A 55,812-nucleotide genomic window follows, 5' to 3' on the forward strand; every position below is an offset into this window, starting at 1 on the left:
CCGCAAGTACCGCAACGCGGCGGCCTGAACCGGTTCGGTTCAACGTCCGCGTTGCCCGGGGGCGGTGCGCTGTTCCGTGCGGTGCGAGGTGCTTACTCGCGCAGTTCCCCGCGCCCCTGAGGTGCGTCCACCTGATGGTGCGCTGTTCCGTGCGGTGCGCGGTGTGTTTCGCGCAGTTCCCCGCGCCCCTTACGGGGCCGCTCTGGCTCGGGTGCGCTGCCCTGTGCGGGCGCTCCGAGGGGCGGGCGGGCGGCGACGAGGAGCGCCCCATCAAGGGGCGCGGGGAACTGCGCGAATCGCACCGCGCACCCGAGGGGGACGGCGCACCCGGAGCCGAACGCACCGGACAGCGCACCGCGCACCCGAGCGGAGCAGCGCACCCGGAGCGGAACGCACCCGAAAGGGCCCCGCCCCCGGGACTACGCGGACACAGCAACGGGGCCCCGGGAAACGTCCCGGAGCCCCGTTCGTACGGTCAGCTGGAGTACGGCTTCGCAGCGAGGACCTTGACGGACGCGAGCTTGCCGTTGGGCAGCTCGTACGTCGCCTCGTCACCCACCTTCTTGCCGTTCACACCGACGCCCAGGGGCGACTGCGGGGAGTAGGTCTCGATGTCCGAGGACGGGTACTCACGGGACGCCATGAGGAACGTGAGCGTGTCGTCCTCGTCGCCGTCGAAGGCGATCGTCACGACCATGCCGGGCTCCACGACGCCGTCGTCCGGCGGGATCTCGCCGATCTTCGCGTTCTCCAGCAGCTGGGTGAGCTGGCGGACCCGGAGCTCCTGCTTCCCCTGCTCCTCCTTGGCCGCGTGGTACCCGCCGTTCTCGCGCAGGTCTCCCTCCTCGCGCGCCGCCTCGATCTTCTTGGAGATCTCGGTGCGGGCGGGACCAGACAGGTACTCCAGCTCGGCCTTGAGCTGGTTGTACGCCTCCTGCGTAAGCCAGGTGACGCTCTCACTGGTCTGGGTCACTGGTGCTCCTCGTCGGTACTGGGAATACAAAGCATCGCCCTACCGGAACAGGGTGTGCCTACCGGTGGGCGAAACCACGAGCCTAACAATTTCGGCGCTGCAGGGGGAGGACATATCGCATCAGACTTACATCAACGCAGGCCAGCGCCGTGCGGATCTCGTACGGCCCTCCCAGAGAGCATGCGCACCCGCACCCGCCGACAAACACGGCGTCGGCGGGCGGTCACCCGCGGTTCACCGACCGGGCGGGAGGGCCCCGCGGGAGCCGGTGCTACCCGTCGGACTCGCAGCCCACCAGCTCGGCGGAGGTGCCCCGGGCCGTCGTCCGCAGGGTGATCACCTCGTCGATGCGATCGGCCCGCTGGTCGAAGCGGAAGTCCGCGCGCCCCACCTCGGCCCCGTCCTCGGACTGCGAGCGGACCGTGCAGTAGCCCCGGACCGAGGCGTCCTTGCGGACCTCCAGGTGCACCTCGACGGCGCTGTCCGAGACCACCTTGAACCGGATCAGCTCGGCGCTCACCGCCTTGCCGGTGATGTAGCCGTACCCGATCCAGGTGACCAGGGCCAGCAGACCCACGCCCAGGACCGAACCGATGATCTTCAGCTTGCGGTCGACGTGCTCTTCCGCGGAGCGGCCGTACCGGCCCTCCGGGAGCTGCTCACGGACCGCGCTCATGATCGTCCTCCTGGTGGGGGTGACGGGACGGGGTCCCGGAATTATTCGCCCCCCGATTCGGTCACTATAGAAGCCGCCCATCGCGCCCCCTCATCGGGGCGCCGTATTCGACGAGGATCGAGTCTTGACTGAGCAGCTGCGACTCATGGCCGTGCACGCCCACCCGGACGACGAGTCGTCCAAGGGCGCGGCCACCATGGCGAAGTACGTGTCCGAGGGGGTGGACGTGCTCGTGGTGACCTGCACGGGCGGCGAGCGCGGGTCCGTACTCAACCCGAAACTCCAGGGTGACCAGTACATCGAGGACAACATCCACGAAGTGCGCAAGAAGGAGATGGACGAGGCGCGCGAGATCCTCGGCGTCCAGCAGGAATGGCTGGGGTTCGTCGACTCGGGGCTGCCGGAGGGCGACCCGTTGCCGCCGCTGCCCGAGGGCTGCTTCGCGTTGGAGGACGAGAACGCGGCGGCGGGGCGGCTGGTGCGGAAGATCCGCGACTTCCGGCCCCAGGTGATCACCACCTATGACGAGAACGGCGGCTACCCGCACCCCGACCACATCATGACCCACAAGATCACGATGATCGCGTTCGACGGCGCGGGCGACGCGGAGGCGTTCTCCGAGGACGCGTTCGGGCCGGTGTTCCAGCCGGACAAGCTGTACTACAACCAGGGCTTCAACCGGCCCCGCACCGAGGCGCTGCACCAGGCGATGCTCGACCGCGGCCTGGAATCCCCCTACGGGGACTGGCTGAAGCGCTGGGACGAGTTCGAGCGGGTCGAGCGGACCCTCACCACGCACGTGCCGTGCGCGGACTTCTTCGAGATCCGGGACAAGGCGTTGATCGCGCACGCCACGCAGATCGACCCGGAGGGCGGCTGGTTCCGCATTCCGATGGAGCTCCAGAAGGAGGTCTGGCCCACCGAGGAGTACGAGCTGGCGAAGTCGCTCGTCGATACATCCCTCCCCGAGGACGACCTCTTCGCGGGCATCCGCGAGAATGCCTGACATGAGTGTGAGCGCAAGCGCGAGCCAGGTGGTCGCCAACCTCGTCCCCCTCGCCGCCGAGGTCGACAAGAACAAGGTCACCCCCGGAGTGCTGGGGTTCATCGTCTTCGCGGCGATGGCGGTCGCCGTCTGGGGCCTGATGAAGTCGATGACCAAGCACATGGGCAAGGTCGACTTCAAGGAGGTCCCGGCCACGGGAACCACGGACGACAAGGTCCGGGCACCCCGCGAGCCCTGATCCACCCCGCCCGCGGCTCGTCGTGAGCGCGTGACGGTTCGCGGCCCGGAACGTCCGGGTCGCGGGCCTTCGGCTGCCCGCGCGACCCGCCGGCCCGGTGCCGGACGGGGTCAGAAGCGTCCGATCCGACGGACCTCGTCCTGCGGGTAGGGGGTCTTCCGGCTCCGGTGCTGGAGCTCGCGGAAGAAGTCCGCCATCAACGCGGTGAGCGGCGCGTCCCGCGCGATGATCGCCGCGGCGGCCTCGGGCAGCCCCACCGGGCGCTCGCCCCCGGCGTACGCGCGCACCCGTGCCTCGCGTGCCTCGCGGTCCCGCGGGTCGTCGCCGTGCAGGGCGGTGACCAGCCAGTTCACCAGGTAGGCGGTGGTGAAGCTGCGGTCGTAGGTCCGGTGCCGTTCGGAGAAGTCGGCGTGCTCCCGCGACAGCGCGAAGCGGGACGAGGTCGCCAGGCCGTAGTCGGCGAAGTAGAGGCGTCGGCCGTCGGTCAGCACGTTCTCGAAGTGCGCGTCGAAGTGCAGCAGCCCGCGGTCGTTCATGAACGAGATGCCGGCCGCCAACTGGGACTCCACCATCGCGCAGGCCCGGTTCGTGCTCTCCTCGCCCGCCGCCACCTGCGTGCCGAGCCAGTGGTGGAGGTGGTGCGGAACGTACTCCAGGAACAGCGCGACGCTCGCCGAGGAGTCGCGCAGGGCGTGGATGCGCCGGCGCACCTGCGGGCTGTCGCCCCAGTACGCGACGACCGCCTCGACGTCGGCCAGCTCCTCGTGCAGCGGCGTCGCGTCCGGCAGCACCCGCCAGTGGTGCAGCAGCGGGAAGCCCTCGTGTGCGCCCGCCAGCACCCAGTTCGTCGTCATGGTGTGCACGGCCAGCTCCCGCCAGACGCCGAAGCCCGGGCCGCCGAGGCCGTACTGGCAGAAGTCCGGCAGCTCGAACAGGTTCGCCGTGGACCGGACGTTCTCCGCTCGCCGCTCCAGGTCGGTCAGGGGCACCCGCTTCACGAAGACCCGGCGTCCGGCGACCTCCAGCAGGGACGACTTCCCGCCGATGCCCCTTCCGAGCGGTACGGCCGCGTCCACGAGTGCGCCCAGGGCCTCGTCACTGTGCAGCGCCAGGGCGGTGGAGACCTCGCCGTGGGCCGTCAGCCGCGCCCCGCGGGCCAGGTCGTCAGGTGCCGTCACCGCTACCTCCCCGGCGCTCGGCGGAGGCGGCGGCCTTGCGCGGGCTCGGCGCGAGGGTCCGCTCCGCCATCGGCAGCGGGGCCGGGGCGAGCGCCTGACCCAGCAGCGTGCGCCGCACCACCCGCTCCGCGGCGTTCCCGTCGTCCCAGGAGCAGAACCGCTCCCGGAAGGCGGCCCGCAGCGCGGCGGTGCGCTCGTCGTCCCAGCGGCCCTCGCGGAACGTCTCGATCAGCTCGTCCTCCGTGGTGGCGACGGCCCCGGGGGTCTTGCCGGGCTCGCCGGACATCAGGTCGAAGGTGACGCCCCGGGAACGGACGTACACGTCCCAGTCGTCGGCGTAGGTGACGATCGGCCGGTCCAGCACCGCGTAGTCGAACATGATCGACGAGTAGTCCGTGATCAACGCGTCGGACGCCAGGCACAGTTCCTCGACGCTCGGGTGGCGCGAGACGTCGATCAGGGCGCCCTGCTCGGTCAGCTCCGTCAGGCGCTGGTCCTGGCCGTAGAAGTAGTGGGTGCGGACCATCAGCACGAACCCGGGGCCCAGCGCACGGCTGACCCGTTCCAGGTCCAGCCGGGGAACGTAGCCGACCTGGTAGTCGCGGGCGGTCGGGGCGTACAGCACGGCGATCCGGCCCGGCTCGATGCCCAGGCGCTCCCGGATCGCCAGCACCTCGCGGCCGTCCGTCCGGGCGTACACGTCGTTGCGCGGGTAGCCGGCGTCCACCGACTCGAAGGAGCACGGGTACACCCGGTCCCACTGCTCGCTGGAGTGCCGGTTGGACGAGACGCTGAAGTCCCAGCGGTCGGCGCGCGCGAGCAGCTTCTCCATGTTCATGCCCTTGGCGGCGGCGGGGTAGCGCTGCTGGTCGATGCCCATGCGCTTCAGGGGCGTGCCGTGGTGGGTCTGTATGTGCACCTGGCCGGGTCGCTTGACGAGGTGGTCCGCGAAGTTGACGTTGTTGACGAAGTACTTGGCCCGGGCCATCACCTCCCAGTAGCGGGGCGTGTGGGCGACGACGTGGTCCACGCCCGGCGGGAGGCTCTTGACGGCGTCCGCGCGCACCACCCACACCCCGCGCACGTGCGGCGCCAGCTCCTTGGCCTTCTCGTACACCGCCAGGGGATTGCAGGCGGGCGTCCGGTTCCAGTACGCGGAGTAGACCGCGAGGTTCTCGTCGATCGGCCGCTGCAACTGGAGCCGGTAGTAGCTGGCGTAGGCGCGCTTGCCGACCGTTCGCCGGGCCTTGCGCAGCCCGTCGGCGCCGCGCAGCCGAGTGCCGTTGACCAGCTTGAGGGCCTGGAAGCCGGAGTACGAACCCCGGGCCACCGCCTGGAACTTGGCGCCCTGCACACCGGCCGGCGGGGTGAAGCCGGGCGGTACGTGGCGCTTGTACATCTCGGTGGCCCGACGGAAGAACTCGGGCCGGTCGGCGCGCACCACCCGGCTCTCGCGGGCGAAGGTGTGCAGGACGTGGCTGATCATCCGCTCGAAGAGCATCGGCCGTAGCCGGTCCAGGTCGGGGCGGGTGTCCAGGAATTCGAAGAGCCGCTGGTACTGCTCGAAGATCGTGAAGTGCCGGCGGCCCGGCGTCTGCATGGAGTTCCCGTTGCGGCGCTGGCGGTACTCGACGCAGACGTGGTCGAGGCAGACCGCGCGTTCGGCGGTGAGCATCGTCGTGTAGACGACGAGGGCGTCCTCGTACAGGCCGTCGGTGAAGGCGAAGCCGTTCTCGACGAAGAAGTCCCGCCGGTAGACCCGGTTCCACACCACGGCGAACATCGACAGGAACTCGGTCCGGTCGGCCGGCCGGAACACCTCGGTGCCGGTCCGCGCCAGCAGGTCGGAGGTGGCGCTCGTGCGGACCTCGTTCCACCAGTAGGTGCGGACGTGGTCGACGATCAGGATGTCCGGGTCGTCGGTGAGCGAGAGCCGGTCGTGCATCGCCCGCAGGGTGCCCGGGGTGACCGTGTCGTCGCTGTCCAGGAAGAAGAGGTAGTCGCCGCGGGCCCGCTCCACTCCGGTGTTGCGGGCCCGGCCTATCCCGCCGTTGGACTCGTGCCGGACGGTCACCACCCGGGGGTCGCGGGCGGCGAACTCGGCGAGGACCTGTCCGCTCTGGTCCGGTGAGCAGTCGTCGACCGCGATGATCTCGAAGTCCGTGAAGTCCTGGGCGAGGAGGGATTCCAGGCACTCCCGCAGATAACCCTGGACCTTGAAGACCGGGACGACGACGCTGAAACGGGGGGAGGGCGTGGGGTCGCTGGAGGGCATTGCCGTACTGACTCCTCGTGATCAACCGTGTCGGGAGAACGCGTCGGCCCTCACCGCGGGACGTAACAAGACTTCGACGCACGTTCCCCGCAAAAGGTTGCCGCGTCAACGTGAGACCCCGCCGGGGCGGGGCGGGCCGCCGTCACAGGAGCCCCGGGAGTACCCGTGCGCCTCACCGGAACCCCTGGTGGGGCCCGGGGGAGACGCGTCGCGGACCGGTCCCGCGGCCCGCCGGACCGGTGTGAGCAACCCCTCACACGGTGCTGCGCGCGGTGGCTCGGGTGGTGGCTCGGGCGGTGCCGCGGGCCGGGGGGTCAGGCCCGGCGGGGCTGGTTGAAGCGGAGCATGTTGCCGGAGGGGTCGCGGAAGGCGCAGTCACGGACCCCGTACGGCTGGTCGACGGGCTCCTGGACGACCTCGCCACCGGCGGCGCGGATGCGTGCGAACGTGGCGTCGCAGTCGTCGGTGCGGAAGATGACACCGCGCAGGTGGCCCTTGGCCAGCAGCCGGGCCATGGCCTCCCGGTCGGCGGGGGAGGCGCCCGGGTCCGCGAGAGGCGGTTCGAGGACGATGTCCACGTCGGGCTGGTCCGGGGAGCCGACGGTCACCCAGCGCATGCCCTCGAAGCCGACGTCGTTGCGTACTTCGAGCCCCAGGACGTCGCGGTAGAAGGCCAGAGCCTTGTCGTGGTCGTCGACGGCGATGAAGCACTGCGAGAGGTTGATGCCCATGTGCTTCATGCTAGGCGCGGGGGAGTGATCCGGCCGTTCCGGACCGGCCGGGTGTGGATCTTGGCGATGCAGGCGGGGACGGCGGCTCCTGCGTCGTGCCGCCGGGCCCGGTAGGCGCTCGGGGTCTCGCCGACCAGTTCGGTGAAGCGCGAGCTGAACGAGCCCAGCGAGGTGCAGCCGACCGCGAAGCAGACCTCGGTCACCGACAGGTCGCCCCGCCGCAGCAGCGCCTTGGCCCGCTCGATCCGTCGTGTCATGAGGTAGCCGTACGGTGTTTCCCCGTAGGCGGCGCGGAAGCTGCGGGAGAAGTGGCCCGGGGACATCAGGGCGACGCGCGCCATCGCGGGCACGTCCAGCGGCTCCGCGTACGCGCGGTCCATCAGGTCGCGTGCCCGGCGGAGCCGGACGAGGTCGTCCAGATTCACCCCTCCACCCTGCCACACCCTCCGCGGTCGCCCCCTGACGTGCCGCCCCCTGACGTGCCGGCCCCCTGACGTGCCGACCTCTGACGTGCAGGCCCGGTGCCGCGGGAGCCCCGGCGGGGCGGCCCCGCGGCCGGTGCGGTTCAGAACAGCGAGGTCACGTACAGGCAGTGGGTGTAGCTGTAGCCCGGTTCGATCTTCTGCTTGCTCGACTTGGTGTCCCCGAACGTCGAGGTGCCCGTGGCGGCCCGCTTCTGGAGGAAGTGGTAGTTGCCCGCGGGCAGCAGCAGCGTCGCCTTCGGGTACTTCGAGGACGGGCCCTTGCACGCCTTGACCTTCTGGCCGCGCGGGAGGAACAGCTCCGAGTACTTGGTGCAGTTCGCGCACGACTTCAGGGTGGCCCGCCCGGTGACCGGCCCGGTGTACAGCACCTCGACCGAGCCGGGGCCGTCGTTGCTGATGACCAGCACCATGCGGGAGCCGCCGGCCGGCTTGGCCGGGGGCAGCTTCTTCCCGGCTCCGGGTGACTCGTCGGCGATCTCGGCCGCGATGGCGATCGACCGGGCGTGGTCGGCCCGCGCGCTGGTCGGGTAGTCCTTGGCGTACTGGGTCATCGTCGTGACGGCGTCGCTGAAGTCCTTGCCCTTGAACTGCCAGGTGCCGCAGGCGAACACGCCCTTCTGGACGGCCGACGACGCCTCCTTCGCGACCTTCCCGACGGCGGGGTCCGTCAGCAGGGCGAGGGAGGAGCGCAGGGTGCGCAGCTGGCTCGTGGCGCTGCACGGGGCGTCACCGGAGAGCGCGGTCGTGCGGGCGTCGATCGCCGTGCGCACGGCCGGCCCGACCTTGGCCGCGTGCTCGGACTCCGGGAAGGTGTCGTACAGCGCGTTCAGGCTGTCACTGGCGGACGGCGTCACCGTCTCCACACCGAGCGCGGCGATCCCGCACTCGTAGAGGGAGTGCGCCAACGGGTCGTCGGTCTTGGCGGGCCGGGTGCCGAGGAGGTCCTCGTCGACGGTCCGGGGCAGCCCCCTCAGGTACGTGAGCGGTGCGACGGCGTCGCAGTACGCCTTCTTCCCGTACGGGACCGAGATCTGCGCGTAGTACGTGTCCAGCCGCTCGGGGACGAGCTTGCCCGCCCGTGAGCCCCGGTGCTCCGTGCCGAGGTCCTGGTACTCGCCGAGGGCCCTGCGGTAGATCGGCTCCGCCTTGTCGAAGGCCAGGCCGTCGGCGGACTTCACGAGCGTGTCGGCGGCGGCGAGGCGGTCGAGCAGCGCCTGTTCCCGCGCCTCGTCGCGGGCCGAGCCGTACGCCAGCGAACCGCCGGCGGGCACCGCGAGCAACACCAGTGCGAGCGGGAGCGCGAGGCGCCGGAACGGTTCGCCGACGGGGAGGGTCGCGCGCAGGCCGCGGCGGGCGCCGTCGGCGGCTGCGGCGAGCAGGAAGACGCCGTACCCGACGAGGAGTCCGACGGGCACGCCGTCGACGTCGGCGGGGAGCGCGGCCACCAGGAGGGCTGCGGTGGCGATCCAGCAGAGCGCGGCGCCGACCCAGTTGCGCAGGAGGACGTAACCGAGGCCCAGGCCGGAGAGGTTCAGGAGGCCGGTCGCCGCGGCCTGTGCGGGGTTCGCCGCGCCGTGGGGGGCGGCGGAGGGCGGTGCGGCGGGGGGCGGGGGCCCGTACCCGGGCGGCGGGCCGCCGTAGCCGAGTGGCGGGCCGCCGTGGCCGGCTGGCGGGCCGTCATGGCCGGGCACGGCGGTGCCGTGGGCGGGTGGTGCGGTGGGGGGTGGCGGTGCGGTCCAGGGGGCTGCGCCGCTCGTGGTGGGGGGCGCGGTGGGTGCGGGGCCGGCGGGCGGCTCGGCGGCGGCGGGTGGTCCGGCGGCGGGTGGCGGGCCCGGCGGCGGCTGGTTGGGCGGCGGACCGGGTGGTGCGTCGGGCGGCGGGGCCGGTTGACCGGGTGGTGGGCCGGGCGGCGGGCCGAAGCCGGGCGCGGGTGCGGGCGCGGTGGCGGCGGGCGGCTGTTCCGGTGCTCCCGAGGTCTGCTCCTCTGCGGGTCCGCTCGACCCGGTCGGGCCCGTGGGGCCTTCGTCTAATGCGCCGCCGCCGGTCGACCGGTCGACCGGCTCGGGACGTGCGTCGTTCGGCTCTGCCCCCACTGGTTCCCCCTCGTGGGTCCATGCGCGGTGGCATCCCACCGACGCCTTCTGGCACCTACCCTTCAGGGTTCCCGCACGCGCGTCTACCGATCCGACAATCGGTGACCAAGCTGCGACCGACGGCTACGGAACCTCGCCGTCCGAACGCGCCTCCGCCCCGTCCCTCCGACACGAGCAGGATCCCGTGCCGAGCAATCCCGTAGGAAGGTTCGTACCTCGTCGACGAGGTGCCCGAGGCGCTCGGCGGGGATGTTCCCCGGAACCGCTCCATCTGCTCCGGGAGACCTCATGCCAGTCGACACCGGACCCCTCCGAGCACCGCCCGGGCGGCACGCCTCCCGAACTCGCGACGGGGCAACAAGCGGAGCTGACGCCGGCTGCGTCTGACGAGTCACCCGAGCCCGGCACCCGTCGTCGTCCTGGTCATCGGCCTGGGGATCGTCGGCGCCTTCTCCTGGATCGGCAAGCAGTTCGAGGAGGAGAATCCGCCCCTTTACGTGTCCGGGAGCCACTCGCCGAGGAGCGTGGTCACCACCCCACCCGGTGCGTCGTCGCCGTCCCCGTCCCGGGTGGCCTCCCCCGCGCCGGGTGCACGGTCTTCATCGGCGGAAGGCGAACGGGCGGGCCAGTCCGAGGCGGAGAGCGAGGGCATGCAGTACTTCCGCGACGTCTACCTGTGCCCGTGGGAGGCATGGGTGGTGAATCGGGCCCCCGGGGACCTCGGTACGGTCCCCGCGCGGGAGGACGGCTCCCCCGACCCCGAGGTGATCAACGACGAAACGGCGGGCGACCCCGGCCGCACGCGCTTCACCATCGACATCCAACCCGTCGACGACAGGCCCTTGCAGATCAAGGAACTGCGCATCAAGGTCCTCGAACGGAAGGCGGCTCCGGCCGCCGACGTGGCGACGTTGGTGGGACTGCAGGTCGGCGGCTGCGGAGAGAACCCCACGACGCTGAAGGCCCGTGCCGACCTCGACGGCGGAGCCGACTTCGCGACCGTGAGGTTCGAGGGCAAGGGGCTGCCGCAGGAACTCGTCGAAGGGAAGGGCCTCAGCATCGGCGTCACCGTGGAGACCCGCGCCTGCGACTGCCGATGGGTCCCGGAGATCGTGTGGGCCAAGGACGGCGAGGTGAAGGAGACGGAGTTCCGGATCGGCGGGAAGGACTTCCGCACCCTCGCGACCGACGGGCTCCAGCGCCGCGCCTGGAAGCAGGACCTCAACACGAGGGCATGGACGAAGATCGCGTTCGACGAGTCGATCCTCGGCCGGCGGGAGCCGTGAGGCACGCTCACGGCCCTCGGACGCGACCGACGGTGAGGTGGCGCGAGGCGGCGCCGTTGGTCCACGGAGAACGGGAACGCCCGACCCGGCCGGTCTCCGGTCAGACCAGGTCGAGGAAACTCCACCGGGCGTCCGGCCGTCCGCCGCTCAGCCACTCGCCGCAGCCCTGGAGCACGACCGGGTTGGACGTGATGTGCTGCGCGCCCGTGCCCAGGTCGCGCAGGAATCGGTCGAGCGGGCCGCGGCGAATCGCCGCCGAGCCGGCCCAGCGGTGCACGGTGTGGCCCACCTCGGACACGGTCGAGGTCGTGTGATTGAGCGCGAGACGGATCAGGGTGTCCTGCTCCGAACTCGGCAACTCGCCTCTGTCCAGGGTGTGTTCGACGTCCTGCCACACGTCGTTCGCCCAGGCCCGAGCGGCCCGCAGCTTCGCTTCGGCCGTCGCGTACTCCGCGTGGAACTGGGAGGTGTCGACCGCGGCGCCCCGCGAACCGCGCCGCGCTGCGGCCACCCGTTTCATCTCGTCCAGGAGCCGCCGGCCGACGCCGAGGGTCCACCCCGTGTGCCCGATCGCCGCCAGGTTGACCAGGCCGAGGCGGTAGAGGGCGCCGCCGTTGACCGGGGTGTTCGTGGTCGCGACGTACGTGTGCTCCCGCGGTACGTACACGTCGGTGCAGTGGTAGTCGACGCTGTGCGTCGCACGCAGCCCGAGCACGTCCCAGTTGCCGTCCAGGGTGACCTGCGACTTCGGCATCGCGAGAACCAACTGCTCACCGGTGCCCTCGACCTGGATCCCGCTGTGGATGTGGGTGGCGTGCGCCATCCCGGAGGCGAACTGCCACTGACCGGTGACCCGGTAGCCGCCCTCCACGGGCACGGCCCGGCCGGGGCGCGTGCCGTGCCCGGCCACCAGCGCGTACGTCCCGTTCGGCACGTCAGGGAACAGTTCGGCCGCCGCATCCGCGGTGAGGTACGCCGCGGTGGTCCCGGTCACCATCTGTAGCGCCATCATGGTCCAGCCGGCCGCGGCGTCGTGGTAGCTGACCCGCTCCGCCGTCTCGATCAGCTGTCGCGGCGCGAACTCGTACCCGCCGAGGCTCAGCGGGAGCTCGGCCCGTACGATCCCCGCGTCGAGCAGCGCCCGCGCCGTGTCCTCCGGCAGCCTTCCCAACTCCTCGGCGGCTGCGGCCCGTTCGTCGAGCGCGCCGCCGATTGCGTCGATCCGCTCCAGCACCCCCGCCAGTTCCGCACTGACATGCAACCGACCCTCGTCCCCCACGAAATCCCCCTCCTCGCGGTCCGTACCAGATTCTCGCACTCATGTTCCGTACCCCTCGTGACCTACTTCCACCGCGGCCCGGGCTCACGATCGGCCCCCGCCGGTCCCACGACAGCGGGCCGTCGCCGCGCCGAACTGCTCGCCCGCGTCGGTCCCGACCCGCACCCGGCGGTGCCGGCGCCCGCACCGCTGATCGGCATCGGACACCGGCCGCCGGGCATCGCCGCCGCGATCGGCGTGGTGCTCTTCGTCGGCGCCGTCGTCTCTCACCTGCGGGTCGAGGACGTGAAGGGCGCTCCGGCGCCGTCGTCCTCGCGCTCCTCGCGACCGTGCCGGTGGCCCTCGGCCGTTTTGGCCTCCCCCACCTCGACGAGCCCGCCCCCGCGGCCTTCGGCGTCTACCGCCACGAGCACACCAGGACCTGGTCGGACACGATCGCCGGGTTCGACGGCTTCGTCTTCGTCACCCCCGAGTACAACGCCTCCGTTCCCGGCCCGCTGAAGAACGCCATCGACTACCTGCACGCCGAGTGGGCCCACAAGGCGGCCGGGTTCGTCGGCCACGGCGCCCACGGCGCCACCCGCGCGGTCGAGCACCTGCGCGGCATCCTGGCCGAGCTGCGGGTGGCGACGGTCAGCAGCCAGGTCGCCCTGAACGTCTTCACCGACTCGCCATCGTCGACCCCACCCGGCCCGGCGAGATCACCCCCGGCGAGCACCAGGAGCCCACCCTCCACGAGCTCCTGGACGACCTGATCCTGTGGTCCGAGTCCTTCAAGGGCGTCCGCGAGACGCTCGCGCGCATGGCCGCGACCACCGAGGCCTGACACCGGGACCGCCGGGCCGGGCGGCCCCGTCGACGCCGAGGGCGAGCATCCTCATGACGGGACCCGCTCCCGCGGATCTGATCCACCTCGCCGGCGCGGACGGCAACCGCTGCGTCGTGCGCGTCACGGGGTGCGATCGGCCGGGCGGGCTCACCGGTCACGACATCCTGCACGTGAACGTGCTCGTTGCCATGGACTCCGTCGACGCGCTGCTCGGACTCCGGCCCCTCCCGTACGACCTGGGCAACGGGGAGCGGCGGCTGACCGCCCTGGGGCCGGGCGGTCCGGCCGCCCTCGGCGGAGACGGGGCACTGAGCCTCGATGATCTCCACGCGCCGCTTCGCCGGCCTCTGCGGACGTCGGTCGACACGTGCCGCTCCGGTCCGCCGCTCCCGGCGCTGTGAGCGGCTGGCTCGTACGAACCGGCTGGCTGGTGTGACCTCGCCGTATCTGCTTCAGCATACTGACAATCCGGTCGACTGGTGGCCGGCGCGACGTACCCGTTCTGCTGTCGATTGGTTACTCTGCATGTCGCTGGTGGCAGTGGAACGCGCGAACCCAGTAGTCAACCAGTGCTCACACCTCTCTGATGACTACGTGGCTCCCGCAGAGTTTTGACCAATCGTCGCGGTCGGAAGTCAGCACGATCACGGGGGCCGGGACGCGGAGCGCGAGTGCGGCGACGAGGGCGTCGATCGCGTACTTGTGTCCGTGCAGTCCGCCTGCATCCTGAAGCAGCTCCACTGCGGTTAGGGAGTCCTCGCGACTGACTGGTTCCACCCGCAGCCTGGAGAGCACCCACTTCAAGCGTGGCAGATCGGTCTTCCCGTGCACGGCTTCGACGATGGTCAGCACGGACACGAGCACGGTAACTCCGACCTGCCGGGATGCCTCGATGCGAGCCGCCATCTTGCGGTCGTTACGCAGCAGCAGGGAGAGAGCCTCGGAGTCGAGCACCAGCGACCGGGCCGGCTGCTCCTTCACGCAGCGCCCCGCTCTGCATCACTGGCGAGCTCTTCTCCGAACAACTCGCGGCGAGCGGCTTCGATTTCCTGCTCTGTGAGCGCGCCGTGCTCGTCTTCGTGAGCCGCGACGATCTCGGCGAGCCCGTCCATGGCCAGCTGATGCCTGACAGCCTCAGTGATGTAGCTGGACAGCCCCCGGCGGCCGGCTCGAGAGCGGAGCTCGATGACCAGCTCGGCGGGCATGGACACGGAGATGTTCTCGGTGGTCCCTGCTCTGCTCTGCTTCATGTTCAGAGTGTACGACAACCTCTATTACATGCGAGAGCTTCACCGCTTCGCAGTGAGTTGGTCGACGGCCAGATCGCCTTCAACCCGGTGAGCTTCCCCGGCCTGGGGCGAGGTGCCTACTGGGGAGACGACATCCTTTCGTCTAGCCGGCGCCGCCCGGCAGGATTGAATCAAATTTTCGACTCTCAAACTATTGCGAAATGTAATTATCAAGATAAAAGATGACAGATTTGGCTCAGTGGGTATATGTCGACTCTGGAGTTCCTCTGTTGTGGCGAACTCGATCGTGATGTTACCTATTTGAATATAAACGTTCGAAATTGATCAGTTCAACTCCCTGATGGCGTTGCTTTATCGATGTCGGTATATTTTTGAGATGGTCATCGACAGCGGGCTTCCTCAGGATGCGCCCACGCCGCGTCTCGTCCAAGTCACTCCGAAAATGGCGGAGACTCTACTGTCCCGAACAGTGGTCAATCGCCGCTTGGATTGGGGGCAAGTAGATTTTTTGGCTGATTCAATTATCCGCAAGGAATGGCAGTTAACGCATCAGGGAATTGCGCTCGATGGACCTCTTGATACGGGGTATCTTCTTGACGGCCAGCACCGCTTGAATGCCATTATCAAGGCTGGTGATCCAGTGTGGATGTATGTTTTCGAAGGACTTCCGAGAACTGCGTTCCCTGTCCTTGATACAGGGAAGCGCCGAAGTGGTGTGGACACGCTCTATTCCACTGGTGAGAAGTATCTTCCCGTGCTTTACTCCACCATTCGTCACGTTCTTCTGTTCAAGAACATTCCGGACTCCTCGTGGAGCGGCAGTGGAGCTCGAATCGCGAATGGCCGGATTCTTGCGGCACAAAGCGGAGACAGCGCCATGTATCGAGAGGCTGTGGCGATGGGCCGCGAAATTTCCAAGCATGTATTTGCGAGTCAAACTGGGGTGGCGGTAGGATATTTTGTCACGACGGAGGCAGCCCCCGCAGTGAAGGCAGATAGCTGGGTCGAGGGACTGACCTCAGGTGCAAACCTTGAGATTGGAGATCCACGGCTCGCTCTGACCAAGGTCCCTCATGTGAAGAGGAGGGGCGCCAAGCGGCGGTATAACATGCGTGAGCAAGTAGCTATTTACATTAAAGCATGGAATGCCTGGGTCAAGGAAGAGAAGGTTGAGAACCTGCGTTTCAAGAAAACAGAAAAAATGCCGACTCCTGTGGAGGAGAAGTTTGACCGGTGAATTGAAGTTTCGCATGCTAGGGGAAGTCGACTCCACTGCGGATTAACGCGTTTCCTGACGCATTCATCACGACCACGGACCTGCCCAGAGACTTGGCTATGCGTTCAATGAAATCGCGCGACAAGAATACGCTACCGTCTTCCGGGTGCCATGCCGTAACGATTACCTCGGCATTTCCCCACGAGGACTCGATCACCTGCCATCCAACCTTCGCGAACGATGATGAGATGAACTCGTCTTCGCTGATGCGCCGGCTGCGTGACAGTTTTTCCTCGGCTTGATTGACCTTTCCTTCTAGGCTAGTCCCACGATATTCTTGTTTTCGAACCAGCATGAGAATCTCTTCAAGCATCTCTGCCTCAGACCGTTCGATTGAATGTCGTGCACCTTCTGGTGGTGATGTTGTCCGAGCTTCTTGGAGGGCCCTTTTCAGTTCGGGCCAACTCCGCGTGAATGCCCGTTCTAGGCGATCTTCCGCCACCATGCGTCCTGCGGATGTCTTGTTCATATCGCCAATCAGCTTTCGGACGTCGTCCCGACTTTCTCCTGCGGTTGCCTGAAACTTGGACAGGGGGCCGGCTAGGTCTGCAATTTTCATATCAATAAGAAAAGGGGCGACGTGTGCAATTTCGAATTTCTTGGCGAGTGAGCCTGCCTCGAAATTAATCCACTTCGATGCTTCATTCTCCGGGGTGACGCAGATAATTCCGAAATCTGTTGCGGCAAGTTCATGGGTAATCTCATCGATTCCTTTCCCTCCTTTGGCGATGTCTTGACTTGAGACCCAAGGATCAATCTCTTGGATGACATCAGGAAGCCAGCGTTTGAGAGCCTCGGCAACTTGCCTGGAGCGCTCTCCGGACCAACTTAGAAAGACCTTCACAAGGATTTCTCCTCTGTGCTCATTCGCCGTTGAGCATCTGTGTGTTCATTGCGGTCGGATCATCTCAAAAGTTCCTCTTGCTCGATTTTAAGGGTGATGTACGACTCGCGCACGTACGAAAGGAAACTGCTTCCTGGGTGACGGATCGGCGTGGAATCGTTAACGGCAGCGGTGTCCCAGTCCGCCAATAGAGCATCGTAGGTTGCTGCATGGGCGCAGAATTCAAGAACCACTGCCGGCATCTCCCTTTCGATAATAAGATCTCCCCGCGCGGTGACGATTTCCCTTATCTGCTGGGCCCTTGGAGCAAAGACCGTCTCAACCCACACACGCCATCGCGTCGACACCGTCTCTGGCAGTGGACCCTCTGGAAAATCTTCCGGATTGAGCGGGAAGTATATTCTTCGGTATTCTTTCCATGCCAGTTCGTTGGTCTCTGCCAAAATGAGAAGCGGACCGTAGAGGTATTCCAGCTGATTGCTGACCCAGTTGATTCTTTCATTTCTGAGGGATTTGCGAACTTCACCTCGATGATTCAACCAGTGCGCCATGATTGCAATTGCGATACCAGTTCCAGATGTCACGATTGCTGCAATCATTTACGTCCTCTCTGGCGATGGTCCGCAGCTTATCCAAATGGGGGCGACGTTAAACCTTGCGGTCAATGGTGTTACTGTAACTTTATCTCTGGGGCTGAAGCGGAGGGGGTGGTCGTGGGTTAGTGATTCGCTTCCAGTTGATCGACAGCTTTGAAGCGCGACCTCAAATGACGTTGCTGGGGGCTCGCGCGGACGCATGCTGACGAATTCACGCCACGGACTTGCCTTGAGGGGCTGAAGGCAGTGCGTCATATGCTTGTGACGTAAGACAGTAAGATGGGGCGTTCTCGTGGGCGAGTGGGCGATCGGGCATGACGCACGGGGTGTCCACTGACCGAATTGCTGACCGCGGCCCTGCTCGCGTTATCGTTGAAGATCGAAGTGGCCAAACGTCAGGGCGTACCTGCGCGAATGGTGTCTACCTCTGTGCGATTGCGCCCGGCGGTAGGGGAGGCGCCGTCGTACAAGCTGCCGCCCGGATGAACGAACCTGCGAAGACGACGAACAAGGCGTGGCTCGCCTGCGCGTGGTCCTCGGGTCGAATCCAGCCGTAGCCTCCGCGCAAGGCAGTACAGTCGGGGCGCTCTGGCCTGGAGTGTGCTGTGGCCAGTGTGCATCGGGAGGTGCGGGAGTGCTGGGAGAGCTGGGCACCCCGGTGGGCCTGGCTGGAACAGCGGAGGAAGAGCCCGGATCGAGAAGGGCTCTTTGCCCCTTCGTCGACGCTCCTGCTGTTGCGGTTGGCATGCTCTGGGCCGGCCGCCCCAGAGCATGCGACGATGCTGGTATGAACCGACTGGCAGACTCCCAGTCGCCCTATCTCCTCCAGCACGCCTCCAATCCGGTGGATTGGTGGCCATGGGGAGAGGAGGCGATGCAAGAGGCCAAGCGGCGCGACGTTCCCATCCTTCTCTCGGTGGGCTATTCGTCGTGCCACTTAGCCTGCTGACCACTGGTGCCAATGACTTAACACAACCAGGTAGTCCTGACCTGGGGTGTTGTCAGGGGGTAGTCGCGTGGACACGTACGATGAGGAACTGGGCAAGAACATAGAGGCTTGGGTGGACGCCGAACTGGCCGCCTCACCCGAGTGGGGGCCCGAGAAGTACGACCTCATCCGCCAGCGCTTGGAGGACAGCGCGCCCGCTGTCGTCGCTGAGGAGTAGCGGCCGGAGCCGCGGACTGCGGCATACGCGGCAGCGCCGTGCGAGGCCGCGGTACCTGTCCTCTCGCACGGCACCACATGGCAGCAGGTTGACGAGGTCCAGCCGTCGCCGCCGGTGGTGGAGCAGGGCGAGCCAGTGCTGAGAGTGATCAGCCGGCTGTTCGGTCAGCTCGGGCTCGTGGTCGGAAGGCTGAGCTTGACCAGGACCGGCGTGGGCTTCTGGGTGTTACCGGAGGCGTCGGCGAGCAGCCAGCCCTCGGCCCGAGCGGCGCTGGTGCGCTTCACTGTGAGGTCGGTGGCCCGGTTGGCGGTGAAGGTCAGGAGTTCTGTCCAGGCTGGCGCGTTCCGGAGGTTGAGGCGTTGGAGGCTTCCGTCGAGAGAGCCGTAGGTGCTGGCCGCGATGATGGTGTGTTCGTCCGGGCCGGTGGCCGCGCGAGGGTCGGGAAGGGCGGAGGTGATCCAGTCCTCCTTGTCGGCGGACGGGTTCTTGCTGACGTCGACAGGGGTGCTGTGCCCGGCGCCGCTGAGGAAGTGCCGCTCATCGGCGAGGTGGACGGCCCGCATGCCGTTGGGGAAAGGGACATCGTGGCGGGTCTCGTCGCCCGGCCGTTCGCCGATACGGCTGATGGTGACCGATCCGCCGAACAATCCCCCGACCTGGTTGTAGACCCACAGGGTGCCGTCCCGCCCAGCTTCCAGGGTTGCGTAGCCGCCGAAGCCGCCGGCCACGAGCTGAAGGTCGCGGGTCTTGGGGTGCCAGCGTACGAGCGCGCCGCGGCACAGCACGGTCACCGAGCCGTCGATGCCGCCGACGGCCCGGTCTTCGGTGCCTGGCAGAGCCAGGGCCCATTTGGTCTTGCTGGTCGTGGTGTGGAGTTCAACGACGCCAGCGTTGGTCGTGATCAGGAGCCGGTTGCCGGGAACGGCACTGATTCCGCTCGGGTGCTGATCGGACTGCCAGACTCCGGTGAACTCCACGCTGGCGTCGACATCTTCGGCGCTGGTCTTGACGATCGGCCAGGGCGGCGGCGTCTCGGCTGCCCGCGTAAGCGCGGGAACGTCCGGTTCGGCGTGCCGGGGGACGACGATGTCGGCCAGGGGGACCAGCCGGTTGCCGGAAGCGGCGGTCTCGCCGTACAGCCGGTGCAGCAGTTCCTTCGGGTCGAGCAGCCCGCACAGGGCGGCCTCGATGTGGGAGTTGTCCATCAGGAGCAGCTCGTTGTGGCGGTTGATCCACTCCAGCGCGTTCGAGTTGAAGCCGGTGGCGGACAGGACGATGGCGCGGGTACCCGGAGGGCGGGTGGAGAGCCGCTCAGAGAGCTTGGTCAGAGGGTCCGCGCTGAGGGGGTCGGCCTCCCACTTCGCCTCAAGGATGTAGTTGTGGCCGATCGTGAAGAAGACGTCCGTCTCGTCCCTGCCGCGGACCCCGATCACGCTGGGCCGGGCCTCGTGTCCCCACGCCTTGAGGACGTTGGCGATCAGTGTGTTGAACGCCTGCCCCCGCTTCTGGGGGGTCAGGCCAGGGCCGTCGCGCAGACCTTTGTAGGTGGCGAGGAGGTCACGAAGCCGCAGAGTGAGGGTCAAGTCCACCGCGTCATCCTTGCACCTGGCCCGGCCCGTGGTGGTGCCACGGGCCGGGCCAGGTGGTTAAGTCAGATGCCGGTCTTGCTGGTGATCCAGGTGTGGTGGGCGGCGACGTTGGTGTAGACGGCGGGGAACCGGCTGTTGCACACGGAGTGGCCCCAGCTGACGATGCCGAGCAGCCGGCCGTTCTGGGCGAGCGGGCTGCCGCTGTCGCCTTCGCAGGGGGCCAGGCCGGTGGCTTTGTCGAAGGTGCAGACGTGGCCGGTGGTGATGTTCTGGCCGTACCAGCGCAGTTGGCACTCGCCGAGGGTCAGGGTGGTGACGGTGGCCTGCTGGAGGGCGTTCGGCCACGGGCCGTCGCTGCTGAGCTGGCCCCAGCCGGTCACCGTCGCGCTCCCGCCGGGGTACGCGGGCGGGTCCGGGAGAGCGATCGGCTGGACCAGCGGGGTGTAGACGATCGGCGTGCTCAGCTTCAGCAGGCCGATGTCGTTCGGGACGCCGGCGGCGTTGCCCTTGTAGTTCTCGTGCCGGATCACCTCCTGCACCCCGTAGGCCGTGCCCGCCGGATCGATGGTGTTCGACCCGACCACCACCCGCATCCGGTCGGCCCTGGCATTCTCCAGGCAGTGGGCCGCGGTCAGCACCCACCGCTCGCCGATGACCGACCCGCCGCACCCGGGCAGCCAACCGCCGGAAACCCGGGACTGGAGCAACACCTGATACGGATACGCACCCGCCGGGGCATCCGACCCGCCCACGATCGCGGACGCCCGCCCCGCCCCGCCGCCGACCAGCCCGGCCGTCACCAGCACCGCTCCCAGCGCCGACGCCACCACCCGTCCGAACCGGCCGCTCCCGCGCACCCTCATGCCGCCACCCCCGCCCGACGCTGCACCCCCTTCTGTAGGGGGTGCGATCGTTTCGGAGCGTGGCGGTCAGGTACGCGGGCTGGCAAGCGGTGAACCGGCCGTTCCCGGACGGCGGGTACGGCCGGTTCACCGCAAGGCGCGGCCGGCCTGGCAGGGCGCCGGTTCAGGCGCCGATGCCGATGGTGAGGCTGAAGATCTCGCGTACGGAGGTCCCGAACGTCACCAGGGTCACGGACCCGAGCAGAGCGAACGCGGACGCGGAAAGTACAGACGCGGGGAGTGCGGTGGCCGCTGTCGCGGCGCGGCGGATGGCGGTCATGGGCGGGTCCTTCTCACAGGGCTCGGGCGGGCGCGGTCAGAGCGGGGCGATCACGGGGCCGAGGGCGTAGATCAGGGCGATGATGGCGTCGGTCAGGGTCATGGAGTCCTCTTTCCGGGTTCGGGTTCGGTGGTGTGCGTGCAGCGGCAGGCTGGTTGTGCGGCCTGTTGTCTTTCGAGGTGGTGCAGGCGTCGGGAGAGTTCCTGGACGGCGGCGATCAGGACGCCCTGGCCGTCGACGACGTCGATGGTGGTCTCGCGGCGGCCGTAGCCGAAGGCGGCCCGCCAGTCCTGGGCCATGGGGCCGATGTGCAGGGTGTCGGGGTCCCAGTCGTAGCGCCACTCGCTGACGGGCAGGTCGTCCAGGAGCGCGAGGATCTGCGTACGGGCGAGGGGTTCGGCCCTCTCGGTCCTCGGGGGCCGGGGCCTCAGGAATGTCGAGGCGAACCCCCGGACCAGGGCGGCGATACGCATGGCGGACTCCGGGCGGCGACGGTGCTGGAACCGCTCGCCGGGTGCTGGATCGTCGGGACGGGTCAGGTGAGAGGCTTGATGTCGTGTTTCACGTCACGGTTGCTCGTGATCAGGGGGATGATGATTGGTTCGAGGGCCTTGATGATGGCGAGCAGAGCGGCATCGATCACGGTGGATCTCCTCGGTCGCGGGCGTAGACGGATCGTCATCCCATCAGCCTGGCGCGGTCGTTCGCGGGGAAAGATCGAAAGTGATCACCGGTGGCCGGATTCGGTCATGCCCTGGTGGGAGGGAAGATCCGTACCCCGTCCAGCAACGAGGGCACACCCCCCACTGCGTTGGCTACCTGCCTCACCGGCAGGGCCGTGTCCGTCGTCGGGGGGGGGCAGGGCTGCGGACCACCGGACCGCCCGCAGGACGCGGCCCCGAAAGCCGCCCGACCGCCGGCGGGAGGCGCCACGGAACCCGCCACACATCCCGCGCTGCCGGACACGGCACCCCGCCCGCACCGGGCTTGGCCGGGCTGCGGCAGGTGTATCCCATCCGCAGCAGCGGCCCGCTGGCGCACGGGCGGTGGAGACCGGCTAGCGCCCTGGACCCGCATCCCGCGGGGCCCGGGGACGGTGGTCACGCCCTCAGAACTGCTCCACCGACCGTAACGCAACGCTGTGACATCGTCCGTCCGGTGCGCGAGGCGGGCCCGGTCGTCACCAGAGGCTCAGCGGGCGGCCTTCCGCGATTGTGGTATGCACCCGTGCCGCGATCTCATCTTCGGTCTCGTCGCGGGCCAGGCCGGCGCGGATGGCGGCGCCGATGGCGCGAGATCGTCCAGCGGGGCCGCGGAGGTCCGCGAGCGGACTACCCGGGTCGCGCCGCCGGGCCACCCACTCGGCCCGGTTCTCCGCCGCCGTGCCCAGCCGCAGGTGCGCCGGCTGCTGACAGGAGTGGGCATCGCAGGTGTGGCAGACAGTCAGGTCGGTGCCCCATCCCAGCCGCGGGATGACGCCGTGCGCGAGCTGGTACCCGTACAGGTGTCCCGGCACCGTCCCCCGTCGCGTTCGGCCGGGCCGCGAGGTGGCCCGGAAGGTTGCGTGCCCGGTGCTGGAGATCCCGCCGGTGAAGAACCAGCACCCGGTGGACGGGTTCCGGTGCACCTTCGCCCAGTACCGGGCCCGGACCGACTCGTCGGCCAACCACGCCGCCCACTCAACCGCAGCTATCCGTACGGGCGTCGGTTCGCCGAGCAACGAGAGCTGCTCGTCAACGGGAGCGCGCCCGGACACCTTCACCGCAGCAAGCGGGAAGAGCCCGAGCCCGGAGCCGTTCTCAGCCGGCATCGGCCAGGCCGCCGGCCGGCGCGGTGGTCGGGGCAGAAGCAGACGGTGCAGCGGCAGCGGCGCCGGTCTTCCTGGCGCGGCGGACCGGGCGGGGGCGCTCGGCGCGGGCACGCAGCTCCTCGATCACCTCCTTCGCGCGAGCGGCGGTAACAGGCTTCGCCTCGCGCTCCAGCTCCTCCGCCGTGACGCCGAGCAGCTGCGCGACCAACTCGGCGTCGTTGTTGAACAGTCGGAGGACCGCCGCAGCAGCTTCCCGCGCCGCGACCTCGGCGTCCTCCTTCGTCTTCGCCGCCGCCACCGCGGCCTCCCGCGTGGCCAGGGCGCTGGCCGCCGCCAACTCCCTTGTCCGCGACTGGATCTCCTCGATCGCACGAACCCGCCGCCGCAGTTCCGCCGCGCTCACCGACGCCGTCGAAGTGCTCACCCGTTCTCCATCCCAACCGAATACGTGTTCATCGCGCGCACCGTAAGCACGGCTCCGCGGACACCTCAAACTTCGGTCGCAGAAGCCGGTCGTACCTTCTTTCTTGCCTCCGGCGGGTCCTACTCGGAGGGGGTGGGGGGCTGGTTGGTTGGGTGCCGCGCCGTTGTGGTGCGGGTGGTGAAGGCGGGGTTCCCTCCTCGGTCGGACACCCGGGGGGCGTACCAGGAACCCGTTCACGGTGTCCAGGCCGAGCCGCTTCGCGGTCGCTTCGCGAGCCTGGACACCGCGCCCGGAACCCTGGTGCGGCGGAGCTGTCCGACCGAGGAGGGAACCCCGCCCAGGCTCGTTGTGGCCGGGCCCGGCCGGGCGGGTGCGGGTTGGTGGTTGGGGAAAAGGGCAGGTCAGGGCTTGTATCTGGGTTGACCGAGACCCCTAGAACGTGGTTTAATTAGTTATGTCGGAAGGGGAGGGCAACCCCCGACCGGCACACGGAAGGCCAACCGGCCACCGACAACACCTCTCACCAGGAGCAGAGCAATGGGAACCCCCCAGCCTGACGTGAACCCCAAGCTGGCCACCATTCAAGCGCTGTTGGCCAAGGCCGAGGACCCCGCCGCTTCCGAGGCGGAGGCCGAGCTTGCCCGTACGCGGGCGATGGAGATGATGGCGAAGTACGGCGTTGACGAGGCTCTGTTGAGCGACGGCCAGCCGTCGCGTGACAAGATCACTGACCGCAGCGTCGACCTACCCAATCCGTGGTCCATGTCCCGCGTCCGCCTCATGTGCTTCATCGCTCAGTCCGTCGGTTGCAGGGCCGTCCACATGGGTGTGCACGGGAACGTACGCCGCGTCCACGTGGTCGGTTACGAGTCCGACATCCAGCGCGCCGAGATCCTTTACGCCTCGCTCGTTCTCCAGATGATCGGCGGACTCAACACCCAGGTTGTCCCGTACGGCGTCCGTAGCGCGCGGGCGTGGCGGAACTCGTGGACGATCGGCTTCATCGAGCGCGTCATCGAACGACTCGAAGCGATCGAGAAGGCCGCTCGCGCCGCCGCCAGCGGTGAGACGTCGGCCACCGGCCGCAGCGGTGAACTCGTGCTGGCCGACCGGGACGCGATGGTCCAGGCCGCCTATCGCCGAGAGCACCCGCAGGCGCGTCCGTCGCGCGGCTCGTACAGCGGCAGCGGGTACGGCGACGGAGCCGCCGCAGGCAACCGCGCCGATATTGGAGGCACCCGCCGCATCGGTGCCAAGGCGGCCGGAGCGCTCGCAGCCTGAACGGCTCATCCCAGCCGGGGCGGCAGCGCGCCGCCCCGGCCCCCGACCGCCCGCCGAGGAGTCCCGCATGTATATGGAATGGGCCACGTTCGCCAAGGCCGACGAGAACGGTCGTCACTACTTCCAGGTCTACAGCTTCCCCCAGGAGTGGGCCGCCGCGACCCCGAAGGTCCCCGGTACCGGCCGGATCAGCGAAGCCGCCGCCCTTGCCTACTCGATTATCTGCGCGTCCGGGTGGCAGTGGCAGACGCCGTGTCATTGCGTCGAATGCACCAGCGAGGGCAAGTCCACCCAGCGCAGCAGCTCTTGACCGTCACCAACCCGCCAGGAGAAGACGATGCCGTCCCTGAAGTCGCCGTCCGCCACCTCCGCCCGCATCCTCACGGCCGCCGCCGCCCACATCGAACGCGTCGGGCTTTACCAGGGTGACCACCTTTGGCAGCCCGGCCGGATGGGCGGCACTGCCCCGTGCACCGTTCTGCACGCATGGGACCGAGGCGTACGGGCCGCCCGGCCCCGCTGGTCAGTGCGCGGTGAACCGTGGAACATCTTCCAGCGAGCCCTTACCGACTCTCTGACGGTTCTGAGCGACCACATCAATGGCCGCCCCGTGCCCGGCGTCCGGTGGCGAAAGTTGCGGCTCACCGAAGACGCCTACCGCCGCACCATGCTGTGGTGCTGGGGGGACGAGCCCGAGCGGACCACCGCCGAGGCCGCCGCGATGATCCGCACCGCCGCAGCCCACTGCCCGAGTGACGGCGATCACTCGAACCCCAGTTGCCCCATCACGTAGAACATGGTTTAATTAATGGTGTCGGAAGGGGGAGGGCAACACCCCCGACCGGCACCCCCACCGGGCCGAGCGGCCCGACGGAACTCTCACCAGGAAGAGAAGGAACGATGATCAACACCAAGGCCCAGGCCGGCGTCCAGGCTGCCCCCGCCCCGTGGCCGACCCTCACCGTCGCCGAACTCGCCGCGCACCCCGGCAATCTCCGCGAGATCGAGACCCCGGCCGATCTGCTGGCGGACGTCAAGGAGACCGGCGTTCAGGAACCGCTGTACGTGGTCAGGACCCACGGTGACGTGCCGCAGATCATCGACGGGTTCCAGCGGCTCGCCGCCGCCGTCGCCGCAGGGCTGGAGACCGTGCCGGTCACGTCCCGCCCTGTCGTCCGGATCGACGCGCTCACCCCGCACCCGAAGAACGCCCGGGAAGACCTCGATGTCAGCGCGTCGTTCGTGGACTCCCTCCGTGCAGAGGGGTGCCGCATCCCCGTCAAGATCCAGCGGCTTGACGGCGGAGTTCTCCAGGTCAACGACGGAAACCGCCGCTACTACGGGTCCAAGGACGCGGGACTCACCCACCTTCCGTACGAGTGGGACGACGACGACCGCGACGCGGCAGGGCAGTTCCTCGACATGATCACGACCGCCCAGCACCGCAAGAGCCTCACCGCGTCGGAGATGAATCAGGCCATGTTCAGCGCCGCCGAGGCGGGCGCGCAGGTCGGCCGCATCGCCAAGGCCGCAGGTGTGCGGCAGAAGGACGTGAAGACCCTGGTCAAGGTCAGGTCCGACGAGAAGCTGAGCGCCGCCGTCACGGGCGCGAGCGACTACGAGTGGACGTTTGAGCACTTGGCCGCGATCACGGAGTTCGCCGACGACCCCGAAGCGCTCGCCGCGATCACCGAGGCCGCCGCCCAGGATGACGCGGACGCCGGAGACGTCGAGTGGGCCATTGCCGTCGAGCGGACCAAGCGCGACAAGCGGGCCAAGGCCGAGGCGCACCGCGCGGAGCTGGAGGCGGCCGGGCAGAAGATCAGGGATGCCGAGGAGCTGTCGGAGCGCGCCTTGCCCGTCTGGCGGTTGCGCGGCATCAGCACCGAGGAGCACGCCGGGTGCAAGGGACTGGTGTGGGTGTTCGACGAGCGCCGGGGGGACCGGTACGAGCCGCACTGCTCCGCCCCTGGTCTGTACGGGCACACGGTGCCCGAGAGCGCCAGCGGTAGCGGTAGCAGCAGCGCAAAGACGACCGCCGAGAAGGAGGCCGACCGTGCCGCCCGTGCCGCCGTCAAGAAGGGCAACATCGATTGGGACGCCTCAGAGGCCCTGCGCCGCAAGTGGATCACCGATCTGATCAAGCGCCGCACCCTCACGAAGAACATCACCAACACCCTGATCGGCCACGTCAACGAGGCGCTTCTCAGCGGCACGTGGGGAGTCTCCGACGACCTGAACAAGGACGGCACCACCAGCATCCTCGCCGGATTCCTTGGCCTGAACGCCCAGCAGACCAAGGACCGGAGCAGCTTTGCCGGGCATGTCGCCAAGGACCCCCGCCGAGCCCCGCAGCTCCAGTTCGCGGCCATCGCCGCAGTCCGCGAGAAGAGCGCGACACGGTCGGCGTGGCGGACTGACGACCAGCACGCCCCGTGGGCACGGAAGCCCACCGGCCAGTGGTTCAGGGTGCTGGAGTCGCTGGGATACCCGCTCACGCCCATCGAGCAGTCGGTAGTGGACGGCGAGCCGTACGACCCGGCGAAGAAGAAGGCGCGCGCCGCGCTCCCGAGTGGCAGCGAGCCGGAGGCCGACCAGGAGCCCGGCACCGACGAGGAGTCGAGCGAGCCGGAGGCCGAGGCCGACGACCCGGCGAGCGACGACGAAGCCGCCGCCTAACCCCCCAGCCGCCCGACGCCGGGGGCGGGCACCGCCCCGCCCCCGGCCGCCCCAGGAGCCCCACAGTGACCCGTACAGCTCTCTTCGAGACCACCGACGACCACGGTTGCGGATGCGTCCCCGCCCCCGCCGAACCCGACCCCGGCACCACCGCCGACATCATGCAGGCCCGCGCCATCGCGGGCGGACTCGCGGAGTTCGGCATCGGACCCGCCCGCTGGTCCGCCGCCTACGACCACCAGGCCGCCGCCGTCGTCCTGCGCGTGGACACCCCGCGCGGACTGTACGCACTCGCCATCCCGGCCCCCGGCCAGCCGTTCCCCGTCCACCACCGGCGCGAGCGCATCGGAGCGCTGGACTGCCGCCGCACCTACGGCACCGCCGACAGCTACACCGCCGCCCTCTTCGCCGCATTCCTGCGCGACCGCGCCGCACTCGACATACCCGGCAAGGATGCTTGCCCCACACCCACAAACATGGTTTAATTAATGGTCTCGGAGGGGGAGGGCAACACCTCCTCCGACACCACGGGCCGCCAAGCAGCCCAACCCCGGCCGTACGCGGAGGGCAACCCGCCCCGGCCGGGTGTTCTCCCTCTTCTCTCACCAGCAGGAGCACCCACGATGACCAGCGCAGCCATGCGTTTCTCCGTCCCCGCCACGGCAGAGCCCCGAGTCCGGCAGCTTGTCGAGGCGACCAATGCCCGCGCCGCCGTCCACCAGCTCAGCTCTTACGCGCTCGACATTTCCGCGCCGTTCCTTGCCGACTACCACGACGTCGACGGCCGCCTGATCGGCAAGCGCCCGACCGTCACCGTGACGATCTCCGGTGACATCCCGCGCCACCACGGCTGGACCGTCCTCGCACGACTGGACCACGACGAGGAGGGCGAGACGATCGTCAGTCTCTTCCCGGGTCTGCCCGAGCAGGACGCCGAGGCCGTACGCGAGTACCGCGCCGTCGAGAACTTCTGTCACGGGTGCGCGGTCGCCCGGCACCGCACCGCGACCTACCTTGCCCGCAACGAGAACGGCGAGTTCCGGCAGTTGGGCACGACGTGCGTCGAGCCGTACACCGGTCTGCCGATCAAGGGCCTTCAGGCGCTGTGGCGATTCGGCACGCTGAAGGATTCCGATTGGGACGGCAACGAGGGCGGCATCCCGGCCGATCTCCGGGTGCCAGTGGTCGAGGTGCTGCGGGTTACCGCAGCCATCGTGAAGGCCGAAGGCCGGTTCTACAGCCGGTCGGAGCAGTGGAAGAACACCGTGCCGACCGCCGACGGCGTCGAAGCGTACTTCTTCAGCAGCAAGGCACCGATGGAGTGGCGGGCCGCGCTCGACGCCGACCCCGACGCGACGGGCACCGCCGCCGCCGTCCGGGCGTGGGCGGTCCAGGGGTACGGCAGCCTTTCCGACTACCGCCACAAGGTGGGCCAGTTGGCCAAGGTGGAGACCGTCGACCCGCGCCACCTGCCGACGCTCGTGTCCGCCATCGCGGGTTGGTACCGCGACCAGCAGAAGGAAGCCACCGAGCGGGCCGCCCAGAACAGCAAGCCGCAGGGCACCGTGGGCGAGCGGATCACCACCGCCGCCACCGTCACCACCGTGATCGAGCTGGAGGGCCGGACGTACGGCTACCACGAGCAGCGCCGCCGACTGGTGAAGTTCCAGGACCCGAGCGGCAACGTGTTCGTCTGGTTCAGCTCCGCCGCCGACATCCCCGACCAGGGCGATGAAGTCAAGCTGACAGGCACGGTCAAGGACCACAGCATCTATGGCGAGACCGCACAGACCGTGCTCACCCGGTGCCGCGTCACGGAACGCCAGCCGGTAGCGGCGTAAGGCCATCGGCCGGGCGGGGAGGCCCCCGTCCGGCCGGACCCCGGCCGCCGGGCCGTGGTGTGGGCGGCATCGAGCCGCCCACACCACGCTCGCCCACCACCGGGGGAGCCACCGGCACCTCGGCGGCCGGCCCCAGCGCACCGACCGTGAAAGGACGTCCCTGCGGGACGGCTCAGCGTGGCCCGGCTCGCAGCCGGCCGGAACGTCCGGGCCGCGGGCGGCCCTCCCGCCCCGTCCGGACGCCGGGCCGAAGGACGTGCCCTGCGGGCACGACGGCGCTGTCCGTCGCGCTCCGCGCGACCAGGGGCGGCAACCCCACGACGGGGTTCTGCGGGTTCCCCGACCGCGACTCCACCGAGACACCCCACGACAAGGACGACCCCATGCCCGAGGACGAGTACGGCGCCAACCCGCAGACGCGGCCTGGCCCGCCAGGAGAACCGACCCCGCGCACGTGCCTCCAGGTGGCCAGGCAAGCCGCCCTCCTGGCCGCCACCGCATCCGACGCTGCCATGACCGCCGTGTGCCGAAGCCGCTCCCGCAACACCGCTCACCTGGAAGCGGTCATGCACGCAGCCCACCGGGAAGCTGTCGAAGCTGAGGAGTGCGCCGACCGCGCGGAGCGGTACGCCGACGACCCCGCCATGCCCGCGAGCGCACTGGTGTACTGCGCCCGGCGAGCTGTGGACTATGCCGTGCTTGCCCAGTCGGCCGCTGGCGTCGAGACGACGGCGGCCGATCTGCGGGCTGAGTTGCAGCGAACCTTGACGGCTGGCGAGCGCGCCGAGCGGGAGAGCGTCCGTCGCCGAGAGGAGGCGTGGCAGGAGGCCGCGGAACGGTCCGCCACCGGTATGGACAGCGAGAACCGCACCAACAAAGAGGCAGTGAACCAGCACCTTGCGGAGAGGCACGTCGCCGCACTCGGATGGACGGCCGGACACGCCCAGGTGCTGGAGGCCGCCGAGACCGGCCGCCTGTACTGGCGAGCCGGGCGGGCCCGGCAGGCGGCACGGCACGGCGTGTGGAGCGGCGGTCGTCGCATCAGCCGGGACAGGACGAAGGAGCTGTTCGCCGCTCGGTTCCTCGTCGCCGTCCGCCAGGACGACGGCGCCCGCGTCCTGACCCCTAGCCCGATGGGCCAAGTCGCCCTAGAACTTGCCCGTCTGCACCCGGCCGGCCTGCACACCAGCGACCAAGCCGCCTACGAGGCGCGGTTCGCCAAGGTCCGCCGACGGTACAAGCGCCGCGACGATCAGAAGGCCGCCGCCCGCCGTCTGCCGCCGCTCAACTCCAGCGCATGGCGGCTGTACCGGAGGCCGATCACGCTCACTGAACAAGATGAACGTGCCGAACGTGATGCGACCCACCAGTGGGAAGGAGAAGGAGGATACTGCCCCGCGGTGAGAGCACCCCACACCGCAGCCTCCCCCGCCAAGACCGCGCCGGCCCCACAGACCTCTCACACGAGCTGGGAGTCCGCTGAGCAGCCCACCTTGTGGTGATGCATCGTTGGTGCTGGTGTCAGGGATTTTTTGCCTCCGGCGGGTCCTACTCGGAGGGGGTGGGGGGCTGGTTGGTTGGGTGCCGCGCCGTTGTGGTGCGGGTGGTGAAGGCGGGGTTCCCTCCTCGGTCGGACACCCGGGGGGCGTACCAGGAACCCGTTCACGGTGTCCAGGCCGAGCCGCTTCGCGGTCGCTTCGCGAGCCTGGACACCGCGCCCGGAACCCTGGTGCGGCGGAGCTGTCCGACCGAGGAGGGAACCCCGCCCAGGCTCGTTGTGGCCGGGCCCGGCCGGGCGGGTGCGGGTTGGTGGTTGGGGAAAAGGGCAGGTCAGGGCTTGTATCTGGGTTGACCGAGACCCCTAGAACATGGTTTAATTAGTTATGTCGGAAGGGGAGGGCAACCCCCGACCGGCACACGGAAGGCCAACCGGCCACCGACAACACCTCTCACCAGGAGACAGAGATGGAACAGCGGCCCACCGTCGCAGACCTCGCCCACCCGGTCGCCGTCGAACTCGGCGGGAACTGGCGACCGCAGCAGGCGTACCACGGTGTCAAGGAGCTGGACCACGCCGCCACCCTCACCCACCTCGACGGCCGACAGCTCCACTTCTCCGAGCGCTTTGACGACCCCGGTCATCTGCACATCCGAGGCGCGTTCCCCCTCACGGACTACCCGTTCCGCAAGGGAGAGCGCGACAGCGTCCGTGTCGCCATGACGGAGGACCCGGGAAGCATCGCGAACCTGATCTCCCGCGACCTGATCCATGTGCACCGTGGCGTTCACGAGCGCGTGAAGGAGCACAACCGGCAGCAGGCCGAGGCGCGGCGGGGCATCGAAGAACTTGCCCGCGACCTCGCCGCGCGGCTTCCCGGGGCCCGAGCCCGGGTCGACGGGACGAGCGCCTATGTCTACATGGACCTTGAGCCGGGAGAAGTGCGAATTGGTCTTGACGGGGATGCGGTGAACATCGTACTCAACGACACGCCCCGGATTATCGCCGACGCCGTCGTGTTCGCGGTGAGCCGATTCCTTCCCCACGTCCAGACACCCGAAGGCGAGCACGGCGAATACGTCGACGTTTACGCCCTTTAGCCCCGAGATTTCAGGTGGTGCGTTTCCCGCAGCGCGCCGCCCCCTTGCAAGAAGTGAAAGGCCATCCAGTGAGCGCCGACATATTCGTCATCCAACCGCGATGGACCGTGCAGGCTCCGCACCTACGTTGCACCCTGAAGCGTGCTCTTGCTGTCCAGTCAACACAGAGCGTGTGGCCCAGCGTCGAGCACATTGATAACGCCGTGGCGATGGTCTACGGCGATCAACTCCCGGACCACCGCCGGTGGGAGCTAACCCATTCTCAACTCTGCACACTCAAGATCGCCATTGAGTGGCGCAGGGTCAAGCGCGCGGCAAGTGACAACGAGATTGCCCCCGATATCCTCGAACTCTGGAAAGACATTGAGGACGAGGTCTTGGCCGCGCACGCAGTGAGCAACGAAGCGGGTTTGTACGGGATTTAAGGGGTTGCTCATCCCGTAGAAGCATGGTTTAATTAGTGGTGTCGGAGAGGGAGGGCAACACCCCGGACTGACACCCCCGGTGGGGCCGACCGGCCCCACCGGAATCTCTCACCAGACAGGACGCGACATGCCCCGCAAGTCGAAGATGACCGACGAAGAGCGCCGCGCCTACAGCGCCAAGATGCGCGGTGACCTCGAAGCCGTGATGGACCGCGCGTACGGCGCGATGGTCGGCAGTGAAGAATTCTGGGCCACCGTCATGCGCACGGCCGCGACCCTTGACGATCGCAGCCCCGTCAACTGCGTTGCCGTGGCCGCCCAGTGCCCGCACGCCACCCGCGTACTCAGCTCTGGGGACTGGCGCAAGGCTGGACGTCACCCGCTCAAGGGCTCCAGCTCCATCCGCATATGGACGCCGATCCGGCGACGGTCCGAAGGTGCTCAGGAGGGCACCGTCGAGAGTGGGCGGGAGGCCGCCACCGGCACCGCCGCCGAGGGGGAGGCGCGGAAGGTGTCCGGATTCAAAGCCGGACCCGTGTTCGACATCAGCCAGACCGACGGCGACGCCTACGAGTTGCCCGCCGCCGCCAAGCTCGACGCCGACGCCATCCGGGATGTGCTGGTCGGCCAGTACCGCGACCGGTATCGCGAAGACCCCGAGCAGGCGGGAGGGTTCGACTTCACGCGGGAGGCCCCCGACAACGCCGTCCGCATCCTGCTGTACGGCCACGCGTGGCGACGGATCACCGAGGTCGACGCCCCACTTCCCGGGCAGCACGCGGCCGAGGTCGCCTCAGCCGCTCATGTCGCCGCGCTGATCCTCGGCGTCACCCCCGGACCGGCCGTCATGCCCCCGCTCGCGGGCGTCATCACCCAGGGCAAGAAGCCACCGGTTCACGAGTCCGCCGTCCGCGTCATCGAGACCGGCCGAGCCATCGCCCACGCCGTTGCCGAAGCCGCCGAGCGCCGCCGTGAACTTGTCCCGGCTGGTTGACCTCCACCCAAGAACATGGTTTAATTAGTGGTGTCGGAGGGGGAGGGCAACACCCCGGACTGACACCCCCGGTGGGGCCGATCGGCCCCACCGGAATCTCTCACCAGACAGGACACGACATGTTCACCACCCGGCAGACTCCCACCGCTCAGGGCTTCTCCACCTCGACGCTCGTTGTGGCCGGACCCTGGTTCCAGGGCCACCAGTTCGACACCCTTCCGGCCGTCGTCGTCGGCCCCTTCGGTGGACCGGAACTCGCGGACGAGGCGACTACGGTACTCGTCTGGTACTTCACCCTCGGTGCCCCGCAGCCCGGCGCAAGCGTCCAGGCGATGTTCCCGCACGAACTGACGCGGCTGGACGACACGCTGACCACGATGCACTCGGACACGTTCCGCGACATCGCCCGCAGCCTGCGCCGGGGACGGTTCGCCTACGACGACGGGGACGCACTCCGCGCCGCCGTGCGTCAGGCATGGCGCGAGCGCACCGGACTGGCCGACGCCGACCCGGCCGCGCGCCACACGCTCCACCGCAACTGACCACGGCCCCACCGGTCCGGGGGAGGGCAACACCCCCGGACCGGCAGGCCCTCAGTACGCAAGCGGACACCCCTTCGGGGCGGCAGCAGCAGGTCCGGTGCGTTCACCGCCGTCGGCCGGCTCCGCCGACCAACGACGGGCACCGGACCGCGAAGGACGCGCCCCGCGGGGGCGCGGCAGCCCCTGCCGTCGCGCAGGGCGCGACGGCGCGCGAGCCGATCGTCCCTCACGGCCCGCGTCCGTGGTGCAGCACCGCTGCCAACGCAAGGTCCGGCCAGGCCGGACCGAAGACTCTCACCAGAAAAGACCGGTTCAGTGACTATCGAGATCACACACACCCGCCGTGAAGGAACCCTGATCGAGGGTACGAGCCGGGGCGACGGATCGTCCGAGATCCTGCGGCTCCGCAAGTACGGAAGGACCGGACGCCAGCCCTTCCGATGGAGCAGGAACCTTGACTGCTGGTACCTCCCGCACAGCCGCGACCACGCCACCAACACGCCCTCGCTCGAACTCCTCGCCCAACGCCTTCGAACCGCGGGCTTCGAGGTCACACTGACCATCGACAACGCGGACCGCCGCTCGTTCGCCGAGGCCGAGCAGGACCGGGAGGAGAGGGCCGACGCCCGAGCCGAGCGGTTCGGCGGATACGCCGACAACGCCGCCCGGAACTCGCAGGCCGCGTGGAAGAAGAGCCACGACATATCCGAGCGGTTCGCCTACGGTCAGCCCACCATCGTCGGTCACCACTCCGAGGCCCGCGCCCGCCGTGATCACGCGCGGATGAACAGCTCGATGCGCAAGAGCATCGACGAGAACGACCGTGCCGACCACTGGACCGGCCGGGCGGAGGCCGCCGCGAACTACGAGGCGTTCAAAAAGAACCCCGGCCGCACGCTCCGCCGTATCGACACGCTGCGGGCCGACCTCCGCGCCGTCGAGAAGTGGCAGCGCGGCGAGTCCGCCAAGGGGTACTTCCGCACCCCCGCGGACCCGGAATTGGAGATCGAGCACCAGGAGCTGACCGAGGAGATCGACCACTGGGAGGCGGTCATCAAGGAGGCCGAGGTCAAGGGCTTCAAGGTCTGGTCGAAGACCGACTTCAAGCGCGGTGACTTCGTACTCCGCCGCGGCACTTGGTACGAGGTCCTGCGGGTCAACGCGAAGTCGGTCACGATCCCGCACATCCACTACGGCATCGGTCAGCGCATCGTACGGCGCGGCACGGATGACCGAATCGGAACGTGGACGGCCCCGTACGACGAGGTGTCGGGACGCAAGAGCGCCGACGAGATGCAGCAGACGCCCCAAGCCCAGGGGGCTGAACACCAGGAGCGGGCCGAGCAGTCTGCGCCGGTCGAGGAGTCGGTACAGGCGGCCGAAGCGTGCCCCATGCGTCACTCCAGCCAGTGGGACGCAGAAGCACGTCGCTGGGCTGACCACCACACCCCCGAACTCAAGCCGATGCTCGCGCCAACCCCGGCCGCATGCGTGAACCGGCAGGACGATGCGGCGCTGGTACTCATCACCTCGAAGAACTCCCGCCGCTCCCGCAAGCGCGCTCTCTGGGCGATGACCCGCCGCGAGGCACAGGCCGTGTGCGGCGACCCCCGCACCTCCGGCCGCTCGTACATGCTCACCTGGACCGACCTCCCCGGCGTCGAAGGCGTCGACTGGGAATGGGTGCCCGACAACGGCAGTCTCGACCCGGTCCTTTCGGACCTGAGCGTCACCCCGTGCCGTGAATGGACCGCCACCACGCAGGCCCCCGCCGAGGCTGCGTAACCACGCCCCGCCCGCCCCAGCGGCCGAGCGCGCAGGGGCGGGCCCCTCTCTCACCAGAACAGGGCACCACCATGACCACGCAACTCCCCGAACGGCCCGTGACCATCACCGTCCCGACGTACCGCGTCGGCGCCCCCGACATCCAGTGCCGCTACCCGGTGATCATCGGCAAAGACCAGGTCATCGGCCGCGCCTACAGGTGGCACCGGGATTGGCTCGTCCTCACCACCGAGGGCGAACGCAACCTCCGCCGCCCGCCCAAGGGGACCCCCGGCACCGACATGGCCGCCGCCCATCTCGCGGAGCAGTACGCCGCCGGTCGGATCGGCAGCGTGCCCCTGGACCAGGTTCTCGCCGAGGCCCCCACGCCGTTGTGTGGACCGGTGCCTCTTCTGCACCCGCGGATGCCGGTCAACGATCGCAACATCGCGGGCGCCCAGATTGCGTTCGCAGGACTCCGGGCCCACCACTGGAGGGCAGTCCTCACCGGGTTCCCCGGCAGCGATAACCACTGGCTCCTCAGCCGCGAATTGTGCGACTGGCAAGGCCCGAAGTTCTGGAGCCACTTGCGCGGGCGCAACGGCGAGCCGCCGAGCGCGCGCCGTCACAAGGGCGGGTGCATCGGAGAGGACAAGGTCCGCCAACTGATCCCCGCATACCACTAACAGCCCGACCGAGGGGCGGCGGCAGCACCCCGCCGCCCCTGTTCTCCTGGAGGACATCACCATGCCGATCCGCTACAGCCCCGAGAGCATCGTCATCGCGGACACCCCGGCCGAAATCCTGGAATGGGCCGCCTGTCACATCGAACACGTCGGCATCCACCAGGGCCCCCGCCTGTTCGCCAGCCCCGGCCGCACGACCACCCTGCCGTGCTGGCCGCGCGGCGCCCTCGAAGTCGCCGCCGGACAAGCGCGGGGAGCGGCCGGCCGGACGTACGACTGGGACCGCATCCACCGCGCCCGCGACGGCGCGTACGCCATCCTCGCCGAAACCCTCGCAGGCCACCCCGTCGACGCCGACGAGCCCGCCGCCGCGAAGACCCTGCACCGCGAGGTGATCGACAAGTGGAGCGCCGAACCCGACCGCACCGCCGCCGACGCCGCCCACGCCTTCCGCACCGCCGCCGCGCACGCCAATCACGCCCTCTTCTGACCCCCTCCACACACCCCTCGAAGGTCAGCACCACCATGGACGAGACGACAGAATCCCGCAGCACCACCAGGACGCCGACCCGCCGAGGAGCCGCTACCCCGAGCCGGGACGGCGTCCACCGAATCAGCGTTCCCCTGCACCCCCGCCTCAGCGCATCCGAGCTGATCCACGTACTCCTCGCCGCCCCCGCGGAGACGGACCTCAGTGACCTTGACCCCGTGGAGGTGCGGTCGATCATCGCCGACGTCCTCACCCGGCACGGCTATGACATCCTCACCCGGTCCCAGTCCTGCCCCTCCTCCGACCGCCACCAGGACGCCCGCCGCGCAGTCCGCCGCGCGTACGGCGCCCGGTTCCTCGACGCACCCGCGGAACAGGCCGTACTAGCCGATCCGCTGCGAGAGGTCCTTGCCGTCAGGAGCGGAGAACGGTGACCGAGACCACCCCCCAACCGATCGGCGCACGGGCACGACACACCTACTACTGGCAGGTGCGCAACGCACGAACCCGCGCCCTCCAGAAACAGAACCCAGCGGAGACCTGGCACATCCAGGCCGGACACCCGGGCGGCTCGTACTCCGACCTAGGCCACGACCTCACGCCACCCGGGCACCACACCCCGACCCTGCTCACCCGCAGCCGCCCCGGCAGCCAAGCCGATGACGAGTTCCGGGGAGGGTGCCTCCGCTGCGACTGGGAAGGACCAACCCACCGCGGCGAACGCTGGAGCAAGGCCGACAACACGGCGATCGAGGATGCCCACGACCACGCGTTTCCCGGCTGGCGCACCCTGCCGCCAATCACCAGGGTCAAGGAACGGCAGGAGGTTCCCCGCAACCGACGCCTATGGCACCAGGCGACCTCTCTGTACCCGGCCGGGTGGGTGGAACAGGGCGCCCCACGCCTGGCCTGGAGCCGCTACCGCCACGAAGCCCACGTCCCACCGCACCGGGGCCGCCCCCGATACGAACTCCGTATCGACCGGCCGCGGAGCCACCGGGGCAAGCACCCGGCTGATCAGCAGGCCCTCTTCTGATGAGCGCCGTCCTTCGAGCCAGGGCCCCACCACGTCACAGTAAAGGTGGTTTAATTACTTCGCCGTCCGCGGAGCAGGGCAACCTCCGACCGGCCGAGCGTCGAACTGACGCAGCACCATCCAGACAAAGAGCGACGGCCAGCGCACAAGGGCAACAAGGCGCTGGCCGTCAGTGTTCTCTCACCAGAAAGAACCCCACCATGCTATGCGATCGACACCCCGACTGTCCCCAGCCCGGCGACTTCGCCCAGCTCAAGAGAGGTAACAGCATCGGAGCCGAGCACACCGACAGCTTCGTCATCGTCGAGGACTTCCGTCCGACCGGCCGGCACCTTGTGCTCAACCATCCCGCCGACCACCCCGGCCGCGCCGACTGGGCCGCCGCCGTCCCCCTGGACGAGATAGCCACCCTCACCCGGCTCGAACCCACCGGCAGCCGCACGTGGGCGCCGGCACCGGAACCGGACGACCTCCCATGACCACCACGACCCCGAACAGGAGACGACCGTGCCCCGCAAGACCGGCCGCACGCTCTACTCACGAGCGGACCTACGCAAGGTCCACAACATCAGTGAACCGACGCTTCAGAACCTCTGGACCGACCGGGAGAACAACGGTCACCCGCCCGTCACGGAGACCATCGACGGCGTCATGCACTGGGACGCCGACACCTGGGCGAAGTGGCACCACGAGCTTCAGCGTCAGCGCGCCGCCGCGAACACCACGAACCCGCCGAAGCTCGACGGCGACCCCGAGGAAGAGGTGGGGCCGGCCGAAGCGGCGAAGGTCTGCGGCTTCGCCGACTCCGCCACCGTCTCCCACTACGTCAAGAACCCGCCCGAAGGGTGGCCCGCGCCCGACGGCTGGGACGAGCTTCCGACCCGGCGGCGCCCGAAGTGGAAGAGGTGGCGGCTGTGGCAGTACCTCGCCGACCGAAAGGGGCGCGGTCACGCCGGCGGACGGCCCAAGGGCCGCCGCGGGCTGGCCTACCCCTACCAGGGAGACGAACGGCTGACCTTCGCACGGCGGGCCATCGCGGAGAACCCCCGCGCGACGAACGCCGAACTGATCCCCCAGCTCCAGGAACAGACGGAGAAGACCTACTCCCGCCCAACCTGGAACCTCATCCTCAAATCCGCCCGCGAGCACCCCGAGGAGTGACCCGTGCCCGAAGCAAGCTGTCCCCGCTGCGGCGGCCCGCTCGGTGAACGTCCCGCACGTTCCCGTCTGACCATCGATCGGCAGGTCGCCGTCTGCACGCCGTGCGGAACGGACGAGGCGTCCCGTGCAGCGGCAGGCCAATCGCCGATCCCGTTCGGTGATTGGCCCCACTGAGTCATGTGACTGGTACGCAGGCCCTGGCCTCGTGCCAAGGCGCAGAGTGGGGCGGGCTTGTTGACCCGCCCCACGTGCCAGCCACCCGGGGTGCGAAGACGTGAGTCCTACAGGAGGAGCAGGGCGAACACGCCGAGGAACAGAGTCATCGTTGCGACGAACGCACCTCCTCCCACGGTCAACGCCGTCAAGGGGCTGCCCTTGGCGGCATAGAAGAGGAACGCTGTCGCAAGAGCGACCACGAGGGAGAAGAGTACGGCGATGACGACAAGCATCAGCCGGGTTTTGAAGTTCGGCAACACGCGGGTCTGAACCCAATCCGACTCGCGGCAGTCGAGCACGAGACAAGGCAGCCTCAGCCCAACCACCTGACAACAGTGGCCATGAGCTGAGGACCCGCCGACGTTTCAGATCCGCGCGGAGCCGACCCGCAGGTACCGGCTGCCCCCCAAGAATCTTGTGTGTCGGGTTCGCGGTGAGGGTTTCGGTTGGGTTTCGCTCCTCCGGCACGCCGACCCCGGGGGAACGGAGACCAGCAGGGGCTTGCCATTCCCGAGCAGCCTCGCGTACGCCTCTCTTGAGCGCTCCCATCGTGGCACGGTCGAATGGCCGCAGATGGATGCTTCGCCGAAATCTGATGATGACTGTGCTCAATTGACGGGGCAGGATCAGACGCACTTGCCATGCTTCATGCCAAGGTGTCGATCTTGGTGCGGCAGGCGGTTCGCAACACGTTCAACTGTGCGACCGCGTCTTGGTAGGGCGGCGCATCGGGATCGATGATCACCTCCGTGACCAGAGCCTCCAACGCCATCCGTGTTTCGGAGGGGATGACGAAAGTCCCGTACTGGTGGAACCCCGTCTCCACCTTGTTGCGGAGCGTTCTGTTCAGGTCGTCCCAAGCATCCTCGGTGGCGTACCGAAGGTCTTCTCGATCCGTCACCGAGCCGCGCCTCAGTCTGTCCAAGCACCGCTCCAACTTTTGCGCACGGCTGTCCAGTTCCGTCGCGAGCCTTCGCACGCGCGCGAACACTCGCGACGACGCGACTGCCAGACCGATCGCCATGCTCAGAGAGGTGGCGAAGACTCCAGGTGAGTAGCGCGCGGGGATCGGCAGGCTGCGGACCAAGCAGATGAGGCCCAAGGTGCCGCAGGCCATTGCGCATATCTGAAGGGCCGCCGCCCACGTGAGCCGCCCTTTCAGGCGCTCGTAGGCGAACGAGGTCGGTTCCTGCACGCCTCCGCCAATGTGGAAGCACCAGATCATCACCAGTGCCAGACCGGCTTCAACTGGCTCATCCGGCAGGAAACTGGCCGCAGCCGTCACGACCAGGCCAAGTGCCACCACGTACGCGGTCATCGGGACGAACGTGATGACCCGATGCCAAGTCTCCGAGCGGGCAACGAACCACGGCTTCACGATCCAGTATGAGCTGAGTAGTAGGAGGGCCGAAAGAGCGGCTGACCCGCGGAAGAGTGCTGACGAGCCAGTGCCGAGTGACACCACCGTGAGGGCGATTGCCGTTGCGGTGGTGGCCGCTCCGCCCCACAGTCGCCAAGGGGCTGAATCGGCCCGAGTCAAGGGGAGAACTGGATCGGGTATCACGGACGGCCTCCTCGCATCGAACGGCGCCTGTCATTCCGACAGTGCTGCCATCGAGGTAAGCACCCGCTACTGACAACCGAGTGCGAGCCGATTCCGGTAACAGCGGGACTGGCCGCATGCTCGCTGGCTGCCAGGAACTACGCCGTCGCCCGCCTCTCCGAGACCACCGCCTTGAAGTACGCGATCCTCGCCCGCCAGCTCCTCCGCCCCGAACTCGGCCTCTCGGACGACAGCACCGTACGCGGCCAGCATCCGGCAGAGAGTGGAACGGCCGACGCCGAGGTGCCGGGCGATCGAGGTAACGGTCGACGTCCTTCAGGGCAGCATCGCGTACCGCCGGATGCTCTCCGAGTCGTCACCGCTCACTGACGTTCTGAGGTCGTCCGACACTGCCCTCGCAGTCAAGGTCCGAACCCGGGAAGCCGCCGGTAACAGCCCGAGTTTCCAGTGAAGAACCCTCAAGAATCCTGACCACAAGGATTCTTGAGGACCAAGGTATCGTCACTCCGTGACGATACAATCGGCCAAGATGACCAGTTCTGGCTGAATCAGCATGGGGGGTGAGCGGGCCGGTGGGGTGGGTGACCATGATCGGCCCGTCCGACGAGCAGGTTGAGTACCGTCTTACCGGCGGTCACGGCTGCGGGAAGTCCACCACGGTCGACGCCGCCCCTCTCGTCGCCGCCATCGAGGCCAAGGCCGACGCGGCCGGTGTCACCGTCGCCTCGTTGCTCGGCTCCCACGAGGCCAAGCGCAGCTTCTTCCGCGCCCGCGGACTGATCCGCGGCAAGGGCACGGCACGGTTCACCGGGTTCGACGCCGTCGAAGTCGCCTCCGCAGCCGGCCTCGACGCCCACGACCTGTACGGCGAACAGGCCCTTCCCCGGCCGGCCGCTGACGGACAGGTGGACTACCACCTGAACGCCAGCGAGCGCCCGTTGATGTGGATCGGCAACGGTCTCACCGAATTCGACATCACTCCCGGCAGTGTGCTGCGCCCGGAGCACTTCCAGGCCGCCCGCCGCCTCATGCACGGCGAGGACCCCCGGACCGCGCAGACCCTCGTGGAACCCAAGCTCGCCATCGCGCCGGCCGCGAAGCTCCCCGCCGCCCCGCTGGTCCGCGCGATTCGCCACTTCGCTGCCGAACGCAGTGTGAACCCCGTAACCCTGCTCGACTCCAAGCGGAAACAGGACGCGTTCCGCAGGATGGAGAGCCAGCTCAAGCGGTTCGGTGAATCGCACCGAATCCCGGCGTCCACCGTGCTCAAACTCGCCGATGCCGTCGGCGTCGACGCCGTCACCCTGTACGGCGAGGACGTGTTGGAGAAGGCGGTCGCCGCCGAGGCGGGCGGCCACCTGGACGCCCGCGCACTCCTGAGTGCCGTCAAGGCCCGCTCGGCGGCTACCGGGCAGCCGCCTGCCGATCTGTTCACCTCCGAGTCGATGAAGCGTCGGTACGCCCAGACCGCGGGCGAGGCCGAACGACGTCTCCGGGACCTGCCCATGGACGTCCGCGAAGCCATCGCCATGGCCAAGGCCGCAGGGCTCGCGCCCGCGGACGTGTGGGACGCACAGGAGATCAAGGCGGCCCTCCTCGAAGGGCGCGTTGAGGTAGGCAACCGCGGCGCCGACGTCACCCTCGACCTCACGAAGTCGAAGTCCACGTTCCTCGCCTACGCCCCCGAGGAGATCGCCGAGCGGGTGGAGGGCATCTACACCTCAGCCGGCCGCGAGTCCATCAGCGCCCTGGAGCGGTGGACCGCCTACGCCATGCGCGGCCACCACGGCGACGGCGAAGAGGCCGAGACCGTGGCAACGAGCGGGTTCTCCGGCTGGATGATGGTGCACCGCGCGGCCCGGCCCGTGGACGGAGCCCCGTACGGTGACCCGCACTTCCACCTGCACTTCACCCTGGCCAACATGGTCAAGGGCATCGACGGCAAGTGGTCCACCATGGCCAGCGGAGGCCGGGACCTTCACCGGCACGCCCGCGCCACTCAGTCCCTCATGAACGCCCGTATCCGGCGCGACCTCACCGACGAGTTCGGCATCTCCTTCCGTCGCGACGAACGAACGGGCGCTTGGGAGATCGCGGCGATCCCCGAGGCCACCATCCGCCTCTTCAGCAAGCGCGACAACCAGGTCCGCGACCTGCTGACCAAGCTCGGCATCGACTACGACAGCGCCACCACCCGCGAGCGCACCGCCGCCTCCACGGCATCCAAGGCCGCGAAGAACGGAGAAGCCGCGGTAGCGGACGACGTACTGCGCGACTACTGGCAGGCCGAGGGCCGGGCCGCAGGCGACGACCCCGACGCTATCGCCGCCAACGCGCTGGCACAGGACAGCCCGAAGCAGAACCCCGGCCTGGACGAGCTGTGCGCCGTGGTCTTCGATCCCAAGACCGGACTGACCAGCAACTCCAAGGACTTCACCCACGCCGCCGCCATCGCCGCCGTCCTGGACGCCCTCCCGTACGGAGTCGCGGACGCCGAGGAGGCCGAACGCCTCACCGACTCCGTCCTCCGACAGGCGGGGTACGCCGTCAAGCTGAACCCGAAGGGTGCCCAGCACTACAGCCACGCCGACCGCTACACCACCGCGGACATCGTTGCGGCGGAGACGATGATCGTCACCGAGACCACCCGTCGCCGTGACGAACAGGCCGCAGTCGTCAGCCCGGACACGGTGGCGATGACCATCTCCACCGTCGAGATCCAGCAGGGGTTCGACTTCTCCGCCGAGCAGCGTGCCGTACTGGAACGTCTGCTCACCGCCGGGCATGGCGTGGACGCCGTCGTCGGCGTCGCCGGTGCGGGCAAGACCACGATCATGGACGCCGCCCGGCAGGCGTGGGAGGCACAAGGACTGGTCGTCGCGGGCACGAGCACGGCTGCGGTCGCCGCCGCCAACCTGAAGGCGGAGGCCGGCATCACCTCCCGCACCCTGGCTTCCTGGCTCACCGGCATCCGCAGCGGCGGCCCCGGGCTGGCCGGGGTGGATGTCCTCGTCGTGGACGAAGCAGCCATGTGCGACGACCGCGACGTGGCTGAACTCCTCGCGCACGCCGCGACCACCGGAACCAAGGTCGTCGGCATCGGGGACCCGAAGCAGCTCCACTCACCCGGGGTCGGCGGCCACTTCGCCGCCGTCCACCACCTGGTCGCCGGGCTCGAACTTACGGAAAACTACCGCCAGAGTGATGCCGTCGAGCGTCGTGCGCTCCGGTTCTGGCGGGAAGACCTGCGTACGGACGCCCTCCGCGCATTCGCCAGCACCGGCCGCGTCCACGCGCTCCCCACCAAGGACGAGACGCTGGCCGCGATGCTCACCGTGTGGGCGGACAAGCGCGCCGCCCACAACGACGACCACACCGCCGTACAGCAGTTGCTGATGCTCGCGGCCACGAACGGAGTGGTGGAGGAACTGAACGTGGGGGCCCGAGCCCTTCGGAAGGCCAGCGGTCATCTGACCGGCCCGGAGTACGCCTACGCGCTTCCGGGCGGTGGCGAACTGACGATCGCCGTGGGCGATCAGGTACTCCTGCGCACCAACGACTACCGGTCCAAGAAGACCGGAGGCCAGCAGCAGGACGTTCTCAACGGCCACCGCGGACTCGTCCACGCCGTGGACGATCAGCGCCGCGTTCTGGTCGAGTGGCGGGAGAAGACGCCCGACGGGCACACCGACCACGCCGAGTGGATCGATGCCGACTACATCGCCCAGGGCGGACTGAGCCTCGGCTATGCGATCACCGGGCACAAGAGCCAGGGCCTCAGCGCCCAGGAAGCACTGGTCTACGGTCCCGGTGCCGGACCGAACGCCCTCTACACGATGATGAGCCGGGACAAGAAGGAGAGCCACCTCTTCCTTCCGCTGGCCGTCTACGAGACCGACGCCGACCGAGCAGCAGCCGGTGACCCCGTGACCGACCAAGAGCGGTTGGACCGCGCCGTCGCCGGTCTCATCCGTGAAATCGAAACGGGCACGGAGGAGCGGATGATCCTCACGGAACTCCCGAAGGACATGGTCCCCACGCACATCCGGGAGGTCGTGCAGGACCTCCCGGTCCCCCGGGCGCCCGGCACCGGCGCAGAGCATCACGAGTCCGCGGACTCTCCACGGACACCGACCCTTGACGAAGACGGGAGCGTTCGCACCGTGCAGTCGCCCGACCGACCGTACGCCCACCTCAGCGATGACGCCCTACGGGAAGCCCTCCGCAGGGCGGCCACCGCGAGCCGAGCGACCCGCAGGGCGGCCGAGGAAGCGGAAGCCCGAGCAGCCGCCGCCGAACAACAGGCCGCAGCCGGAGCCGGCCCCGAGACCCTTGCGGTCGACCGCCGTCAGCAGCGGCTCACCGAGCGCGCCGCCGCGATCCGCGACATCCAGTCCCTCACCCAGGCGATCGAGCAGCGCACCGAGGCAGACCGACGAGCGCACGAGAAGCTTGAACGAGTCGAACAGCAGCTCACTGCCACCACCCGCTTCGGCCGTCCTCTTCTCCGCGGGGACGACCGGGCACGTGCGGAGAGCGAACGGGAGGTGCTGCACGGACAGCGCGCGACCGTTGCGCGGGAGCTGGGCGAGCGTCATGACAAGCTTCGTCGCGCTGTCACGGTCGCGGGGCCCGCCGAGACACACGCCGACGTCCTCACCGAAGCCGAGTCCATCCGGCAGGCCGGAGACCGACCTCGTCGTGACGCTCAGAACCGCGACCTTCGGACAGCGACCGACCTTCGGCACGCCGTCGCCAAGGCCGAGGCCGCTGCCCGATCCGCTGTTCACCGGGAACGGGGACTTCACGACGAACTGAAGACCAGAACACCGGCTGGTGGCACTCCTCCGGCCGCCGAGGGCCGTAGGCGTACGGCGGCCGAGCCCCCGCAGTACCCGGTCAGCCTTCCGGAAGCCACCCACCATCGGGGCCCGTTGAATCCGCCTGGTGGCCCAGCGTTCTAGACCGGATGAAGCGGTGCCTAGAGAAGATCGTCTAGCGCGGCTTCGGCCTTCTCCACAGCATCGGTCACGGCGTCCAGGTGCTGTGGGGACAGGCATCCGTTCCCGAGTCCCGCTTCGGCGATGACTGTGCTGAGCCGCTGTTTTTGTGTGTCGTTCAGGGATCGCCGGGCCACGGGGTGGTGCAGGGCTTCACGGGCGGCGTAGGCGTCGAGGGCGGCGGTGGTGGCGACGGCTTCCGTAAGCGGGTGGGCATCCTCACCGGCTCGATCTTGGGCGAGGTCTAGCGCGGCCAGTGCGGATCGGGTCTGGAACACGGCGTACGAGGGTTCGGGGACGCTGAGCAGTGTCGTCGTCTCGCGGAGTACGACGTAGAGGTCCGGGCCGGGCAGCGGGGAGGGCGCCGAGCGGCAGTGTGCGCGCAGGAGTGCGGCGATGGTGGTCTCCCATGGCTCGGTGGGTGTGGTGGTGTCGATCATGTCGAGTGCCTGTTGGTCGAGGCCGCGTTCCATGAGCGCCATGACCATGATCTGGCGGCCGTCGAGGAGGCGGTTGCCGATGCCGCGGTGCGCACTCATGGCGTCGGCGGCGTCGGCCCAGCGGCCGATCCGCGCGAGGGCGCGAGCGCCGTCGATCAGCAGGGTCGCCCACAGTTCTTCGCACACCTTGCGGTGGTCGGTGTCGGTGCTGATGAGCGCCGCGAGATCGACCGTGCGGCCGTGGATCTCGGTGGTCCCGCGTTTCTGGGCGGCGCGGTAGAGGCGGGTAAGAACGTCGTAGGCGGCTTCGCCGTCGCCTTCGCGGGTCAGGAGACGGGCGACGTTGACCAGGGGCATCAGCGACATCACGGCGATGGCCCCCGTCAGGTTTCCGGCCTTGGCGAAGGTCCGGTGCTGCCGCCAGCACAGTTCGGCGGCCAGGTCGGGCATCCCGACGTCGGAGGCGATGAGCGCGGCGTAGTTGAGGACCCCGCTGGCGCGGGCCACCAAGTCGTGGTGGCCCGCACCGGCGGGCGCGACGGTCAGCCCGGTGAGGTGGGTGATGCGCTCCTCCAGAGGGAGCGCCGGCGCCTTGAGGCGGCGGACCAGGGGGATGCGGCTGGCTATCGCGGGGACCACGAGGTCAGCCCTTGCGGGGCCAGTCGACAGTGAGGCGGCTGTAGGTCTTGTCGATGACGAACCGCGGGTCTGCGGCCGTGAGCTGGTGGCGGGCGTCGCCGACGGCCATGCGGAACGTGGGGTCCGGGGCGGTGTTGCCCCAGCCTTCTTCCCAGTTGCGGATTTCGCCCGCGAGGTGTTCGGCCAGCTCGGCGGCGTGGGAGCCGTGGCCGACGACGCCGATCTCCCAGAACCGGCCCTTGTCGTCCTCGCCCTCCCGGATGGTCAGGTAGGCGAGGGAGTCACCGTCGAGCGCGGCCATGGAGCCCCAGCCGAAATGCGGCGTGAAACCGGGGCGGGAGCCGGGCATGCGGGACAGGCCGTTGGGCAGCACGAAGGCGAGGTAGAGGTACATCCACTCGAACGGGTCGCCCTGGCGGAGCTTCACCCCGGTGTAGACCTTGGACTGCTTCTGGTCGAGCACGGTGCGGATCGCGTCGCGGTCCACTTCCTGTTCGCTGAAGGTCTCCAGGTGGACGTTGCCCTCGCCCTCCATGCGCACGCGGGTGTAGATGTCGTCGCAGACGCCCTTGCGCAGCGGGATGAAGGTCGCCATCTCGCAGGACACGGTCTTCCAGGTGTCGCCATCACGTTCGAAGGCGAAGCTGCGGGAGATGCTGCCGCGGATGCGCATCGGCAGGACCAGCCGGCCGCCGGGGGCGAGCTGGTCGAGGAGCTTCACCGGGACGTCGCCCGCGCCCACGGTGAACTGGATGCGGTCGAACGGAGCGTGCTCAGGAAGCCCCGCGGCGCCGTCACCCAGCACGGCGGTCACGTCGTCGGCCCCAGCCCGAGCCAGGTTCTTCTCTGCGCCCTCGACCAGGTCCCGGTCCACGTCCACGGTCCACACGTGCCCGCCCGGGGCGACGAGCCGACCCAGCAGACTGGCGTTGTACCCGGTGGCGGCCCCGGCCTCCAGAATCGTGTGACCGGGCTGCGCGCCGAGCTGTTCGAGCTGGGTGGCGACGATCGAGGGCGCGGAGATGCAGGAGATCATCTCTCCGTCCTCGTCGTGCTTGATCGGCACCGCGTCCTCCTTGTACGCCGCCTCCAGGTCGACGCCGGGAAGGAACTCGTGGCGGTCGGTGGTGCGGAAGGCATCGATCACGCCAGGGGTGCGCAGGTGGCCGCTGTCGACCAGGCGGTCCGCCAGGGCCTCGCGCAGGGTGGTGGAGGGGGAATCGGGTGTCACGGTGATCTCCATTCGAGCGAGGGTAGGTCCGGGGGACGGGGCTCGGCGGGCGGACACGTCGGGTGCCTCTTCTTCGGTGAAGGCGACGTGGCGGCCAAGCCACGCGGTGGCTGCCTGTTCGGTGGCAGACACCCCGGCACGGTTGAACGCGAAGATCGCGTGATGGGTGAGGACGGCGCGCAGGCCGCGGGTCAGGTGCCCGTCGGCGGCGAGGCGGCGCAGGCGCAGGCCGCCGTCGGCGAAGGCTTCGACGCGGTCGGCCCAGTCCGGTTCGGGGTTCGGGCGCCGGGCGGCGTCGGCGTTCATCAGGCGGCGCATCGACGTGACCGCCGTAGCGAGTGCCGGTCCGATGGGCGGGGTGACGGGCGGGCGGAGGGCGGCGAGTTTGGCCCACACGTCCCCGGCTTCGAAAGGGTCCAGCCCGGCCGAGCGGATCATGGTGGACAGCAGCAGCACGCTGCGCTCCCGTCCGCCGGGCTCGCCGGTCTCTGCCAGGGCGGCCCGGCTGTCCGCGCAGAACACCTCGTGCGCGACGTCCATGCCGTCGGGCCCGCCGAACGCTTCGGTCTCCGGCTCGTAGACCCCGGTCACCCAGGCACTGACGACCCGGTCGGCAACAAGCCGGTCGAGGAGATCCGCGGCGGGGTGCTCGGTGCGCAGCCGCAGCCCGCCGTCCTTGCGGAGGAAGTGGAAGCGCCGGCCGGATAACGCGGCCGATAGGGCGTGTGCGGATTCGGGGCTCACCGCGCCGCCGGGTAACGCCACGGTGGCGTGCCACCAGCCTGTTTCGCGGGTGATCGGAAGATTCTCGTCATCGAGGTCCATGAGGGTTTCCTTGTCGGTGGTGCCGGTTCGGGTCAGGTGATCAGCAGGGCACTGGTCCAGCCGGTGGAGTCGGTGCCGTCGAGGGCGAGCCGGGCGCCGCTGCGGCCCTCCATGAACCCCGGTTTGGTCAGCCGGTGCAGATCGTCCGCCAGCCGCGTGTTCAGGTCGGTGATCAGCGGCCTGAAGCGGTCCGGGACAGGGCTGTCGGCGGCGACGGCGCGGGTCAGGGTCACGAGCCCGGCCCAGCCGTGGCACAGGGTGGCGTCGGTGATCCGGGCCAGGTGCACCGGACTGCTCAGCGTGCGCACGAGGGTGTCCTCCGCGGCCTGCCGCCGGACCGAGTCGCCCAGGGCGAGGGCGGCGAGCTGCTGGGCGCGGGCGACGCCGGGCGGTCCGTAGCACCAGGACGGGCGGGCCGGCTCCGGCACGGGCAGCTCTCCGGCGTCCATCTGGGCGCGGGTGGTCCAGTAGCTTCCGCCGTACGCGTCGAGCCAGCGGGCGAACACCCCGATGGCGTCGAGCTGCCCCGGCACATGAACATCCGCCCGGTGGGCGAGGGAGAGCACCGCCAAGGGCCCGGCGATGCCATGCGCGACGCCGTTGTTGCCGTGTCCGCCGTTCATCTCCTTGCCGTCGGGTCCCGCCGCGGACCACCATCCTGGCAGCTCCCGACCGCCCGTGTGGGCGGGTCGGGACAAGGCGACGAGGTACGCCAGCACGTCCGTGAGCCGGGACGGCGCCGAGCCCCGGACCAGCAGCAACGCGCCCAGTCCGGACAGGCCGCGGATGAGGTCGAACTCCGCGAGAGGCGGCAGCGCACCGGACTCCCGCCGTCGGCGGGCGGCGGCGAGCCGGGCGTCCACCACACGGTCGACGGCCGCGTGGACGCCACCGCCCGCACGGCCGGCGCGGCCGAGAACGAACTCCAGCGCGGGGGCGCCGTGGAACAGCGACGCATTGGCCCCCGCGCTCACGCCGCCCGCGACCGCCAGCACGAGGTTCTGCCGAGCGGCGGTCAGGTCGCCACGTTCGATGTGCAGTAGCGCCATCCCAAGGGCGCCCTCGGAGAGGTCCTGAGTCCCCGGCGGGACCGTCGCGGCCGTCACGTGCGGACCTTGAGCGGGAAGACAAGGTTGTGGGCCCGGCCACCGATCCAGCCGTCCGCGTCGGACGGCGGGGCCTCGTGCAGGGACGCGACGCCGAACGGACTGGCGTCCAGATGGGCCCGAAGCAGATCCAGATCCATCGACCGGCTGAGATCGAGCGGAAGATGCTGGTCGTCCTCGGCCAGCAGCACACGGCCCGGCACCCGGAACCGCACCATCCAGGCCCGCAGCCGCTCCACCCACTCGCCCGTCGCCGCCGTACGGGCGGGGAGGTCGCGGGCGCGGACCTTCCACCGCGCCGCCACCAGGATCGACCGCCGGTAGGTCAGGCCCGGGGTGAAGGGCAGGGTCCAGGCCGCGCCCCAGTCGAACCAGGTGACCTGCGGCGCGGTAGCCCGGCTGATCTCGGCCAGGAACCGGGCCAGGGGCGGGGTGTAGTTGTTCCACAGGAAGTTCAGGGCGGTCGGTGTGAGGGTTTCCAGATGCCGGCCGGTGGCCGCTTCGGCGAGATACGGACGGCCGTCCCGCACGCCGACAACGAGGTCCGCCGGGAACAGGACACCGTTGCCGGGGTGCCGGAACTCGCCGACGCTGATCACCCGGGGCAGTACGCGCGGCGCGCGGGTGAGCAGGTCGGCCGGCACACGACCGGCGTGGAAGGAGAGCTGGACCAGCTCCGCGCCGGGCTCGACCGTGGGCAGCGTGGCGTAGGTGGCGCCCGTCCCAGGGAACAGGTGCCAGAACCGGCCCGTCATCGAACCGGCCGCACGGGAAACGGTGGACACCTGAAGTCGGAAGTCCCCACGCTCCAGAGCCAGTTGCGAGCGAGCGTGTACGGACGCGCCGAGTTCGAGGTGGGGTGCGGTGAGGGAGGCAGCGCCCGCTGCGGCTTCCAGTTCCTCGATCATCGAGCCGGACAGGGTGACCGAACGGGTGCCCTCGACCGCCGCCGTGCCGGCCAGCCCCAGCAGAAGCCGGTCGCGGAGGGACATCGGCCGCGGGGGCTCGGCCCCCCGGCCGAATCCGTCGGGGAAGCCCAAGCCCTCCGCGGGGTTCGTCACCAGCTCCACCGGTACCTTGGCGGCTTCGCCGTAGCGTTCGGTGAACCGCTCGGTCCAACGGTGCCAGACAGAGATGCCGTTCGGGTGCGTGGCGAGACGGGCCAGAACGGTCGCGGCGGTCTCCGCCTCCGTCATTACCGAGTGGGGCAGTCGGACGGCCGCATCCAGCCGTAGGTCAGGGGCAGCCGGATTCTCGCGGACCTTCTCCCGCAGAGCAGACAGCAGGACGTCGCACGGGTTGGTGACCGTCGCGGGCGCGCGCAGCGCCGACCGTAAGAGCCGTACCCGGAGGAGTTCCCCGATCAGCTTGGTCCGGTCGCGTTCCGACGTGTCCGGAAATTCAGCGGCAAGTTTGTCCGCCAGGGCCGCGCTCCGTATCGGGGCGCGCGCCGCGTCGAGGACGAGGACGAGCGCTGAGGTAAGAGCGAGAGAGAATTCGGCCGCGCCCTCGGACGGTATGAAGACCCGTGTGCCACGGCGCTGGGCGAGCGTGTTGACGCACACCTCCACGTCGGCCATCCTCTCGCCGTCCGCCTCCCAGCCGCTGACCGCCGCATCGACCGCGGCCGGGTCCGGCCGGACGGATACCTGGTGGCGGGTGCCGATGTGCACCCCGGCCGTGTCGCTGAACTCGACCAGCGCGACGCCGGCGAACAGCCCGTACGGGGTTGGCCGGCGCGCGTACCGGATCGCGTACCGGGCCAGAGCCAAAGCGGTGCGCCGCACCCGCCGCGCTTTCGGACTCCGGCCCGCGAGGATGGACTCTGTCCGGCGGGCGAGATCGGGGCTGGCACTCGACACCGCCAGCCGGAACGCTTCGTTGGCCCACACGGCGGCGAGCCACGAGCGCCAGGAGTCAAGCGGCGCACCAGGTCCGGGCCACGGAGGCATCTCCGGCTCGGCGAGGTTCACCGCGGCCCGCAGCATGGCTCCCCCGGCGTCCTGATACCGGTTGAGTCGTACGCGCGTCATCACCACACTCCGTTCCTGGTGGAGCGGGGGCCGGGCGGAATGTCCGCCCAGCCCCCGCCGTCGAACCGACTTGGCTACGAGGTGACGCAGGCGCTCGGGCAGCTCGAACCACAGGTGTCACCCGTGGTGCACATCAGAACGGTCTCGGTCGCGGGCGTGCCCTCGATGAAGCTGATGTCCAGCCCGAACGGATCGGCGTCATCGACAGTGCCAACGGTCTGCTGATCTGTGACCACCGGCTTTTCGGTGTCGATCGCGGTCATGCGTGACTCCTTGGGTAGTAGCGGATCGTCCAGGGGTGCGGGCCTGGTCTGGCCGTCTGCGACGCTAACCAGGTCGCCGCCCCCTCGACGCTCCTCTTCGCCGCAGAGTGTGATCGAAGGTTGAATTCGGCTGAATCTGCACGGTCACCCCTTCTTGCGCGGACCTCTCGATGCGAGCACGGTGGCGGTGGTGCCGAGGTACTGCTGAACAGGCAGATAGAACCCGTCGGGGACGTAGTGGAAAACGTCACGGAGGGGAACCCAGTTGATGTCCGTGACTTCGTCGGGGGCTGCACGGTGGGCGGTGCCGGACCGGATCGCGCAGGCGAAGTAGAGGATGCGGGCACCGGTGTCCGGGTGGTCTCGCTCCCTGAGCTGTTCCGTGACGTTGACGGCGAGGCCGGTCTTCTCCTTTACCTCCCGGACGACGGCGTCCTCGGCGGACTCGCCCGGCTTGACCTTCCCGGCCGGGAACTGCCAGGTCGGAGCCCCTTCCGGTCCACGCTGTTTGACGAGCAGGAGGCGTCCGCTCCGAAGGATCACGCCGGCCGCGACCGTGGTCGTCCGGTGGTCGCCGGGTGGTGACTGGGGCACGTGGTGCATCTCTGTCCGCCTCACCCGACGGCAGCAAGGGTGCCCTCGGCGCCCTTGCCCGGGCGTGTGAGGGAGCTGACGGGCTGCCGGTTGAGGATGTCTGCGAGAAGGCCACCGTCGAGGGTGAGCCGGAGGGCATGGTGGTCCGAGATCACCAGCGGTACGGGGATGACATCCACGTCGATGACGGCGGGCAGCAGCTCGCCGGTGGCGTACATGCGATCGATCCGTGCCTCGGGTCCGTGCGTCTCGCAGGAGTCCACGGTGGGGGCGAGCGCGTCAGCGTTTCCCTGCGGCCGGTCGGCGCAGTGCACGGCGACGTCGTGCAGTCCTGCGGTGCAGAGGATTTCGTCGGGGCGGGTGTCCATCCGCCGTTGCCCCGCTTCAGGGTAGGAGCGGTGCACTCGGTGCGGCTCGTCGCGGATGGAGTCGAGGACCGGGAGCGCGGGCTCGACAAATCCGGAGGGCCCGGGGTAGCTGTTCGCGTCCCCGCCGAGCAGCGCCGGGATACGCACGGTCCCGCCCTCCGGGGTGGCCCACCGCTTGTCGGCGAAGGTCGTCAGCCACTCCGCCTCCGCCGCCCGGGTCGTCGTGGAGGCGTAGTTGAGGTGGAACGAGCCGACCACCATCGGCAGGGCGTCTTGGCCCGCGGGGAGGTAGCGCATGGTGAGCGCGGTCGGCGGCAGGACCCACATGGGGCCGGTCTGGGGCCATTCCCGCACGGTGCGGAACACCTTCTGGTCGGCGAAGACCGCCGTGCAGGAGCGGGGGCCGAGCCAGCCGCGCATCCCGAGGGCATCCTCCAGTTCGTACATGACCGCAGCGCCGTCCCCGTCGGCGCCCGGCATCTCCTGCCGCAGCACCAGCTGAGGGCTGTGCTGGGCCAGGAGTTCGTGGGCCTGACGCCGCAGCGCGGCGTTGTTCTTCCCGTTCTGCTCCAGGTTCCAGCAGATCACGGTGATCTTCTTCTTCATCCAGCGATTCCTGTCGTCGTGGTGGTGGTGCGCCGCCGGGGGCTGGGACCTGGGGTCTGCCGGACCCCGGGCGGCGGTTCAAGGGCACCCTGCGGGTCAGGTCTTGACCGCGATGCCGGCGAACGCGGCGCAGTCCGAGGCGCGGGCGGGGTAGGGGGTGAAGTGGAAGACGTTCGGGCCGTGGGCGGACCACTGGCTGACGGCGGCCGGCCCGGACCCGAGGTGGGTGAAGCCGCCGAAGAACGCGGATATCCCGGTGAGGCTGCGCGGCCGGACGGTGAGGCCGTGCCGTTCGTACGCGGCGACGGCCTTGGGCACGGTGCGGGCGTTGAAATGGTCGGTGAGGTGGGTGATCGACAGGGTGCTGCCGGTCGGCAGCCAGCCCCGGAGCACGGCCATCGCGTCCGCCACCGCGGCGTCGTCCGCGTTCCACGGCAGTACGTCGTGGACCGCGACGGCGATCGGCCGGCCGGGGTCGAAGGCCCCTGCGACGTCCGGCCGGGCCAGCAGCTCCTCCATGTCCATGAGGTCGGCGGCCACCACTGTCGTCTCGTACGGCGGCCCGACGTCCAGTCGGGACTTCGCGTGCGCGAGGACTCCGGGGTCGCGGTCGACGTAGACCACGGGAGAGCCGTGCGGGACCAGGTGGTGAAGGTTCGGCCGATGCGGAATACCGCAGCCCAGATCCAGGAACTGCCCGATCCCGCGGCGCACCGCGGCGGCGGTCGCGGTCTGGGTGAAGTGGCGGTTCGTCCGGGCCGCCAGTGCCGCCCACGGCGCGGCCATGTAGAGGTCGAGGGCCGCGTCCCGGTCGCACTGGTAGGTGTCGACGCCGCCGAGCAGGCAGTCGTACACCCGCGGGGCGCGCGCCCGGCTGAAGTGCTCGGGGGCGAGTTCTTCCAGCTCTGCGGACTGGTACGTCGTCGTCATGCCGGCACCCCCGCGAGCAGCGGAACGGGCTCGGATAACACGGTGGGCGCCTGTTCGTCGGGAGGTGCCCAGCCCAGGCGGCGCCGCAGTTCGGCCATCGCCTCGCTGTGCGGGCCGAGCCCCACCGCTGCGCGGCGCTGGTCGAGTTCGCCGGGGGTGTCCACCGGGACGAGTTCCGGTCCGTGCGGTCCGAGGCGGTATTGGGTGCCGAAGGTCTGGCGGTCATCGGTGACGGCTTCGCACCGGTCGTGGAGGTGGGCCCACTGCTGGACTGTCGCCTCCCCCTGCTCGACCGCGGGGGCCAGCAGCCGCAGGGCCGCGCGCTGGAAGTCGGGCAGGGGGTCAGCGTGGAGGGCGATCTCCCACGCGGCCCAGACCGCGGCTTCGCCCACCAGGGCCCGGGTGGGCCATCCGTGCTCCCCGAGAATCCGCCGCAGGACGTTCGCGTTGGCGACATCGAGGTGCCGTGCCTGGCCCATCTCGGCGTCGGGGAGCTGGGCCCGGAGGAACCGGTGCCGGTGCTGACGGGCTTCGGCGGCACGGTGCAGGAGGCCCCCGGCCAGATCCGGGCGGGCGAATGCCCCGGTCATGGCCGGTCCCCGTACTCCAGCGCGGCCAGAAGCCGACGAGCGGTCGCGACCGAGACCGCGCCGGTCGAGACGACAGGCTTTCCTCCGCAGCGACCGCAGTCGGGCTGGAACGCGAGATCGATGAACCGGTCCGTCGCTTCGCGCAGGGCACGGTCCAGGCGGGCCGTGACCTCCTTCCCCTGAGGCCAGTCGGCCAGCTCGATCACCGGGTCCGCCCCCGCCTCCCGCGGCGGCGCGCCCAGTGCTTGGGCGAGCCGTTCGGCATCCGGGACCGTGAGGTCGCCCACCACGATCTCCCCCGCCACCACGGCCAGGTCGGGGGCCGTGAGACCGTGCGCTTCGAGGACGCCGCGCAGCGCGGCCAGGGTCTCGAAGGTGTCCTTCATGCTGGTCCGCAGCAGGTCGGCCAGTCGGCGGACCGTCATGGGGTCGGCGGTCCCCAGCTTGGCTTCGCGCCCGGGGGCGTCCGGGCTGGGGTGGATCATGAGTCCCAACCCCGCTGCCGAGCACACGGAGTTGAGATCCCGTATCGCCTCGGGAAGGGCCGGCGGACGGCCGGGAGGTTGTGGGGCGTTCACGCGGTACTCCAGGACGAGCGGTGGTCATGGACAGAAGAGGGCGCGGCCGGAGGCAATGAGGCCGGTCGCGGCGGCGGGCCGGCGAGCAGGCAGCCGGGGCCCGCGAGAGGGAGGACGGACACCGGGGAAGCCGTCCACCTGAGCAG

The 55,812-nt window shown here is 69.2% G+C and carries 59 protein-coding genes and 2 pseudogenes (2 of these 61 running past the window's edge); 29 read left to right on the plus strand and 32 right to left on the minus strand.

The genetic code is table 11. The features are described 5' to 3' along the window. Positions 1-28 carry the final stretch of an ABC transporter permease gene (locus tag ACFWIA_RS07685; protein ID WP_387001414.1) on the plus strand. The gene continues 824 nt to the left of window position 1, outside the view, so only the last 28 of its 852 coding nucleotides appear in the window; its start codon lies beyond the left edge, outside the window; the stop codon is at positions 26-28. A 447-nt stretch (positions 29-475) separates the two neighbouring features. On the opposite strand, the gene greA is transcribed toward ACFWIA_RS07685, so the two are convergent. Then, positions 476-973, minus strand: coding sequence for a transcription elongation factor GreA (gene greA, locus ACFWIA_RS07690; RefSeq protein ID WP_385486233.1), 498 nt, complete (start codon positions 971-973; stop codon positions 476-478). 271 nt (positions 974-1,244) lie between these two features. Continuing rightward, positions 1,245-1,649, minus strand: coding sequence for a DUF4307 domain-containing protein (locus ACFWIA_RS07695; protein WP_385486231.1), 405 nt, complete (start codon positions 1,647-1,649; stop codon positions 1,245-1,247). Positions 1,650-1,773: 124 nt separating this feature from the next. Between ACFWIA_RS07695 and mca the strand changes: the two genes are divergently transcribed. Together mca and ACFWIA_RS07705 are read left to right on the plus strand one after the other, a co-directional pair. After that, a complete protein-coding gene (gene mca / locus ACFWIA_RS07700; RefSeq protein WP_387001417.1) occupies positions 1,774-2,655 on the plus strand; it encodes a mycothiol conjugate amidase Mca in 882 nt (293 codons plus the stop codon). Next, on the plus strand, positions 2,648-2,893 hold the full coding sequence (locus ACFWIA_RS07705) for a hypothetical protein (protein ID WP_387001419.1): 246 nt from the start codon (positions 2,648-2,650) through the stop codon (positions 2,891-2,893). Before mca ends, ACFWIA_RS07705 begins: the two co-directional genes overlap by 8 nt. Before the next feature lie 110 nt (positions 2,894-3,003). Here the strand turns inward: ACFWIA_RS07705 and ACFWIA_RS07710 are convergent, their stop codons facing one another. The 6 genes from ACFWIA_RS07710 to ACFWIA_RS07735 all read right to left on the minus strand — a co-directional run bounded on the left by ACFWIA_RS07710 (position 3,004) and on the right by ACFWIA_RS07735 (position 10,307). Continuing rightward, the gene (locus tag ACFWIA_RS07710; protein WP_387001420.1) at positions 3,004-4,071 is read right to left on the minus strand and encodes a protein kinase family protein; all 1,068 of its coding nucleotides are present in this window, start codon (positions 4,069-4,071) and stop codon (positions 3,004-3,006) included. Further along, positions 4,058-6,346 carry a CDP-glycerol glycerophosphotransferase family protein gene (locus ACFWIA_RS07715; protein ID WP_387001423.1) on the minus strand — a complete coding sequence of 763 codons (2,289 nt, stop codon included), beginning with the start codon at positions 6,344-6,346 and terminating at the stop codon, positions 4,058-4,060. The genes ACFWIA_RS07710 and ACFWIA_RS07715 overlap by 14 nt, the downstream gene beginning before the upstream one ends. A 314-nt stretch (positions 6,347-6,660) precedes the next feature. Next, positions 6,661-7,077 (minus strand): VOC family protein, encoded by a 417-nt coding sequence (locus ACFWIA_RS07720; RefSeq protein WP_387001425.1) that lies wholly within the window; start codon positions 7,075-7,077, stop codon positions 6,661-6,663. A gap of 5 nt (positions 7,078-7,082) precedes the next feature. Further along, positions 7,083-7,502 (minus strand): helix-turn-helix domain-containing protein, encoded by a 420-nt coding sequence (locus tag ACFWIA_RS07725; RefSeq protein WP_387001428.1) that lies wholly within the window; start codon positions 7,500-7,502, stop codon positions 7,083-7,085. A gap of 140 nt (positions 7,503-7,642) precedes the next feature. Beyond that, positions 7,643-9,253: a hypothetical protein gene (locus tag ACFWIA_RS07730; RefSeq protein WP_387001430.1), complete on the minus strand. Its 1,611-nt coding sequence runs from the start codon at positions 9,251-9,253 to the stop codon at positions 7,643-7,645. 895 nt (positions 9,254-10,148) lie between these two features. Then, a complete protein-coding gene (locus tag ACFWIA_RS07735) occupies positions 10,149-10,307 on the minus strand; it encodes a hypothetical protein (RefSeq protein WP_387001432.1) in 159 nt (52 codons plus the stop codon). On the opposite strand from ACFWIA_RS07735, the gene ACFWIA_RS07740 reads away from it, so the two are divergent. Continuing rightward, a complete protein-coding gene (locus ACFWIA_RS07740) occupies positions 10,306-10,941 on the plus strand; it encodes a hypothetical protein (RefSeq protein WP_387001434.1) in 636 nt (211 codons plus the stop codon). The two genes, ACFWIA_RS07735 and ACFWIA_RS07740, sit on opposite strands and share 2 nt — an antisense overlap. A gap of 100 nt (positions 10,942-11,041) precedes the next feature. Here ACFWIA_RS07740 and ACFWIA_RS07745 read toward each other — a convergent pair whose 3' ends face one another. Continuing rightward, positions 11,042-12,220, minus strand: coding sequence for an acyl-CoA dehydrogenase (locus tag ACFWIA_RS07745; RefSeq protein WP_387001436.1), 1,179 nt, complete (start codon positions 12,218-12,220; stop codon positions 11,042-11,044). Positions 12,221-12,549: 329 nt separating this feature from the next. On the opposite strand from ACFWIA_RS07745, the gene ACFWIA_RS07750 reads away from it, so the two are divergent. From ACFWIA_RS07750 to ACFWIA_RS07760, 3 genes and pseudogenes are all read left to right on the plus strand, one after another. Then, positions 12,550-12,975 (plus strand): NADPH-dependent FMN reductase, encoded by a 426-nt coding sequence (locus ACFWIA_RS07750; RefSeq protein WP_387001438.1) that lies wholly within the window; start codon positions 12,550-12,552, stop codon positions 12,973-12,975. Positions 12,976-13,099: 124 nt separating this feature from the next. Next, on the plus strand, positions 13,100-13,450 hold the full coding sequence (locus ACFWIA_RS07755) for a DUF5959 family protein (RefSeq protein WP_387001440.1): 351 nt from the start codon (positions 13,100-13,102) through the stop codon (positions 13,448-13,450). A 4-nt stretch (positions 13,451-13,454) separates the two neighbouring features. Next, positions 13,455-13,584, plus strand: a pseudogene (locus ACFWIA_RS07760) (DUF255 domain-containing protein); the annotation flags it as partial. Positions 13,585-13,622: 38 nt separating this feature from the next. Here the strand turns inward: ACFWIA_RS07760 and ACFWIA_RS07765 are convergent. Continuing rightward, positions 13,623-14,030 (minus strand): PIN domain-containing protein, encoded by a 408-nt coding sequence (locus tag ACFWIA_RS07765; RefSeq protein ID WP_387001442.1) that lies wholly within the window; start codon positions 14,028-14,030, stop codon positions 13,623-13,625. Next, positions 14,027-14,299, minus strand: coding sequence for a hypothetical protein (locus ACFWIA_RS07770; RefSeq protein WP_387001443.1), 273 nt, complete (start codon positions 14,297-14,299; stop codon positions 14,027-14,029). Before ACFWIA_RS07770 ends, ACFWIA_RS07765 begins: the two co-directional genes overlap by 4 nt. A 376-nt stretch (positions 14,300-14,675) precedes the next feature. On the opposite strand from ACFWIA_RS07770, the gene ACFWIA_RS07775 reads away from it, so the two are divergent. Further along, a complete protein-coding gene (locus ACFWIA_RS07775; RefSeq protein ID WP_387001445.1) occupies positions 14,676-15,536 on the plus strand; it encodes a hypothetical protein in 861 nt (286 codons plus the stop codon). A gap of 16 nt (positions 15,537-15,552) precedes the next feature. On the opposite strand, the gene ACFWIA_RS07780 is transcribed toward ACFWIA_RS07775, so the two are convergent. Beyond that, positions 15,553-16,419, minus strand: a complete 867-nt coding sequence (locus ACFWIA_RS07780) for a TIR domain-containing protein (protein WP_387001447.1) — start codon at positions 16,417-16,419, stop codon at positions 15,553-15,555. Positions 16,420-16,478: 59 nt separating this feature from the next. Beyond that, positions 16,479-17,018 carry a hypothetical protein gene (locus ACFWIA_RS07785; RefSeq protein WP_387001449.1) on the minus strand — a complete coding sequence of 180 codons (540 nt, stop codon included), beginning with the start codon at positions 17,016-17,018 and terminating at the stop codon, positions 16,479-16,481. A gap of 784 nt (positions 17,019-17,802) precedes the next feature. On the opposite strand from ACFWIA_RS07785, the pseudogene ACFWIA_RS07790 reads away from it, so the two are divergent. Then, positions 17,803-17,952, plus strand: a pseudogene (locus tag ACFWIA_RS07790) (DUF255 domain-containing protein); the annotation flags it as partial. A 79-nt stretch (positions 17,953-18,031) separates the two neighbouring features. Next, positions 18,032-18,181, plus strand: a complete 150-nt coding sequence (locus tag ACFWIA_RS07795; protein ID WP_387001450.1) for a hypothetical protein — start codon at positions 18,032-18,034, stop codon at positions 18,179-18,181. Between the two features lie 164 nt (positions 18,182-18,345). Here ACFWIA_RS07795 and ACFWIA_RS07800 read toward each other — a convergent pair whose 3' ends face one another. The 6 genes from ACFWIA_RS07800 to ACFWIA_RS07825 form a co-directional block, all read right to left on the minus strand. Next, positions 18,346-19,770, minus strand: coding sequence for a restriction endonuclease (locus tag ACFWIA_RS07800; RefSeq protein ID WP_387001451.1), 1,425 nt, complete (start codon positions 19,768-19,770; stop codon positions 18,346-18,348). Between the two features lie 62 nt (positions 19,771-19,832). Beyond that, on the minus strand, positions 19,833-20,633 hold the full coding sequence (locus ACFWIA_RS07805; RefSeq protein ID WP_387001453.1) for a serine protease: 801 nt from the start codon (positions 20,631-20,633) through the stop codon (positions 19,833-19,835). A gap of 163 nt (positions 20,634-20,796) precedes the next feature. Then, positions 20,797-20,952 carry a hypothetical protein gene (locus tag ACFWIA_RS07810; protein ID WP_387001455.1) on the minus strand — a complete coding sequence of 52 codons (156 nt, stop codon included), beginning with the start codon at positions 20,950-20,952 and terminating at the stop codon, positions 20,797-20,799. A gap of 98 nt (positions 20,953-21,050) precedes the next feature. Continuing rightward, entirely contained in the window at positions 21,051-21,425 is a 375-nt protein-coding gene (locus ACFWIA_RS07815) for a hypothetical protein (protein WP_387001457.1), read from the minus strand. 707 nt (positions 21,426-22,132) lie between these two features. Continuing rightward, positions 22,133-22,762, minus strand: a complete 630-nt coding sequence (locus ACFWIA_RS07820; protein WP_387001459.1) for a hypothetical protein — start codon at positions 22,760-22,762, stop codon at positions 22,133-22,135. Beyond that, positions 22,752-23,186, minus strand: a complete 435-nt coding sequence (locus tag ACFWIA_RS07825) for a hypothetical protein (protein WP_387001462.1) — start codon at positions 23,184-23,186, stop codon at positions 22,752-22,754. The genes ACFWIA_RS07820 and ACFWIA_RS07825 overlap by 11 nt, the downstream gene beginning before the upstream one ends. 537 nt (positions 23,187-23,723) lie before the next feature. Between ACFWIA_RS07825 and ACFWIA_RS07830 the strand changes: the two genes are divergently transcribed. The 18 genes from ACFWIA_RS07830 (at position 23,724) to ACFWIA_RS07915 (ending at position 38,683) form a co-directional block, all read left to right on the plus strand. Further along, positions 23,724-24,467, plus strand: coding sequence for a DUF2786 domain-containing protein (locus ACFWIA_RS07830; RefSeq protein WP_387001464.1), 744 nt, complete (start codon positions 23,724-23,726; stop codon positions 24,465-24,467). A 67-nt stretch (positions 24,468-24,534) separates the two neighbouring features. Further along, positions 24,535-24,777 carry a hypothetical protein gene (locus ACFWIA_RS07835; RefSeq protein WP_387001466.1) on the plus strand — a complete coding sequence of 81 codons (243 nt, stop codon included), beginning with the start codon at positions 24,535-24,537 and terminating at the stop codon, positions 24,775-24,777. 27 nt (positions 24,778-24,804) lie between these two features. Further along, positions 24,805-25,260 carry a DUF6197 family protein gene (locus ACFWIA_RS07840; RefSeq protein WP_387001467.1) on the plus strand — a complete coding sequence of 152 codons (456 nt, stop codon included), beginning with the start codon at positions 24,805-24,807 and terminating at the stop codon, positions 25,258-25,260. A gap of 107 nt (positions 25,261-25,367) precedes the next feature. Continuing rightward, positions 25,368-27,146, plus strand: a complete 1,779-nt coding sequence (locus tag ACFWIA_RS07845; protein WP_387001469.1) for a ParB N-terminal domain-containing protein — start codon at positions 25,368-25,370, stop codon at positions 27,144-27,146. 65 nt (positions 27,147-27,211) lie between these two features. Beyond that, the gene (locus ACFWIA_RS07850; RefSeq protein WP_387001472.1) at positions 27,212-27,631 is read left to right on the plus strand and encodes a hypothetical protein; all 420 of its coding nucleotides are present in this window, start codon (positions 27,212-27,214) and stop codon (positions 27,629-27,631) included. A gap of 138 nt (positions 27,632-27,769) precedes the next feature. Continuing rightward, a complete protein-coding gene (locus ACFWIA_RS07855; protein WP_387001474.1) occupies positions 27,770-28,987 on the plus strand; it encodes a hypothetical protein in 1,218 nt (405 codons plus the stop codon). Between the two features lie 383 nt (positions 28,988-29,370). Then, positions 29,371-30,489, plus strand: a complete 1,119-nt coding sequence (locus ACFWIA_RS07860; protein ID WP_387001476.1) for a hypothetical protein — start codon at positions 29,371-29,373, stop codon at positions 30,487-30,489. A gap of 463 nt (positions 30,490-30,952) precedes the next feature. Continuing rightward, entirely contained in the window at positions 30,953-31,585 is a 633-nt protein-coding gene (locus ACFWIA_RS07865) for a hypothetical protein (protein ID WP_387001478.1), read from the plus strand. A 17-nt stretch (positions 31,586-31,602) separates the two neighbouring features. Further along, positions 31,603-32,010 (plus strand): hypothetical protein, encoded by a 408-nt coding sequence (locus ACFWIA_RS07870; protein WP_387001479.1) that lies wholly within the window; start codon positions 31,603-31,605, stop codon positions 32,008-32,010. Between the two features lie 127 nt (positions 32,011-32,137). Continuing rightward, positions 32,138-33,004, plus strand: a complete 867-nt coding sequence (locus tag ACFWIA_RS07875; RefSeq protein ID WP_387001481.1) for a hypothetical protein — start codon at positions 32,138-32,140, stop codon at positions 33,002-33,004. A 119-nt stretch (positions 33,005-33,123) separates the two neighbouring features. Further along, entirely contained in the window at positions 33,124-33,546 is a 423-nt protein-coding gene (locus tag ACFWIA_RS07880) for a DUF6409 family protein (protein WP_387001482.1), read from the plus strand. 315 nt (positions 33,547-33,861) lie between these two features. Continuing rightward, on the plus strand, positions 33,862-35,331 hold the full coding sequence (locus tag ACFWIA_RS07885) for a DUF3560 domain-containing protein (protein ID WP_387001483.1): 1,470 nt from the start codon (positions 33,862-33,864) through the stop codon (positions 35,329-35,331). A 71-nt stretch (positions 35,332-35,402) separates the two neighbouring features. Continuing rightward, positions 35,403-35,996 (plus strand): hypothetical protein, encoded by a 594-nt coding sequence (locus ACFWIA_RS07890; RefSeq protein ID WP_387001486.1) that lies wholly within the window; start codon positions 35,403-35,405, stop codon positions 35,994-35,996. 61 nt (positions 35,997-36,057) lie between these two features. Beyond that, a complete protein-coding gene (locus ACFWIA_RS07895; RefSeq protein WP_387001488.1) occupies positions 36,058-36,486 on the plus strand; it encodes a DUF6197 family protein in 429 nt (142 codons plus the stop codon). Between the two features lie 35 nt (positions 36,487-36,521). Beyond that, entirely contained in the window at positions 36,522-36,920 is a 399-nt protein-coding gene (locus ACFWIA_RS07900; protein ID WP_387001491.1) for a DUF6181 family protein, read from the plus strand. Then, positions 36,917-37,522 (plus strand): DUF6349 family protein, encoded by a 606-nt coding sequence (locus ACFWIA_RS07905; protein ID WP_387001494.1) that lies wholly within the window; start codon positions 36,917-36,919, stop codon positions 37,520-37,522. The genes ACFWIA_RS07900 and ACFWIA_RS07905 overlap by 4 nt, the downstream gene beginning before the upstream one ends. Before the next feature lie 200 nt (positions 37,523-37,722). Next, positions 37,723-38,001 (plus strand): DUF6211 family protein, encoded by a 279-nt coding sequence (locus ACFWIA_RS07910; RefSeq protein WP_387001496.1) that lies wholly within the window; start codon positions 37,723-37,725, stop codon positions 37,999-38,001. Positions 38,002-38,029: 28 nt separating this feature from the next. Beyond that, positions 38,030-38,683 (plus strand): hypothetical protein, encoded by a 654-nt coding sequence (locus tag ACFWIA_RS07915; RefSeq protein WP_387001498.1) that lies wholly within the window; start codon positions 38,030-38,032, stop codon positions 38,681-38,683. Between the two features lie 281 nt (positions 38,684-38,964). On the opposite strand, the gene ACFWIA_RS07920 is transcribed toward ACFWIA_RS07915, so the two are convergent. Together ACFWIA_RS07920 and ACFWIA_RS07925 are read right to left on the minus strand one after the other, a co-directional pair. Next, on the minus strand, positions 38,965-39,198 hold the full coding sequence (locus tag ACFWIA_RS07920; protein ID WP_387001500.1) for a hypothetical protein: 234 nt from the start codon (positions 39,196-39,198) through the stop codon (positions 38,965-38,967). 347 nt (positions 39,199-39,545) lie between these two features. Beyond that, positions 39,546-40,217, minus strand: a complete 672-nt coding sequence (locus tag ACFWIA_RS07925; protein WP_387001502.1) for a hypothetical protein — start codon at positions 40,215-40,217, stop codon at positions 39,546-39,548. Between the two features lie 833 nt (positions 40,218-41,050). Between ACFWIA_RS07925 and mobF the strand changes: the two genes are divergently transcribed. After that, on the plus strand, positions 41,051-45,427 hold the full coding sequence (gene mobF, locus ACFWIA_RS07930) for a MobF family relaxase (RefSeq protein WP_387001503.1): 4,377 nt from the start codon (positions 41,051-41,053) through the stop codon (positions 45,425-45,427). 17 nt (positions 45,428-45,444) lie between these two features. Here mobF and ACFWIA_RS07935 read toward each other — a convergent pair whose 3' ends face one another. The 11 genes from ACFWIA_RS07935 to ACFWIA_RS07985 all read right to left on the minus strand — a co-directional run. Beyond that, on the minus strand, positions 45,445-46,542 hold the full coding sequence (locus ACFWIA_RS07935) for a hypothetical protein (RefSeq protein ID WP_387001505.1): 1,098 nt from the start codon (positions 46,540-46,542) through the stop codon (positions 45,445-45,447). 4 nt (positions 46,543-46,546) lie between these two features. After that, positions 46,547-48,598, minus strand: coding sequence for a methyltransferase, FxLD system (gene fxlM, locus ACFWIA_RS07940; protein ID WP_387001507.1), 2,052 nt, complete (start codon positions 48,596-48,598; stop codon positions 46,547-46,549). A 32-nt stretch (positions 48,599-48,630) separates the two neighbouring features. Then, positions 48,631-49,704, minus strand: a complete 1,074-nt coding sequence (locus ACFWIA_RS07945) for a lanthionine synthetase LanC family protein (RefSeq protein WP_387001509.1) — start codon at positions 49,702-49,704, stop codon at positions 48,631-48,633. Then, positions 49,701-51,737, minus strand: coding sequence for a lantibiotic dehydratase family protein (locus ACFWIA_RS07950; RefSeq protein ID WP_387001511.1), 2,037 nt, complete (start codon positions 51,735-51,737; stop codon positions 49,701-49,703). Before ACFWIA_RS07950 ends, ACFWIA_RS07945 begins: the two co-directional genes overlap by 4 nt. A gap of 74 nt (positions 51,738-51,811) precedes the next feature. Further along, a complete protein-coding gene (locus ACFWIA_RS07955) occupies positions 51,812-52,000 on the minus strand; it encodes an FxLD family lanthipeptide (RefSeq protein WP_387001513.1) in 189 nt (62 codons plus the stop codon). 144 nt (positions 52,001-52,144) lie between these two features. Next, positions 52,145-52,594 carry an NUDIX hydrolase gene (locus ACFWIA_RS07960; RefSeq protein WP_387001515.1) on the minus strand — a complete coding sequence of 150 codons (450 nt, stop codon included), beginning with the start codon at positions 52,592-52,594 and terminating at the stop codon, positions 52,145-52,147. A 20-nt stretch (positions 52,595-52,614) separates the two neighbouring features. Next, positions 52,615-53,568 carry an endonuclease/exonuclease/phosphatase family protein gene (locus ACFWIA_RS07965; RefSeq protein WP_387001517.1) on the minus strand — a complete coding sequence of 318 codons (954 nt, stop codon included), beginning with the start codon at positions 53,566-53,568 and terminating at the stop codon, positions 52,615-52,617. Between the two features lie 96 nt (positions 53,569-53,664). After that, on the minus strand, positions 53,665-54,498 hold the full coding sequence (locus ACFWIA_RS07970; protein ID WP_387001518.1) for an SAM-dependent methyltransferase: 834 nt from the start codon (positions 54,496-54,498) through the stop codon (positions 53,665-53,667). Then, entirely contained in the window at positions 54,495-55,088 is a 594-nt protein-coding gene (locus ACFWIA_RS07975; RefSeq protein ID WP_387001520.1) for a DUF6624 domain-containing protein, read from the minus strand. The genes ACFWIA_RS07970 and ACFWIA_RS07975 overlap by 4 nt, the downstream gene beginning before the upstream one ends. Continuing rightward, the gene (locus ACFWIA_RS07980) at positions 55,085-55,573 is read right to left on the minus strand and encodes a hypothetical protein (RefSeq protein WP_387001522.1); all 489 of its coding nucleotides are present in this window, start codon (positions 55,571-55,573) and stop codon (positions 55,085-55,087) included. The genes ACFWIA_RS07975 and ACFWIA_RS07980 overlap by 4 nt, the downstream gene beginning before the upstream one ends. Positions 55,574-55,662: 89 nt before the next feature. Then, positions 55,663-55,812, minus strand: partial view of a hypothetical protein gene (locus ACFWIA_RS07985; RefSeq protein WP_387001524.1) — the final stretch only. 276 nt of this gene lie beyond the right edge of the window; the window shows 150 of its 426 coding nt (coding positions 277-426); the start codon falls outside the window, past its right edge — the gene reads right to left on this strand; it ends in the stop codon at positions 55,663-55,665.

Source organism: Streptomyces sp. NPDC127068, from assembly GCF_042724695.1.
Lineage (GTDB): Bacteria > Actinomycetota > Actinomycetes > Streptomycetales > Streptomycetaceae > Streptomyces.

What these genes read in the sequence shown, in the direction of transcription:
- ACFWIA_RS07695 (WP_385486231.1), bottom strand. Translation starts at nt 1,649, where the DNA reads ATGAGCGCGGTCCGTGAGCAGCTCCCGGAGGGCCGGTACGGCCGCTCC.
- ACFWIA_RS07705 (WP_387001419.1), top strand. Translation starts at nt 2,648, where the DNA reads ATGCCTGACATGAGTGTGAGCGCAAGCGCGAGCCAGGTGGTCGCCAAC.
- ACFWIA_RS07715 (WP_387001423.1), bottom strand. Translation starts at nt 6,346, where the DNA reads ATGCCCTCCAGCGACCCCACGCCCTCCCCCCGTTTCAGCGTCGTCGTC.
- ACFWIA_RS07720 (WP_387001425.1), bottom strand. Translation starts at nt 7,077, where the DNA reads ATGGGCATCAACCTCTCGCAGTGCTTCATCGCCGTCGACGACCACGAC.
- ACFWIA_RS07740 (WP_387001434.1), top strand. Translation starts at nt 10,306, where the DNA reads ATGCAGTACTTCCGCGACGTCTACCTGTGCCCGTGGGAGGCATGGGTG.
- ACFWIA_RS07735 (WP_387001432.1), bottom strand. Translation starts at nt 10,307, where the DNA reads ATGCCCTCGCTCTCCGCCTCGGACTGGCCCGCCCGTTCGCCTTCCGCC.
- ACFWIA_RS07755 (WP_387001440.1), top strand. Translation starts at nt 13,100, where the DNA reads ATGACGGGACCCGCTCCCGCGGATCTGATCCACCTCGCCGGCGCGGAC.
- ACFWIA_RS07770 (WP_387001443.1), bottom strand. Translation starts at nt 14,299, where the DNA reads ATGAAGCAGAGCAGAGCAGGGACCACCGAGAACATCTCCGTGTCCATG.
- ACFWIA_RS07775 (WP_387001445.1), top strand. Translation starts at nt 14,676, where the DNA reads ATGGTCATCGACAGCGGGCTTCCTCAGGATGCGCCCACGCCGCGTCTC.
- ACFWIA_RS07785 (WP_387001449.1), bottom strand. Translation starts at nt 17,018, where the DNA reads ATGATTGCAGCAATCGTGACATCTGGAACTGGTATCGCAATTGCAATC.
- ACFWIA_RS07805 (WP_387001453.1), bottom strand. Translation starts at nt 20,633, where the DNA reads ATGAGGGTGCGCGGGAGCGGCCGGTTCGGACGGGTGGTGGCGTCGGCG.
- ACFWIA_RS07810 (WP_387001455.1), bottom strand. Translation starts at nt 20,952, where the DNA reads ATGACCGCCATCCGCCGCGCCGCGACAGCGGCCACCGCACTCCCCGCG.
- ACFWIA_RS07815 (WP_387001457.1), bottom strand. Translation starts at nt 21,425, where the DNA reads ATGCGTATCGCCGCCCTGGTCCGGGGGTTCGCCTCGACATTCCTGAGG.
- ACFWIA_RS07820 (WP_387001459.1), bottom strand. Translation starts at nt 22,762, where the DNA reads ATGCCGGCTGAGAACGGCTCCGGGCTCGGGCTCTTCCCGCTTGCTGCG.
- ACFWIA_RS07830 (WP_387001464.1), top strand. Translation starts at nt 23,724, where the DNA reads ATGGGAACCCCCCAGCCTGACGTGAACCCCAAGCTGGCCACCATTCAA.
- ACFWIA_RS07835 (WP_387001466.1), top strand. Translation starts at nt 24,535, where the DNA reads ATGTATATGGAATGGGCCACGTTCGCCAAGGCCGACGAGAACGGTCGT.
- ACFWIA_RS07840 (WP_387001467.1), top strand. Translation starts at nt 24,805, where the DNA reads ATGCCGTCCCTGAAGTCGCCGTCCGCCACCTCCGCCCGCATCCTCACG.
- ACFWIA_RS07845 (WP_387001469.1), top strand. Translation starts at nt 25,368, where the DNA reads ATGATCAACACCAAGGCCCAGGCCGGCGTCCAGGCTGCCCCCGCCCCG.
- ACFWIA_RS07855 (WP_387001474.1), top strand. Translation starts at nt 27,770, where the DNA reads ATGACCAGCGCAGCCATGCGTTTCTCCGTCCCCGCCACGGCAGAGCCC.
- ACFWIA_RS07860 (WP_387001476.1), top strand. Translation starts at nt 29,371, where the DNA reads ATGCCCGAGGACGAGTACGGCGCCAACCCGCAGACGCGGCCTGGCCCG.
- ACFWIA_RS07865 (WP_387001478.1), top strand. Translation starts at nt 30,953, where the DNA reads ATGGAACAGCGGCCCACCGTCGCAGACCTCGCCCACCCGGTCGCCGTC.
- ACFWIA_RS07875 (WP_387001481.1), top strand. Translation starts at nt 32,138, where the DNA reads ATGCCCCGCAAGTCGAAGATGACCGACGAAGAGCGCCGCGCCTACAGC.
- ACFWIA_RS07880 (WP_387001482.1), top strand. Translation starts at nt 33,124, where the DNA reads ATGTTCACCACCCGGCAGACTCCCACCGCTCAGGGCTTCTCCACCTCG.
- ACFWIA_RS07890 (WP_387001486.1), top strand. Translation starts at nt 35,403, where the DNA reads ATGACCACGCAACTCCCCGAACGGCCCGTGACCATCACCGTCCCGACG.
- ACFWIA_RS07895 (WP_387001488.1), top strand. Translation starts at nt 36,058, where the DNA reads ATGCCGATCCGCTACAGCCCCGAGAGCATCGTCATCGCGGACACCCCG.
- ACFWIA_RS07900 (WP_387001491.1), top strand. Translation starts at nt 36,522, where the DNA reads ATGGACGAGACGACAGAATCCCGCAGCACCACCAGGACGCCGACCCGC.
- ACFWIA_RS07910 (WP_387001496.1), top strand. Translation starts at nt 37,723, where the DNA reads ATGCTATGCGATCGACACCCCGACTGTCCCCAGCCCGGCGACTTCGCC.
- ACFWIA_RS07925 (WP_387001502.1), bottom strand. Translation starts at nt 40,217, where the DNA reads ATGACCGCGTACGTGGTGGCACTTGGCCTGGTCGTGACGGCTGCGGCC.
- mobF (WP_387001503.1), top strand. Translation starts at nt 41,051, where the DNA reads ATGATCGGCCCGTCCGACGAGCAGGTTGAGTACCGTCTTACCGGCGGT.
- fxlM (WP_387001507.1), bottom strand. Translation starts at nt 48,598, where the DNA reads ATGGACCTCGATGACGAGAATCTTCCGATCACCCGCGAAACAGGCTGG.
- ACFWIA_RS07950 (WP_387001511.1), bottom strand. Translation starts at nt 51,737, where the DNA reads ATGACGCGCGTACGACTCAACCGGTATCAGGACGCCGGGGGAGCCATG.
- ACFWIA_RS07955 (WP_387001513.1), bottom strand. Translation starts at nt 52,000, where the DNA reads ATGACCGCGATCGACACCGAAAAGCCGGTGGTCACAGATCAGCAGACC.
- ACFWIA_RS07965 (WP_387001517.1), bottom strand. Translation starts at nt 53,568, where the DNA reads ATGAAGAAGAAGATCACCGTGATCTGCTGGAACCTGGAGCAGAACGGG.
- ACFWIA_RS07970 (WP_387001518.1), bottom strand. Translation starts at nt 54,498, where the DNA reads ATGACGACGACGTACCAGTCCGCAGAGCTGGAAGAACTCGCCCCCGAG.
- ACFWIA_RS07975 (WP_387001520.1), bottom strand. Translation starts at nt 55,088, where the DNA reads ATGACCGGGGCATTCGCCCGCCCGGATCTGGCCGGGGGCCTCCTGCAC.
- ACFWIA_RS07980 (WP_387001522.1), bottom strand. Translation starts at nt 55,573, where the DNA reads ATGATCCACCCCAGCCCGGACGCCCCCGGGCGCGAAGCCAAGCTGGGG.